This window comes from Planomonospora parontospora, assembly GCA_014647935.1.
Classification (GTDB): Bacteria; Actinomycetota; Actinomycetes; order Streptosporangiales; family Streptosporangiaceae; genus Planomonospora; species Planomonospora parontospora.
This window is the reverse complement of record BMQD01000003.1, coordinates 111070-166449: the sequence shown is the minus strand read 5'-3', so window position 1 is coordinate 166449 and position 55380 is coordinate 111070. Positions and strand designations below refer to the sequence as shown.

The following is a 55380-nucleotide window of genomic DNA, read 5'->3' as shown; positions in this document are numbered from 1 at the left end:
ACGCGGGCAAGCGCGTCATCGTGGAGAAGCCGCTGACGATCGACGCCGAGGGATGCGCCGCGATCGCCGCCGCCGCCGAGCGGAGCACCGGCTCGCTGATCGTCACCTTCAACTACCGCTACTCGCCCCGCAACTCCGCGGTCCGCCGCCTCATCATGGAGGGCGCGATCGGCGAGGTCACCTCCGTGCACTTCGACTGGGCGCTGGACACCATCCACGGCGCCGACTACTTCCGCCGCTGGCACCGGGACAAGGCCAACTCCGGCGGCCTGCTGGTGCACAAGTCCACCCACCACTTCGACCTGGTCAACTGGTGGCTGGACGCCGCGGCGCAGAGCGTCTACGCCCAGGGCGAGCTGCGCTTCTACGGCGCGGAGAACGCCCGGGCCCGTGAGCTCGACGCGCGGCCCGAGCGCGGCCAGGGCGCGCCCGGCCTCGGCAGCGACCCGTTCATCCTGGACATCTCCGCCGACCCGCGGCTCAAGCGCCTCTACCTGGACGCCGAGCACGAGGACGGCTACATCCGCGACCAGGACGTCTTCACCGAGGGCGTCACCATCGAGGACAACATGTCGGTCCTGGTCCGCTACGACAACCGGGCCCTGCTCACCTACTCGCTCAACGCGCACGCCCCCGCCGAGGGCTACCGCGTCGTGTTCAACGGCACCGGCGGCCGGATCGAGCTGGAGGTGTGCGAGCGCGCCTGGACGCCGCCGCACGCCGCGATCGACCCCACCGCCGCCTCCAAGGAGCACGCGGCCGGCGCCTGGGAGAGGCTCACCCTGCACCGGCACTGGCAGGAGGCCAGGGAGATCCCGATCGAGCAGGGCGAGGGCGGCCACGGCGGCGGCGACCGGCTGCTGCTGGACGACGTCTTCCGCGGCCCCGACGGCGACCCGCTCGCCCGGCAGGCCGGCTACCTCGACGGGATCCGCAGCGTCATGGTGGGCGCCTCGGCCAACGAGTCCATCCGCACCGGCCGGCCGATCCGCCTGGTCGACGGGGGCACCCGTATGGCGGACAGCTGAGCCGTGTTGTCCGATCCTGCCGGCGGCCCGCGCCGCCTGCGGCACCTCGGCGGGTTCTCCGGGCTCGCCGGCCTGGCCATCGAGCAGCGCGGGCTGTTCCCCTCCTCCGCCCCCGGGCCCGCGCTGCGCGAGCGGGCGCGTGACGTCGTCGGCGTCCTCGACCTGACCGCCGCCGACGTGCGCACCGAACGCACCTGGACGGCGGGCGACCTGTCCGGTGAGGAGGTCTCCTGGGACGTCGGGTTCGGCCCCCGGACCCGCGCCTACGTGCTGCGCCCCCGCGAGGCGGGCGGCGCGGCGCTGCCCGGCGTGCTCGCGCTGCACTGCCACGCCGGGATGAAGTGGGCCGGCAAGGAGAAGATCGCCGACGGCCCGGAGGGCCCCTCCCCCGAGGTCGCCCGGCTCCGGGCCGAGCTCTACGGCGGCCGGGCCTGGGCGGGGGAACTGGCCCGGCGCGGCTTCACCGTGCTCGTCCCCGACGTGCTGGGCTGGGGAAGCCGCCGCGTCCCGCTCGCGGACATGCCCGACCGGGTCCGCGGGAACCCCGTGCCCGGCCCCGGCGGGACCGGACCCGGCTCCGGTGAGGCGGACCCCGGCGATCCGGGATCCGGTGAGACAGGGTCCAGTGAGACAGGGTCCGGTGAGGCCGGGCTCAGCGAGGCCGACCGTTACGACGCCGCGGCCGCCCGGCACGAGCACGTGCTGGCCAAGTACTGCACCGTGCTGGGCACCTCCTTCGCCGGCGTCGTCGCCGGAGAGGACCTGGCCGCCGCCGTCTACCTGCGCTCCCGCCCCGACACCGAGACCGGGGCCGTCGCCGCCGCCGGGCTGTCCGGCGGCGGCCTGCGCGCGGCCCTGCTCGGCGCCTTCGACCCCGGCCTGACCGCGGTCGCCGTGGTCGCGATGATCTCCTCCTACCGCGACCTGCTGGACGGGCACGTCGCCTCCCACACCTGGATGCTGTACCCGCCGGGCCTGTCCCGGCTCTGCGACCTGCCCGACCTGGTGGCCTGCGCCGCCCCCCGCCCGCTGCTGGTCTGGTACGGCGAGCACGACGCGATCCTCCCCCCGGAGGGGATGCGCCGCGCCCACGCCATGATCACGGAGCACTACCGGCGGGCCCCGGCCGGTTACACCGGCGTGTTCGGTGACGCGGGGCACCGCTTCGACCTCCCCACCCAGGAGCTGGTCTTCGACTGGCTCGCCCGCCATGTGACAACGGCCCGCCCCACGGGAACAGCAGTCCGTCCCACGAGAACAGCAGGAGGTGAGCCGCGATGGTGACGATCAGGGATGTGGCGCAGGCGTCGGGAGTCCACGTCTCGACGGTGTCGCGGACGTTCTCCGCGCCGCACCTGGTCAGCGCGGAGACGCGCAACCGGGTGCTGGCCGTGGCTGAAGGGCTGGGCTACCGGCCGAACCGGGCGGCGCGGGCGCTGACCACCGGGCGGACCCACAACCTGGGGCTGATCGTCGCCGACATCGCCAACCCGTTCTTCCCTCCGCTGATCAAGGCGGCGCAGGCGCAGGCGCGGGAGCGGGACTACCACGTGTTCGTCGCGGACACCGACGAGAACCCGCTGATGGAGCAGGAGCTGATCGAGACGCTCTGCAAGCAGGTGGACGGGGTGCTGCTGTGCAGCCCGCGCCTGTCGAACCGGGTGATCGAGCGGCTGCGCGCGCAGGTGCCGTTCGCGGTGGTCAACCGGCGGGTGAAGGGGCTGCCCACGGTGCTGATGGACGTGGGGCAGGGGGTGCGCGCCGCGGTGGAGCACCTGGCGGACCTGGGCCACCGCCGGATCGCGCTGCTGTCCGGGCCGAGCGGCTCGTGGACCAGTGAGGAGATGCACGCCACCGCCACCGACGCCGCGGCCGAGGCGGGCGTGGAGCTGACCGTGCTGCGGCCGAACGAGCCGACCGAGCAGGGCGGGCTGGCGGCGGCCGCGGCCGTCGCCGGGTCGGGGATGACCGGCGTGCTCTGCCACAACGACCTGGTCGCACTGGGCTTGATCGAAGGGCTGCGCGAGCGGGGGCTGAGCGTGCCCGGCGACCTGAGCGTCATCGGCGTGGACGACAGCCTGCCCGGCCGGCTGAACCGGCCCAAGCTGACGACGATCACCATGCCGACCGCGGCCGCCGGGCGGATGGCGGTCGACCTGCTGCTGGCCGCCGTCAACGCCGGGGACGCCGCGACGGCGGCGCTGGCCCGGCTGGAGACCACCCTCATCGTGCGCGAGTCCACCGGTCCCGCGGCGCCGTCCGCGCTCCCGGCCAGACTCCCCGCCAGCCCAGCCGTACGGTGACCGTCCGCGAGCCGCCCTCCTGGTCGGCGAGCCGGCCGAAGGCGAGCACGAGCCTCGCGCCCGTCCCGGCGCCCGTCAGGAGCGGCGGCGCGCGGAGCACCTCGGCGACCGGCCGGTCCCAGGTCACGGTCAGCGCGTCCAGGTCGCGCCGGGGGTCCGCCACGGTCAGCGTGGCCGTACCGTCACCGCGCTCCCTGACCAGGACCGCGCACGGCGCGGAGGCGGTCAGTTCCCCGGCGGCTCCGCCCGTCCAGAAGTTGACCGCCGTGATCCCGAGCGACGGGACCCGGATCCCCTGCTGCCGGGCGGTGTTGGCGAGCACCCTCGCCCAGCCCGGATCGGCGGCCCGGGCCCGGGTGCCCACCAGGTCCGCACCGGGCAGGAGCAGGTAGACGTAACCGGCCGAGGCGGGATCGACGCCGTGGTCGAGCCAGAGGGTCGTGTAGCTCCGGGCCACCGGGTCCGCACCGACGTCATCGTCGTCGCCACCGGTGCGGCCGACGCGGCCGGTGCGCTCCTCGCGCAGCGTGTGCAGCGGACCGCCACCGAGCAGGACGTAGCCGCCGTGCCCTTCCAGATGCGCCCAGGCCGCCCCGCCGCCCCCGGCCGCGTCCCCGTGCGCGACGCCGCCCACCGCCCCGCCCACCGCCCCGCCCACCGCCAGGGGGGCTCCGGTCCTCCGGTTGTCCACGACCGTCTCGACCCGCACCCCGTCCGCCGCGGTGATCCCGGCGCCCAGGCAGACCACCGCGTCGTCGAGGAAGAACCACGACTTGAAGGCCTCCAGAGTGCTCCCTAAGCCGTTCAGGTGCTGACCCACCGCCGCGTACACGCCGTCGGTGGCGCCGCCGACCCAGCGCGCCGGCGGGCGGGTGTCACCCCACTCCCCACCGGCGCCGTCGGCCAGCCGCAGCGTGGAGACGGTCGTGCCCGGCAGGCGGTAGGGGTCGACGGTGTCCCAGAAGGAGTCGGAGTACTGGTCGCCGTGACCCTCGGCCCACCAGTGGAGCATCCCGGCGCCGGTGTGCCAGCCGCGCAGGTTCTCGCCGTTGCCGTGCTCGTAGTGGCCGATCCGGTCGGAGGCCATGCTGAGCCCCGCGCACCAGCCCGGCCGGCGGTGGACGGCGCGGGCGCTCATCGCCAGCAGCCGGTGGCCGTCGGGTTCCCCGGCCGCCGGGATCCCGTCGTCGTGCAGGATCGCGGCCAGGCGGGCGTGGAATCCCAGGTCGCTCCGCTCCGCGGCCCGGAGCATGGGCACACCGGTGTCCCGCAGCGCCCACCCCTTGACCATGGCCCGCCACCGGGCCCGCTCGGCGGCCGAGGCCGACTCCCCCAGCAGCAGGACCGCCGCCGCGATCGCGTGCCCCCTGCGGTGGTCCTCGTACGGCCGCCTGCCGATCCCCCGTCCTCCGGCGAGGTCCATGCAGAAGCCGTCGTGCACGACCGGGGCGAAGGACCTCTCAACCATGTCGAAGACGATCCGCCGGTCCGGGTCGGTCACCTCCCACGGCGAGCCGCGCAGCACCGCGAAGAGCGTCGCGAGACCGGACAGCAGCACCACCCCGTACCCGCCCTGGTAGGGGACGGACGTGTGCTGGACGAACGAGCCGTCCCGGTAGAAGCCGTCCCCCTCCCTGACGTAGGGGAAGACCGGCGAGAGCGCCGACACGGCCAGGGCCGCCCTCCTCGGATCCGACCCCAGGACGGCCCGCAGCAGCGTCACCGTGCACAGGTCCACCCGGTTGGCGCCGGTGCTGGTGCCGCTGTAGTCGTCCAGCACGCATTCGGGGACGAAGTGGTCCACGGCGTCCAGCAGCGCCCCGCGCCGCGCCTCCCCCAGCTGCGGGCCGATCAGCACGGCCGCGTCCAGCAGCCTCCGGGGGACGCCGATCCGCCAGTCCCACCAGTTGCCGGCCGGGTCCGCGCCCACGGCGTACACCCGCCGCCGGTAGTGGTCGACGCCCGCGGCGACGGCGGCCGCCAGCGCGGCGTCACCGGTCAGCCCGGTCCCCGGCAGGGCGTACGCGCGGGCCATGGCCCGCAGCCGCGCCGGGGTCGCGGTGAAGGAGGGGAACGCCAGGCCCGGCCAGAGCGACGCATCATCCGGCGCCATGGTGTCCCGGTACCCGGCCGCGACCGCCCCCAGCTCCGCCAGCCGGCTCCGGTACGGCTCGGCCGCCGGGTCGAACCCCGACCCGGCCGTCACGTCCCGCCACCGGCGGCGCAGCAGGACGAACGGATCGTCCCCGGTGGACGCGCCGGGACCCGCCCCGCGTGGGACCACCCCGTCGGAGCACCCCGCCGGGATCAGCGCTCCGGCCGCGGCGGCACCACCGAGCCGGAGGAAGGACCGCCTGGAACGCCCGACCATGCGTAGATTATTGCGTCGGTCCGGGCTCTGTAAGCTGACCGGCATGGTCGGCGAGGAGAACGATTCGCTGCAGTCCGCGATCTCACGGGATGATCCGGTGCAGTCCGCGATCTCAGGCGAACTCCGCCTCCTCGACCGGGAGGTCCGTTCCTCGGCAGCGCTCATGGGCGAGCTCATGGACCCCGAGTTCAGGGAGATCGGGGCCTCCGGGCGTCTCTGGGACCGTGACTCCCTCATCGCTGCGATCTCCCAGGACCCGGATCCGCTGGCGGTCCCGATCGCGGTGAGCGACATGGAGGGCAGGCTTCTCGCCCCCGGGCTCGTCCATCTGACCTACGTCTCCGAGTACCACGGCCGCCGGGCGCGCCGGAGCTCCGTCTGGCGGCACTCGGAGCAGGGGTGGCGGCTGTACTTCCACCAGGGGACGCTGAGCGCCTACTGATCGCGACCGTCGTCTCACCTCGACCGCCGCTGTTTCCCTTCCAGGGCCGGAGGTGCTGCGTGAGCGGGCTTGAGTCTCCAGTAAGGGGAGACGGAAGGGTGGAGGCATGGACGGCGACGCGCTCTACTCGATCGGTGACCTGGCCCGGCGGACCGGACTCACGGTCAAGGCCATCAGGTTCTACTCCGACTGCGGGATCGTGCCGCCGGCCGACCGCAGCCCGGTCGGCCACCGCCGCTACGGCATCGACGCCGTCGCACGACTGGACCTCGTCCGCACGCTCCGCGACCTGGGAGTGGACCTCCCCACCATCCGCAGGGTCCTGGACCGGGAGGTCTCCCTCCCCGAGGTCGCCGCGGCGCACGCCGCGGCCCTGTCGGTGCAGATCCGGACGCTGCGCCTGCGACGCGCGGTGCTGACGGCGGTCGCCGAACGCGGCTCCACTCCCGAGGAGATGAGTCTCATGCACAGACTGGCCAAGCTCTCCGAAGACGAACGCCACCGCCTGATCCGCGATTTCCTCGACAGCGCCTTCGGCGACCTGGACACCGGCCCGGGATTCACCGGGATCATGCGCTCGATGACCCCGCACCTGCCCGACGACCCCACCGCCGAGCAGGTCGAGGCGTGGGTGGAGCTGGCCGAGCTGTCCCAGGACCCGGATTTCCGTGCCCTCATGCGGCGTACGGCCGAGCAGCACGCCGCCGAGCGCCTCCCGGGTGAGCCCTCGCCCCCGCGCCGCGACACCGTCTCGATCATCCCCGAGCAGGTAGGCCCGGCCCTGGCCGCCGGCATCGACCCCGTCTCGCCGCAGGCCGATCCGATCGTCTCCGCGGTGACGGCCCGGTGCGCGGACCTCGTCGGCCGCCCCGACGACACCGACCTCCGGCACTGGTTGCTGACCCGGCTGGAGACCGCCGGCGACCCCCGCAGGGAGCGATATCTCCGGCTGCTAGCAGTGATCAACGGCTGGCCTGCCCCGGAGAGCCTGGCACCGGTGTCCGACTGGTTCGTCCGGGCGTTGCGCGTCCGGCTGCCGGAGAGCGCGCCGGACACGCCGGTCTCCCGCTGAGTCCGCGAGAGGCGCCGACCCCCTGACCGTTCGCACCGCCCGGCCCGATCCCGGTTCGTCGGGATCGGGCCGGGCGGCCTCCCGGACGACCGGTTCGCCGGAGCCGTGGACCGCCCGGCGGTCTCCCGGACGACCGGGGGCCACCGGGCGGTCACCCGGCTCAGGCCGGACCGACTCCGGACACGTGGTAGCGGAGCACTTCGGCGTCGCGGATCGCCACCGTCTGCTCCTCTTCCGGCCCCGAGCCCCGGAACGCCTCGAGAGCCTCCTCGGACTCCCACCGCTCATAGACGTTGATCCGCCCCGCGTCGACCAGGTCGGCGCCGAGCACGAAGTCGAGGCAGCCGGAGGCGGCGCGCGCCTGCTCGACCGCACCGGCACAATCCTGCAGATAGGCGTCCCTGTCATCGGGATCGACGACGAGCCGGCCAGAAATGATGATCATGCCGTGATCGTAGGGTCCGCCACCGACGGAATCCGCGATGCGCGCCGACGTGCCCGGTACTCCCGGCGGAGAGATGCCGGCCGGTCTACGCAGGCCATGGTGAACGGCGAGGCCGCCGGGGCAGGTCTCCGGACAGCAGCCGAGGCAGCAGGTCCGGCAGGATGACGGGAAAGACCAGGTCACTGGTGGCGTGCAGCTCCGTTGCGCTCCACCATCGGATCTCCAGGAGGTCTCTGCGCTCCTGGTCGCTCTGGGCGGACAGGTCGAGCCGGACGGTGTCCGCCCTGACACAGAAGTACTGGTTGGTGGTGATGAAGGTCGTCTCCCCCAGCCACCACTGACCGGAGTCGACGACGACCGGGTCTCCCATACGGAACGGCGTGAGGGTGTGGCCGGTCTCCTCGCGCAGTTCGCGAGCCGCCGCCTGGGCGGGGCTTTCACCCGGGTCAACGGCGCCGCCCGGGGGCATCCAACCCCGCCGGTCCCATGGGTGGGGAAGATGATGTCGGAACAGCAGCACGCGGTCGTCGGGACTCAGGAGGATCACTCGGGCGGTGTCTCGTCGCAGGGGCGCCGTCACAGTCACGCCCGTGATCGTAGGAAAGGGCCCCGCGCCCGGGATCAGCGGGGGCACGTCACCCTCACGAGAGCCGGGGCGGTGCACCCGGGTCGGGGATGCGGCCGAGTGTTCCGGCCGACGGGCTCCGTCACAGCCGAGTGTTCCGGCCGACGGGCTCCGTCACACAGGACGCCCGGTACCCGACCGGATCACCGCGCACGACGAACCGGTCACCCGGCGGCCAGTCGACGCCGGAGCTCCTCCTCCGAGACGTCCTCGATGTGGGTGAGGAACACCCAGATGTGCCCGGACGGGTCCTTGAGGATGACGGTGCGGTCGCCGTGGAACATGTCCTTCGGCGGCTGGAGGATCTCGGCTCCGGCGGCCTGCGCGCGTTCCGCCAGGCCGTCGACGTCCGGCACGAAGACGTGCAGCGTGACGGAGGTGCCTCCGCCGAGCGAGCTCGGCGCGGCGAAGGAGCCCGCCTCCGCCTCGTCCACGCTGCCGTCGCCCAGCATCAGGACCGACCGCCCGATGGAGATCTCGGCGTGCAGGATCCCGCCGCCCGGAGCGTCGATCCTGAAGTCCTCGCGGGCGCCGAACGCCCGCCGGTAGAAGTCGATCGCCGCGGCGGCGTCGTCGACCATGATGTGCGGGATCACCGCGTAGCGGTAGCGGTCGGGGATCTCGGCTTCGACTGCGCTCTCGGCCATGGCGAACCTCCTGGGAAAAGCACCGCAGGCCGGTTCCCGCGGTCCTAGGAAGAACCTAGAAGCTCAAGCATGGTTTAGGTCAATCGCCGTGCAGGCACGAAGCCCGGCAACCGGCTATTCGCCCGCGTCCGCAGTCGGCAGCGGCACCTCGGCGATGAAGAACAGGAAGCTGATTTTGGTCGAGAAGTCATGGAAATCGTCGGGGAACAGCTCACGTCCGGCCGGGTCGGGCTGTGGCTCGCTGATGACGGCAAGGCGGAAGCCGGCGGCGGTGAGGGCGCCGGTCATCGCGTGCAACGGTCTGCGCCAGAAGAGCATCGGGAAGGACTGCCCGTTGAGCGTCCATTCGTCGGTATAGCTGGTGGTCGAGTGATAGTCGGGCCGAGGATCCTGGAGCGCGTAGTCCGCGAACGGGTGGTTCACCGAGGCGATCAGCCGTCCACCCGGCCTGAGCACCCGGCGCATCTCGGCCAGCGTCGGCCCCCAGTCCTGCAGGTAGTGCAGCACCAGCGACGCGACCACGTCGTCGAACGTGCCGTCGTCGAACGGCAGGCGGTCGCTCAGGTCGGCCACACGCAGGTCCGCGTCGTCACCGAGCCGCCTTCTGGCCAGCGCCAGCATCCCGGCGCTGGCGTCGATGCCCGTGACGACGGCGCCGCGCTCGCGCAGTACGGCCGACAGGGGGCCTGAGCCGCAGCCGGCGTCCAGGACCCGGCGACCGGCCACGTCTCCGGCGAGGGCCATGATCGCGGGCCGCGCATAATACGCGTTGATGAAGCTGTTCTCGGTTTCCGCCGAGTACGCCTCGGCGAAGCTGTCGTAGTCATTCACCCGGGCCGCCGGATCGACCGGCTGGGTTGCGGTCGAAACCCAGGCGGGCCTCGATGATGCGCGATTCTCGGGCACGTCGGCTACGCGTTCCATGATCGCAGCCTAACCCGCCGTCGGCGGGTGCGGCATGATTGGTCCGTTGCGCAGGCGGCAGTGTGCACCGCCGTTTTCTCACGGACATTTCCGCGCCTGTCGATCACCGACTGCTGCCCGCACCCGTCGACAAGCGCTGCCACCCTCCCACAGGCACAACCACACATCGCGATCACAAGGGGCCTTCGAACCGCGGACCGACGAGGAAAATGGCATTGCCGCGGTGCAGCGTCAAGAGTGAACGGTGTCAGGGTAGGCGTGGGTTAGAGAGCCGTCGGCTTGGGACCCGGCCACTGATCATGCCGGGCTGGCCGGGAGAACGGGGGTACCGGTCAGGGCGGGCCGGTTGACCGCGGGTGCCCGTGGGTGACCGCGGTTCCTGCCTGTTCTGGCACGCATCTGGTACGCGATCGCTCGCCTGTGCTTACGTGATCAGTGTGAGTTCTGATTCGGATATGGGCAGGCGTCTCGAACCTGTTGCGGCGAAGACGGGGCCGGCGGCCGGGAAGGCGGGATACATCACACCGGCCCTTGTCCTGGGCGCGGTCCCCCTTCTGCTCGCCGACTGGTTCATCGCTTCGGCGATCCTGGGACGCGACTGTGTCGTGTCGTACGGAGGCGGCAACACAACAGAATGCGGCGGCGGGCTTTCGGAGGAAGAGATGTCCGCCGCGTCAGGACTGATCGCACTGGTGGTGCTCGCCATCCAGCTAGGGTTGATCGTCCTGGTGAGACGGCGCATCCGCTCCGGCCCGCAGTGAGACCGTACGGCCGGCGACGGCGCACGTTGAGGCGGACGCACGACCGGAAACGCCGCTCCCTCCTGCCCGGCTCCACGACCTCCGCCACATCCACGCCACCACGCTCCTCCTGGCGGTCGTCGCGGCCCGGCTCGGCCACGCCGATCCGGTGATCACGCTCCGGGTCTACGCCCGCGTGATCCATGAGCAGGCGGCGACGGCCGCCGGCGTCTTCGCCCAAGCGGTTGAAGAGTTCGACGCATGAACGCGTTTTCATCTCGGTGAAGACGACACCGGGATCGCTCCCTAAACCCTAGGAAGACGTCGCGGAAAACACTCCACTAGCCCAAGTAGTGCATCTCGATGACATCCCGGCGCCGCTGACCGAGGTACCACTCGGAAGCGGCGTCGGTGTCGATCACTGCACGGAGCACGGCCGGTTCTCCCCCGGCCACCTCCGAGACGACCTTTCCCCGGGGGGAAACGATCATTGTCGGGCAGTGCGAGATCGGATCAGCGACGTTGGCGGCGAGCACCCACCGCTGGTTCTCCGCCGCCCGGCTGATGAGATGGCTACGCCAGACCCCGGAGGGCTCATCGGGGTTGGCGGCGTTCGTCAGATAGGCGAGCACCTTCGCCCCCGAACGGGCCATATATCCCCACTGCTCGGGGAAGCGGATCTCCCGACAGATCTGCACCCCCACATCGACCGCTCCTCCCGGCAGGGTGAGCCGGTGGACGGGAAGCTCGGATCCGGCGGCGAGCACACCCCGTTCATTCATCGCCAGGTTGATCTTCCGATAGAAGCTCCGCCTGCCCTCGGGATCGAAGAGGATCGCGGCGTTCCACCACCGCCCGGCGTCGAATACCAGAGAGCCGCAGACCACATGCACGGCACTGCGTATAGCAAGCTTGGCCAACTCAGTCATGGCCTCGTCCAGTTCACCCGGATCCAGATCCGCAAGCGGAGACAGATCAGTGCCGTATCCGGACAGCGCTCCCTCTGGAAGCACCACCAGGTCATCGTCCGCGCAGGCCTTCACCACCCGGGCGATCTCGGCGAGGTTCTCCCGGACATTCCAGGAGACGGGGATCTGGGCGACAGCCGTACGCACGATCACGAGCGAGGACGGTAGCAGCAGGAAGTGTGATCACCGCTGGCGGTGTAGATGCCCCTTCCAGAGGGCGCTGTTAGCGAGTCCGTTAGCAAGATCATGGAATCACCCGAGCAAACAAAAGACCCCTGACGGCGTATCGCCTGTTCAGGGGCCTTTCCGTTACAGAGCCGACGAGGGGAATCGAACCCCTGACCTTCTGTTTACAAGACAGATGCTCTGCCGATTGAGCTACGTCGGCACGGTCGCCTGACGAGTGTAGTCGGCCTGAGCCCCTGACGTCACTGAGGAAAGGGCGCGAACCGCGAGCGGAATCTACCGCTTGCGGTGGCGGGCCACCTCGTACAGGGCGATGCCTGCGGCGACGCCCGCGTTGAGGGACTCGGCCGCGGCGCTCATGGGGATGCGGACGACCAGGTCGCAGGCCTCCCGGACCAGGCGGGACAGGCCCTTGCCCTCCGAGCCGACGACCACGACCAGGGGCCCGTCGAGCAGGTTGGCGTCACCGACGTCGACCGTGCCCTCGCCGTCCAGGCCGATCACGAACAGCCCCGCCTCGCGGTAGTCCCGCAGGGTCGCGGTGAGGTTGGCGGCACGGGCCACGGTCATGTTGGCCAGCGTGCCCGCCGAGGTCTTCCACGCACCGGCGGTCACCCCCGCCGAGCGGCGGGAGGGCACGACCAGGCCGTGGGCGCCGAAGGCGGTGGCCGAGCGCGCGATGGCGCCGAGGTTGCGCGGGTCTGTGACGCTGTCGAGGGCCACGATCAGCGGCACCTCGGCGGCGTCCTGGGCCGCGTGGACCAGGTCCTCGGGGTGGGCGTACTCGTAGGCGGGGATCTGCAGGGCCACGCCCTGGTGCACGCCGCCCTCGGTCAGCCGGTCCAGCTTCTCCCGGCCTGCCTCCAGCATCGGGATGCCCCGGTCGGCGGCGATGCGCACCGACTCCTTGACCCGGTCGTCGTTGTCGATGCGCTGCGCGATGTAGAGCGCGCTCGCGGGCACTCCCGCCCGGAGCGCCTCCAGGACCGGGTTGCGGCCGCCGATGTACTCCGGCGCGTCCTCGCTGCGCCGGGTGCGGGCCGGGGCGGGACGCTGCGACGAGGACCTGCCGGTCTTCTCCTCGCGCTCCAGCCGCTCCGTGCGCGCCTTGTCCTTGTACCAGTGCCGCATGTGCGCCGGCGGGGTCGCGCCCCTGCCCTCCAGGCCACGGCGGACGTTGCCGCCCGTGCCCTTGGTCGGACTCTTCTTCTTCGCGGGTCGCCCGGACCCTCTACCCCCACCAGCCATGGTCCCTAGCGTACGGCCTGCCCCACCGAGCCCGCGCCGCCCGCGACCGCCGGAGGACCGGCGGGCGGCGCGGCACGGCGGCGACGCAGCGGAACACGGAGCGACGCGGAGGCGGAGCAAGGCCGGGGCCTCGAGGCGGCCCCGCGTCCGGGATCCCGTCCGCGACCGCCTCGGGGCCTACCTCGACAGCTCCCAGCGGGGGCCCTGCGGGGTGTCCTCCACGGCGACGCCCGCCTGGGCGAGCCCGTCACGGATGGCGTCGGCCGCGGCGAAGTCCTTGCGGGCCCGGGCCGCCTGCCGCTGCTCCAGCGCCACGGCGACCAGGGCGTCCACGGTCGCGCGCAGACCGGAGTCGCCGCCCGAGGAGCGCCACTGCTCCGAGCGCGGGTCGAGGCCGAGCACGTCGAGCATGTTCTGCGTCTCGGCCAGCAGCCGGGCCACCTGCTCCTTGTTCCCGTGCGCCAGGGCGACGTTGCCCTCGCGGACCACCTCGTGCACCACGGCCAGCGCCTGCGGCGTGCCCAGGTCGTCGTCGAGCGCGTCGGTGAACGCCTGGGGCAGCGGGGCGTCGGCGTCCACGTCGTGGATCACCTCGGCCGCCCGGGTGACGAAGCCCTCGATGCGCTGGTAGGCCGCGGCGGCCTCGAACAGCGCCTCCTCGGAGTAGTCGATCGCCGAGCGGTAGTGCGGCGCGGCCAGGTAGTAGCGGAGCTCGACCGGCCGGACCTTCTTGGTGACCTCGGGGATCAGCAGGGAGTTCCCGAGCGACTTGCTCATCTTCTCCGCACCGATCTTGAGCATGCCGTTGTGCATCCAGTAGCGGGCGAAGCCGTCCCCGGCGGCCTGCGACTGGGTCAGCTCGTTCTCGTGGTGCGGGAAGATCAGGTCGACGCCGCCGCCGTGGATGTCGAAGGTCGCCCCGAGGTACTTCGTGGCCATCGCGGAGCACTCGAGGTGCCAGCCAGGACGGCCCCGGCCCCAAGGGGTCGGCCAGGTCGGCTCGCCGGGCTTCTCCCCCTTCCACAGGGCGAAGTCACGCGGGTCGCGCTTGCAGGAGTCGGTGTCGGTGTCGCCGGCCGCCCGCATGTTCTCCAGCCGCTGGTTGGAGAGCGAGCCGTACCGGTCGGCGTAGGAGACCACGTCGAAGTAGACGTCCCCGTCGGCGGCGTAGGCGTGGCCGGCGGCGATCAGCCGCTCCATGAGCTCGATCATCTCGGGGACGTGGCCGGTGGCGCGCGGCTCGACGGTCGGCGGCAGGCACCCGAGCACCTGGTAGGCCCAGGTGAAGGCGCGCTGGTTGCGCTCGGCGACCACGAACCAGGGCACGCCCTCCTCTGCGGCGACCCGGATGATCTTGTCGTCGATGTCGGTGACGTTCCGGCAGAAGGTGACGTCGTAACCGGACCGGGTCATCCAGCGGCGGAGCACGTCGAAGTTGACGCCGGACCGGATGTGGCCGATGTGCGGTGGGGCCTGCACGGTGGCGCCACACAGGTAGATCGACGCCCGGCCGGGCTCCACCGGAACGAATTCGCGGACCGTGCGTGTGCTGGTGTCGTAAAGGCGCAGGCTCACGAGAAAAGGCTAACGCCTTCCCCCGCCCGGCAAGCCGGGTTACGCGACGTTGAAATCACGACCGCATCGGTCCTCTCCGCGCCATCCGGGACATCCGGCCTCCGCGGACCAGGAAGAACGCGGTTCGGCCTGCACCGAAGGCCTGGGGCGCGACGGCATGATCGCGGTAGGGTCGGAGGGCCATGGACGTGAAATCCCCCGCGGCGGCAGGTCCGATCTCCCGCCCGTCCTCTGCCCTGTCCTCCGCTCCGGCCTCCCCCGGCCGGACCGCCGTAGCCCTGCGCCACGCGGGCGTCGCGCTCGCCGGGATCGGCGTCGCCGCGCTGACCGGTACGGCGTGCGTGCTGTCCTTCGAGACCCTGCGCGCCCTGGCCGTCACCGGCGGGGCCCGCGCCGACCTGGCCTACCTCTACCCGGCGGGCTTCGACGCGCTCCTGGTCATCACCATGATCGGCGTGCTGCTGCTGCGCGGTGCGCGCTGGCCGATCCGCCTGCAGGCCGGGGCCGTCCTGGTCCTGCTGTTCGCCGCCGTGGTCGCCGCCGAGGTGATCAGGGCCGCCGGAACGGCGGTGGACGTACGGCGGGCGGCCGTCGTGGTCGCCGTCGCGCCCTGGGCGATGCTGGCCCTGGCCCTGTGGCTCTGGCTCGTGCTGATCAAGCACGCCCACGTACGGCGGGCCGCCCTGGACGCCCGGCGGACGGGTCCGGAGCGGGACGGCGACATCGTGCCGTTCCCCGACGCCGGGCCGGAGGTCGCGGACCGTCCTTCCGCCCGCCCGGTCCAGCATCCGGCGGTGGAGACCCCGCTCGACCCGCAGGCCGCCCCGCCCCTGGAGTCCGCGCCGCTGGACCCGGTTCCGCTCCACGACCTGTCCACCGAGCCCGTGGTCGGGCCCACGCCCGCACCGGAGACGCCGGAGGTGGACGAACTGCCCGGGCCGGACCCCGTGGCGGACCGGCCCGCCGGGGGTCGCGGCGGCGAAGGAGACCCGGACCGTACGAGGGGCTCGGACCCTACGAAGGACTCGGACCGTGCTGGAGACCCGGAACGCGTGGAGGAGGAGTCCGCGGACCGGCCCGCCGACCTCTCCGCGGCACCCGGGCCGGAAACGGACGCTCCCGAGGCTCCGGAGCCGGCCCCCGGCCCCCGGGACAAGCCCGTGCGCTGGGGTGACCTGGTCCGCCCGCACCCGGGTGACCTGCTCGTGCACCCTCCTCGCGGCGCCGTGCGCGATCCGGAACGCGAGACCGTACCCGATCCGGAAGGCGGCGCCGTACAGGACCGGAGGCCCGGGGGCGGCCGGACCGGAGAGCGTGTGGAGACCTGGACCGCCGCACCGCACGAGGAGACAGAGGGCTCCCTGACGGGTCTCCGGCCAGAGGTCTCACCCTCGGTTCCCGGCGGGTCCGCCGACCGTGACGCCGACACCCAGCCGATGCGTGCAATGGAGGACGGCTCACCGGCCCTCGATCTCGATCCCGATCCCGATCCGGCGCACGGCGCCGAGGCCGCCGATCCTCAGGAGGACGAGGTCGCTGCACCGCCCTCGGGCCGCATGCGCAGCACCCCCGTCCCTCCGGAGGGGTGAGGCGCCTCGGTCGGCCGTAGCCGGGGCCGGCTCCGGGGCCCGTGGAGGGAGCCGGCCCCGCATACGGCCGCGACCCGCCCGGCGCGCCGTGTGGGCGCCGGACGGGTCTCTGTGCGGAAGCCAGGACATCGAGCCTGCCACCGCGGGCGTCTCCGGAGCGGACGGTGCCCGCCCGGACCGCGGCCGGTCACCGGGAAGGTGCGCTCGGCTGTCAGACCCTGGAGCGGCGGAGCCCCGCGACCAGGCCGACACCGACGACGGCCAGGACGACCTGCATGACGAGCTCGATCCAGTCGATGCCGTCGGTGGTGGCGACGCCCAGCGACTGGGCGATCGCGGTACCGATCAGTGCGGCGACGATACCGACGACAATGGTCAGGACCCATCCGATCGCCTGTCGGCCAGGAAGCAGGAGACGACCGATTGCGCCGATGACGGCGCCGATGACGATGGCCCCGAGAATGGATGCGATAGTCATATCAACCTCCCCGTGAGGGTGAGACCTTCACTCTCACGGAAAGAGGGCTACCCCGTACTCCAGGATTACTCCTGGAAATATAAAATTCCTGCCGGATCAGGTCCTGGTGGTTCCCCCCGGGTGGGTCTTCCCGGGACGCATCTGCGTGACGAGCAGCACCCCCACCACCGCCAGAGCGAGCTGGAGGATGTGCTCCCACCAGTCGATCCCCCGGGTGTTCGCGATGCCCAGCGCGCCTGCGATGAGCGTTCCGATGAGCGCGGCGGCGATTCCCACGATGAGCGTCAGCGCCATGCTGATGCCCTGCCTGCCCGGAATGATGAGACGCGCGAGCGCGCCCACAATGGCTCCGATCACGATCGCGCTGATGATCGACCAAAGCATGTCCAGCTCCCCCCTGTGACGGGACACGGTCATTGGAGGCGTACCCAGGACATACGTGATTATCCGAAGAAAAAGAGGCGACCCGTACCGCGCCAGGAAACGGGCCGCCCCGCAGGGGTTCCGGAGGGTTTTTCCGCGCCACCCGCCGGAACGCGACGAACGCTCACGCGCTCCGCATTACAGGACGCGCGGCCCGCCGTTCAGGTTCACCACGATCGCGGTGGCGATCGCCGCCACGCCCTCTCCGCGGCCCGTGAGTCCCAGCCCGTCGGTCGTGGTGGCGCTGACGCTCACCGGCGCGCCCACGGCCGCACTGAGGGCCTTCTCGGCCTCGGTACGGCGCGGCGCCAGCTTGGGGCGGTTGCCGACCACCTGGACGGCCACGTTGCCGATCTCGAACCCGGCGGCCCGGACCTGCCGGGCCGTCTCCTCCAGCAGGGAGACCCCGGAGGCGCCGGCCCACCGGGGATCGGACGTGCCGAAGAGACCGCCGAGATCACCGAGACCGGCGGCGGACAGCAGCGCGTCGCAGGCGGCGTGGGCCGCGGCGTCACCGTCGGAGTGCCCGGCCAGGCCCGTCTCGCCCGGCCAGTGCAGACCCGCGAGGTGCAACTCGCGCCCGGATGCGAACGGGTGGACGTCGACCCCGACGCCCACCCGTGGAAATGTCGTGTTCAGGAGTTGAGAACCTCGTCGAGCAGGGCCTCGGCCTTGTCCTCGTTGGTCTTCTCCGCGAGAGCCAGCTCGCTGACCAGGATCTGCCGCGCCTTGGCGAGCATGCGCTTCTCTCCTGCGGAGAGTCCGCGCTCCTTGTCTCGACGCCACAGGTCGCGGACGACCTCGGCCACCTTGTTGACGTCACCGGACGCCAGCTTCTCGAGGTTGGCCTTGTAGCGGCGGGACCAGTTGGTGGGCTCCTCGGTGTGAGGCATGCGCAGCACGTCGAAGACGCGCTCGAGGCCCTCCTGGCCGACGACGTCGCGAACTCCGACGAGCTCGGCGTTGTCGGCTGGAACCTGGACGGTGAGGTCGCCCTTGTCGACCTTCAGAACCAGGTAGGTCCTTTCTTCGCCCTTGATGGTCCGAGTCGTGATCGCCTCGATCCGAGCAGCCCCGTGGTGGGGGTAGACGACAGTGTCGCCGACCTGGAAAGTCATGTGACAAGTACCCCTTCCGCTGTACTCCAGAGTACCACGTATCCACAGGCTCCCGGAACAGTGAAATCACCATAACTGCAGGTCAAAGCCGCGTTTTAAGCCTTGACAAGCGTCCGACTGTGTGAATCAAGGGTTGGAAAAGCACTCATGACCTGCATGCCCCCGATGCCCGCGATCCGCCAGGCCGCCGGAAAACCCGGGAAAGCGGACGGATAAGGTTGGCGCTGCCCTATCTCTAGTGTGACAAGGAGAACCCGCACCGTGACCCGCAACAGCCGTCACCGGGCGATCGCCGCCGCCGCGTTCCTCGCAGCCGCTCCGGCGCTGGCCGGCTGCGGCGCCGGATTCGACGCGATCACCACCCAGCCCTACGCGCCGACCGAGGCCACGAGTGTCAAGGTCAAGGGGCTGGACATCACCCAGGCGTTCCTCCTCGGCCCGGACTCCGGCGGGACGCTGCCCGCCGGCGCCAGCACCCCGCTCTACCTGTACATGGTCAACACCACCGGTCAGCCGGACCAGCTCGTGGGCGTGGGCGTGGACCCCGCGCTCGGCACCGCCAAGGTCCCCGCGCCCGTCCCGCTCCCGGCCGGAGGCAAGCAGGCCGCCGTCGTCGGCAGGCCCGCGCACTCGATCGTCATCGAGCAGCTGAAGAAGCCGCTCAGGGGCGGCGAGGAGATCCAGGTGCAGCTGCAGTTCGAGAAGGCCGGCATCGTCCCGCTGCGGATCCCGGTGGTCACCCGGAGCCGCGAGTTCGCGACCCTGCCCCCCGCGCAGGGCGCCTCCGCCGCCCCCACGCCGACCCCGACGCCGTCCGCCACCGCGGAGCACGGCGAGGGCGACCACTGAGCCGCTGAGGCGCGGTCACCGGCACGCACGTCGAGGGGGGTACGGTTCCGCGAGCCGTACCCCCCTCGACGTCGCACGCGGGCGCGGAGCCCCGCGGGTCACTCCTCCACGGGGTCGAACTTGTAGCCCAGGCCGCGCACGGTGAGGATGCAGCGCGGACTGGAGGGGTCGGCCTCCACCTTGGCCCGCAGGCGCTTGACGTGGACGTCCAGGGTCTTGGTGTCGCCCACGTAGTCGGTGCCCCAGACGCGGTCGATGAGCTGGCCCCTGGTGAGCACCAGGCCGGCGTTGCGCAGCAGCACCTCCAGCAGCTCGAACTCCTTCAGCGGGAGCTGGACCGCCTCGCCCCGGACCGCGACGACGTGCCGGTCCACGTCCATCCGCACCGGCCCGACGGTGAGCACCGACGACTCCGGCTCGTCCACGTCGCCCTGGCGGCGCAGCACCGCGCGGATGCGGGCCACCAGCTCGCGGGAGGAGAAGGGCTTGGTCACGTAGTCGTCGGCGCCCAGCTCCAGCCCGACGACCTTGTCGATCTCGCTGTCCTTGGCGGTCAGCATGATCACCGGCACGTTGGAGCGCTGCCGCAGCGACCGGCAGACCTCCGTGCCGGGCAGGCCGGGGAGCATCAGGTCGAGCAGGACCAGGTCGGCGCCGCCCCGGTCGAAGGTCTCCAGCGCCTCGGGGCCGGTGGCCGCCACGGCGACCTCGAACCCCTCCTTGCGCAGCATGTAGGACAGGGCGTCGGAGAACGACTCCTCGTCCTCGACGATGAGCACGCGGGTCACTTCGAGGCCTCCAGGGGGACGGTGCCGATGTCGGGTGTTGCGGGGACCGCCACGCCGCCGAGGGCGGGCAGGCGGAGGGTGAACGTGGAGCCGGAGCCTTCCTTGCTCCACACCGTGATCGCGCCGTTGTGGGCGGCGGCGACGTGCTTGACGATGGCGAGGCCGAGCCCGGTGCCGCCGGTGGCGCGCGAGCGGGCGGTGTCGACCCGGAAGAACCGCTCGAAGATCCGCTCCTGGGCGCTCTCCGGGATGCCGATGCCCTGGTCGCTCACACTGATCTCGACGGAGTCACCCGCCGGCCGGGCGCTGACCACGACCCGGGTGTGCTCGGGGCTGTAGGCCACCGCGTTGTCGATGAGGTTGCGCAGCGCGGTGACGAGGAGCTCCTCGTCACCCCAGATCTGCAGGCCCTCGACTCCGCCGGCCACCAGGGTGATGTCCTTGGCCGCCGCCGTGGTGTTGCAGCGGTCCATGGCGTCGTGCACGGCCTCGTCGACCGGGACCGGGCAGGGGGTCGGGACGGGCTCGGCGCCCTGGATCCGGGAGAGCGTGATGAGGTCCTGGACGAGATAGGTGAGCCGGGCGGCCTCGTGCTGCATGCGCCCGGCGAAGCGGGTGACCGCCTCGGGGTCGTCGGCGGCGTCCTGGATGGTCTCGGCCAGCAGGCTCAGCGCGCCGACCGGCGTCTTCAGCTCGTGGCTGACGTTGGCCACGAAGTCGCGGCGCACCGCCTCGACGCGGTGGTGCTCGGTCTGGTCCTCGGCGAGCACCAGGACCTGGCCGTACGGCCCGAGCGGGGCGACGCGGACCGCGAAGTTGGTCGCCTCCTGGCCGAACCTGTGCCCCGCCACCTCGATCTCGCTCTCGCGGATCTCGCCGTCCCTGCGCACCTGCCTGGCCAGCGCGAGCAGCTCGGCCGCCATCAGGCGGTCTCCCCTGACCAGGCCGAAGGCGCGGGCGGCGGAGCTGGCCCGCAGCACCCGGTCCTCCCGGTCGAGCACGACCGCCGAGGACGGCAGGACCGCCAGCACGGAGGCGACGCCCTGGGGCAGCCCACCGGGCTGGAGGTCGTCGATCGGCACCACCGCCCGCTGCCGCCCCGTGACCGGGCGGACGGCCATCACGGCCAGCGCTCCCACGACGAACCCGGCCAGTACGGCCAGGCTCGCCATCAGCTCACTCACGTGGTCCTCCTGTCGGCTTCACGCCCTCGATGGTAGGCGCGCCCCTCCCCCCTCAGGACGGTCCGGGAGGCGGTGCCGCCCTCCTTCCCGCAAAGTTCACCCTTCGGTCGGGGTTCGTTCACGAACGCGCCCGTACGGTGAGGCCATGCGCGACGCCTACCACGAAGAACTCGACTCCCTCACCGGCATGCTGGTCGAGATGACCCGGCTGGTGAGGTCGGCGATCTCCCGGGCCACCACCGCCCTGCTCGACTCCGACCTCCAGCTCGCCGAGACCGTCATCTCCCAGGACACGGAGGTCGACCGGCTCTTCGCGGAGATCGAAGCGACGATCTTCGACCTGATGGCCCGGCAGCAGCCGGTGGCCGTGGACCTGCGGATGGTCATCACGGCCCTGCGCATGGGCACCGACCTGGAGCGGATGGGCGACCTGGCCCAGCACGTGGCCAAGGTCGCACGGCTGCGCCACCCGGATTCGGCGATCCCGCCGGAACTGCGCGCGACCATCCTGGAGATGGGCCAGATCGCCGAGCGCCTGGTCACCAAGACCGGCGGCTGCATCGCCTCACGCGACGTGGAGTCGGCACTGGAGCTGGAGCACGACGACGACGCCATGGACAGGCTGCACCGCAAGCTGTTCAAGACCCTCATGAAGCCGACCTGGCAGCACGGGGTCGAGCCGGCGATCGACGTGACGCTGATCGGCCGCTACTACGAGCGCTACGCCGACCACGCGGTCCGCGTCGCCCGCGACGTCGTCTACCTGGTCACCGGCTCCCGTCCCCACGAGATCAACCTCACCGGCTGACCCGGGACCGCACCCGCCCGGCCCGGGAAGGCCGGAGGACCGGAGGACCGGAGCGGAAAGGGGACGCGGAAGGGGTCCGCTCGGACGAGCGGACCCCTTTTCGCGTCACCGGCCGTCCCGGGCCGCGCGGCCCGGGACGGCGCCTCACCTGCCCTGGTTGGCCACGGCCTGGATGGCGGCCTCGGCCGCGTCCGGGTCGAGGTAGAGGCCGCCCTTGGCGAGCGGCCGGAAGTCGGCGTCCAGCTCGTAGCGGAGCGGGATGCCGGTGGGGATGTTGAGCCCGGCGATCTCGTCGTCGCCGATCCCGTCCAGGTGCTTGACCAGCGCGCGGAGCGAGTTGCCGTGCGCCACGACCAGGACGGTCCGGCCCGCCGCGAGGTCCGGCACGATCTGGTCGTACCAGTACGGCAGCATGCGCTCGACGACGTCTTTGAGGCACTCGGTCCGCGGCATCAGCTCGCCGGGCAGGAGCGCGTAGCGGGCGTCGCCGGCCTGGGAGTATTCGTCGTCGTCGGCGATCGGCGGCGGGGGGACGTCGTAGGAGCGGCGCCAGAGCATGAACTGCTCGTCGCCGAACTCCTCGCGCGTCTGCGCCTTGTTCTTGCCCTGGAGCGCGCCGTAGTGGCGCTCGTTGAGCCGCCACGACCGGGTGACCGGCAGCCAGAGCAGGTCGGCCGCGCCCAGGGCGAGGTTCGCCGTCTGGATCGCCCGGCTCAGCAGCGAGGTGTGCACCACGTCGGGCCGCACCCCGGCCTCCAGCAGCAGGCGCCCGCCGCGCCGTGCCTCCTCCTCGCCCTTGGCCGAGAGTCCCGCGTCCACCCAGCCGGTGAACAGACCCTTGGCGTTCCACTCGCTCTCACCGTGCCGCAGCAGCACCAAAGTCGCCATGCGGCCAAGCTTAGTCAGAGCCGCGGATCACCGGCCCGCCGCACCGGCCGCCCGGCGGATCACCGGCCCGCCGAGCACCGGCCGCCCCGGGTCGTGCGTGCCGGGCCGTACGTGCGGGCGCCACCCGCCCGCACCGGCCGTGCCGGGCGCTTCAGCGGTCCGGGTCGGCGAACCGGGCGAACGCCTGCAGGTTGGCCAGGGACTCCCCCCGCTTGGCCCGCCACTCCCACTCCTTGCGGATGGAGGAGGCGAAGCCCAGCTCCAGCGCGCGGTCGAAGCCCTCGTCGGAGTAGGTGAGCACGCAGCCGAGCAGCCGGTCGATCTCCTCCTCCGAGACCGCCGGCAGGGCGATCCGCCCCACCAGGTAGACGTCGCCGACCGGGTCCAGGGCGAAGTGCACGCCGTACATGGAGCCGTTCTTGGTGAGCAGCCAGCGGTAGAACTCGGCGTGGTTCTCGTCGGGCTGGCGGCAGAAGAACGCCTCGACGTGCAGCGCCTGGTCGCCGACGACCAGCCAGGTCATGGTGGCGAGCTTGTGCTGGCCGGGCAGCCTCACCAGGAAGGCGCCCGGCCTGGGCTCCTCGAAGGAGACCTCGGCGCCCTTGAGCGCCGCCTCGATCACTTCGCGCATGGACCCCACCCTACGAGCGCCCCGGCCCGTCCCACGAGCAGGGCACCGCCGCCGAGACCCGGCCCGTGCCACAAGGAGACCGCCGGGACCCGCCCGTCCTACGAGCAGGGCACCGCGACCGGGGCGCGGTGCAGGTGCGCCATGGCCCCGGCGTAGACCTCCGCGAGCCGGGCCGCGGTGGCCGACCAGCCGAAGGCGGCGGCCTGGGCGACCGCGCCCGCGGACAGCTCGTCGCGCCAGGCCGGCAGGCGCACGAACCGGCCGAGGACGTGGGCCCAGTCGTGCGGGTCGTGCCCCTCCACGAGCACTCCGGACACGCCGTCGCGCACGGCGGTGCGCAGCCCGCCCACGGAGGCCGCGGCGACCGGCGTGCCGCACGCCTGCGACTCCAGCGCGACCAGGCCGAAGGACTCGCTGTGCGAGGGCACGACGGTCACGTCGGCGGCGCGGTACCAGTCGGCCAGCTCGTGCTGGGGGGCCGGGGGCACGATCCTGACCACGTCCTGGATGCCGAGGTGCGCGGCCAGGTCGGCCAGGTGGGAGGGGCGGGCCAGACCGTTGCCGCTGGGGCCGCCGACGCAGGCGACGACGAGCCGCGACCGGAGCGAGGGGTCGTCGACGAGTACCCGGGCCGCGGCGCGCAGCAGCACGTCCGGGGCCTTGAGCGGCTGCACCCGGCCCACGAACAGCAGCATGAGGGCGTCGCGCGGGACGCCCAGCCTGCGGCGGGCCGCACCGCGAGGGCCGGGCCGGAAGACGGTGAGGTTCACCCCGGGATTGACGACCTCGACGCGGCCGGGGGCGGCGCCGTACAGCTCGACGAGTTCGCGGGCCTCGGTCGGCGTGTTGGCCACCAGGCGGTCGGCGACGTCGACGACCTGCTCCTCGCCCAGCACGCGGGCGGTGGGCTCGGGCCGGTCGTCCTCGGCGAGCAGGAGGTTCTTGACCTTCGCCATGGTGTGCATGGTGTGCACCAGCGGCACGCCCCAGCGCTCCTTGGCCAGCCAGCCCACCTGGCCGGAGAGCCAGTAGTGGGAGTGGATGACGTCGTAGCGGCCCGGGTCGTACATCGCCTCGGTGCGCAGCACGCCGGACAGGAAGGCGCAGAGCTGGCCGGGCAGGTCGCCCTTGTCGAGCTCCTCGTACGGCCCCGCGGTGACGTGCCTGACCGAGACACCCGGGACGATCTCGGCGACCGGCGGCAGGTCCCGGGCCGTCTGCCGGGTGAAGATCTCCACCTCGACGCCCAGCTCGGCCAGGCGCTTGGCCGCCTCCACGATGTAGACGTTCATCCCGCCCGCGTCCCCGGTACCCGGCTGGTCCAGGGGGGACGTGTGCATGCTGATCGTCGCGACCCGGTTGACCCGTCGTCGCCTCACCGACACCACCTCCGAGACGGATATAACCTCACATATCTTCCCGGCATTCCCGCGATCTACGGACATACCGGGCCGCACAGGGCGGCGTCCGGCGGTGCTGGCAGGATGGCTGGTCATGAAGAAGACGGCTGTGGTGACGGGGGCCAGCAGCGGCATCGGCGCGGCGACGGCCCGCCGGCTGGTCCAGGAGGGCTTCGACGTGGTGGCGGCGGCCCGCCGCCGGGACCGGCTGGACGAGCTGGCCGCCGAGGTCCAGGGGATCCGCCCGGCGACCCTGGACGTGACCTCCCCCGAGTCGGTGGCGGAGCTGGCCGCCTCCCTGGACCGCTGCGACGTGCTGGTCAACAACGCCGGGGGCGCGATCGGGCTGGAGCCGGTGGCCTCCGGGGACCCCGCCGACTGGCAGCGGATGTACGACGTCAACGTGCTCGGCTCGCTCCGGGTCACCCAGGCCCTGCTGCCGAAGCTGATCGCCTCCGGCGACGGCGTGCTGGTGATGCTGACCTCGGTGGCGGGGCTGGTCTCCTACGAGGGCGGCGGCGGCTACAACGCGGCCAAGCACGCGCAGACCTCGATGACCGAGGTGCTCCGGCTGGAGCTGTGCGGCGAGCCGGTCCGGATCGTCGAGATCGCCCCCGGCATGGTCCACACCGAGGAGTTCTCGCTGACCCGCTTCCGCGGCGACGCCGAGCGGGCCGAGCAGGTCTACCAGGGCGTGCCCGGCCCGCTCTCGGCCGACGACGTCGCCGACGCCGTGGCCTGGTGCGTCACCCGCCCGTGGAACGTGAACATCGACCGGCTGGTCATCCGCCCGCGCGCGCAGGCCGCCCAGCACAAGATCCACCGCGTCACCTCCTGACCGGTGGCGCGCCCGAGGAGACCGGTCGGCGCGATCACCCGCGGCACGACCGGCCATAACCGGCTGCGGCGGTCCGACCGCTGGATCACCGCGGTCTGCGGGCCGATGCTCCGCTCCGCCCGCCGGCCGCTGGTCGTGGACCTCGGCTACGGGGCCTCGCACACCACGACGCTGGAGCTGTTCCTGCGGCTGCGCCGGGTCCGCCCGGACGTCGAGGTCACCGGGATCGAGATCGACCCGGCCCGGGTGGCCGCCGCCCGGCCGTACGAGCGACCGGGCCTCGAGTTCCGGCTGGGCGGCTTCGAGCTGCCGGTGGACCGGCCGCCGCTGCTGGTGCGGGCCTTCAACGTGCTGCGGCAGTACGGCGAGGCGGAGGCCTGGGAGCACTGGGACCTGCTCAGGTCCGGGATCGACCCGGACGGGGTGATCGTCGAGGGGACCTGCTCGGAGGTCGGACACCGCGCCGTCTGGGCCGCCCTGGACGCCTCCGGGCCCCGGACGCTGACCCTGTCGGCCCGGTTCGATGCCTTCGAGCGCCCCTCGGACCTGGCCGAGCGCCTGCCCAAGACGCTCATCCACCGCAACGTGCCGGGCGAGCCGGTCCACGCCTTCCTGCGGGACTTCGACCACGCCTGGGCGGTCAGCGCCCCGCTGGCCCCGTACGGCGCGCGCCAGCGCTGGATCGCCGCGGTGGAGGCGCTCTCCGCGACCTGGCCGGTCTTCCTCCGCCCACCGCTCGGCGGCCGGTCCCGCTGGCGGCTCGGCGAGGTCACCGTGCCGTGGGCGGCCGTCGCCCCGCTCGACAGCCCGTAGTACTACCCGACGTGGTGCGGGGTTAGGCTTGTTCACGTGAAGGGTCTCGGTGAGCTTGAACGCAGCATCATGGACATCATCTGGGCGCAGCCGTCCGCGGTGACGGCCCGCGAGGTGGGACGCCTCATCGAGGAGCGGGACCTCGCGCCCACCACGGTGATGACGGTGCTCGACCGGCTGACCCGCAAGGGCTTCCTCATCCGCACCCGGGACGGGCGCGCGTGGCGCTACGCGGCCGCGGCGAGCCGCGACGCCTACGTCGCGGAGCTTATGCTGGAGGCGCTCGACATGACCGGGGACCGGTCGGCCGCTCTCACCCGTTTCGCCCAGGCCGTCTCCGGGTCCGAGGCCGAGATCCTGCGCAGAGCCCTGACGGAGCTGGAGGACGAGTGATCACCGCGGCAGCCCTGGCGTTCCTCGCCTCGGTCTGCGCGGTCGGAGCCTGGCGGCTGGTCCGGGCACGGTGGACCTACCGCGCCCCGCACGTGGCCATCGTCCTGTGGCAGGCGCTGGGGGTGACCTGGGGCCTGGCCGGCACCGGGGCGCTGCTCGCCTACGCCCTGGAACCCTACGGCCGGGGCGTGCTGCACGGCCTGGGCGCCTTCGCCGCCTCGGCCGTCGAGGGCGGGTACGGCCCGCGCGGGCCGTACGACCTGCCGAGGATCTTCGCCCTCATCGCCGGGCTGACCGCGTTCACCGTGCTGGTCGTGGTGCTGCTGGCCGCGGGCCTGCAGACGTTCCGCGCCCGCCGCCGCCACCGCACGCTGCTGAGCCTCATCGCCCGGGAGGATCCCGGGGTCCCGGGCGTGCACGTGGTCGACCACCCGGGTGCGGCCGCCTACTGCGTGCCCGGCCTGCGCTCCCAGGTCGTGGTGAGCGAGGGCGCGCTGAAGCTGCTCTCCCCGGACGAGCTGCACGCCGTCCTGGCGCACGAGAGCGCCCATGTGCGCGAGCGGCACGACCTGGTCCTGCTCCCGTTCGCCGCGCTGCGCCGGGCGCTGCCCTGGTCCCGCACGGTGCGGGACGCCCAGCACGAGGTGGCCCTGCTGGTGGAGATGGCCGCCGACGACGCCGCCCGGCGTTCCTGCTCGCCGCGCCGCCTGGCCACCGCCCTGCTCCGGTTCGGCACGGTCGGCGCCGTGCCCGCCCCGCACGGGGCCCTGGGTGCCGTGAGCCCCTCCTCCGCCGTGATGGCCCGGGTCCAGCGCCTGGTCTCGCCGGGGCCCCGGCTCCCGCGCCGGTTCCGCTACGGCGTCGTGGTGTTCTCCGTCACGTTGACCACCTCCGCACCGCTGCTCTGGCTGGTCCCGCACTGATCAGGGCACCGATGACGCACATTTGACCGCTTGCTGGTGTTAGCCAACGTGTTTGCAATTGCAAGCAACGTGGGGCAGACTTGAGGCATGGCACTACCCAAGGTCGGCTCGATCGGCGAGTACATCCGCGAGCAGCGCACGCAGGCGAAGATCTCCCTGCGCCAGCTGGCCGCCGCGGCGGGGGTCTCCAACCCCTACCTCAGCCAGATCGAACGGGGGCTGCGCAAGCCGAGCGCGGAGATCCTGAACCAGATCGCCAAGGGTCTGCACATCTCCGCGCAGGCGCTGTACATCCAGGCCGGCCTCATCGAGGACCGGGAGCCGGACAGCGACGTGCTGACGGTCATCCGGGCCGACACCCTCATCACCGAGCGGCAACGCCAGGTGCTGATCGACATCTACGAGTCGTTCCGCAAGGAGAACCGGGCCGGGGCCCCGGACGAGGACGCGCGAGCCGCCAAGAGCGCGCATCCCGCTCCGGAGCCCCAGAACGGCGACACGGTCTCCCCGCCGGGCGACGAGGGGCCGTTCCCCGAGGAGTTCGCCGCCGCGTTGAAGCCCTACACGGCGTCCTCGGCGAACGGCACGACCGAACCGAAACCAGGAAAGGGTAACTCATGACTCTGGCCACCGAGGTCAAGAAGATCACCGACTCCAAGCCGTTCTACGCCGTCGCCGGAGCCGGCGACTTCGCGGTGGAGAAGCTGCGCGAGCTGCCCGAGCAGGTGCAGCGGCTGCAGAGCCGCCGCGAGGAGATCCGCGAGGTCGCCAAGGACCTGCCCGTCAAGGCCAGGGAGATCGCGGGCAAGGCCGAGGGCTACGCCAAGGAGTTCGGCGGCAGGGCCGAGGGCTACGCCAAGGACCTGCCCGTCAAGGCCCGCGACTACGCCGACCAGCTGACCGCCAAGGCGAACGAGCTCTACGAGGAGTTCGCCAACCGCGGGCGCAAGGTCGTCTCCAAGGTGAGCGGCGAGGCCGCCCTGGAGCTGGAGGAGGTCTCCTCCACCGCCGAGCCCGCGATCGCCGCCACCCCCGCCGCCGCCCCCAGGAGGAACGCCCGCGCCCCGAAGAACGCGGTGAAGGCCTGACCTCTCGCGGTGAAGGCCTGACCTCTCCCGGCGGAGGCCCGGCCTTCGCCTGAGGCCGCGGGCCCCGTCCGCGGCGCAGGTCCGCACGGGACCGCACAGGACCCGCCCCGGCACCGGCCGGGGCGGGTCCTGCCGTCTCCGTCCGGTTGGCGGGGCGGGCCTCGCCGTCCCCGGTCGACGCCTGGACGGGCCTCGCCGTCCCGGGCCGGGCGGTGGGTGACGGGGCCCGCGACGGGAGTCCCGGGGCGGCGCGGGCCGGGAGAAGGGCTTACCGGCGGGTGCGCGGCATCGCCTAGTCTGGGGGCGACCGGCGCGGCGATCCCATGGAGGGACGATGTTCCAGATTTACGGTGTCCTGGACCTGATCTTCCTGATCCTGGGCATCGGGGCCTTCATCCTCTCGGCCTGGGCCCTCGTCCACGCGATCAAGACCCCGGCGCGGGCCTTCGCGGTCACCGGCAAGCAGACCAAGCAGCTGTGGACGATCATCCTGAGTCTCGCCGCGCTGTTCTCCTTCGCCTCCGCCGTGGGCTATCTCCCGGGCATCGGCTTCCTCACCATCGTGTCCGTGATCGCGGCGGGCATCTACCTCGCCGACGTGCGGCCCGCCGTACGGGAGGTCGGCAAGGGCGGCAGCTCGGGCCCCTACGGCCCCTGGTAGGCCCCCGGAGGGCGCCCCGCCTCTCCCCGAGTCGTGTCCGTTCTGAGCCCGGAAAGACAGCTCTCGGCTTCATCGCGAAGACCACCCGGTTGGTAAGGGCTTGCCCGTAACGTCCCCGAGACGGTAGACACGCGGGTGATGTTCGCCAGAAAACCCACACTCCACGGAGAGCGCGTGACGCTCCGGCCCGTCGGGCCCGAGCATGTCGACGGGCTCTGGGAGCTCGTCAACGACCCCGACGTCGCCCGGCTGACCGGTTCGCACGGCCTGTTCGCCTACCAGGCCGCCGAGCTCTGGTACGGCTCCCGCGGCGAGCACGACGACCGGCTGGACCTGGCGATCTGCGCCGCCGAGGACGACTCCTACGTCGGCGAGGTGGTGCTCAACGACCTGGACACCGCCAACCTCTCCTGCAACCTGCGGATCGCACTGGTCGGCCCGCGCGCGTTCGGCAGGGGCTACGGCACGGAGGCGATCCGGCTCGTGCTCGACCACGCGTTCGCCACCACCGATCTGCACCGGATCGAGCTCGAGGTCTTCGACTTCAACGACCGGGCCGCCCATGTCTACCGGAAGGTCGGTTTCGTGCAGGAGGGAGTCCGTCGGGACGCCCTCCTCTGGAAAGGGGAACGGCATGACTCGATCATCATGTCGATGCTCGCTCCTGACTGGAGGGTCAAGAAGATCTGACAGACATCGCGTGATTTTTCGGAAACGTCTGTTGACAGTTCCGAAACAATGCTACGTTCACTGGGAGCGCTCCCACCTGCACGGAACTAGGTGTGGAGGAAGTTATGTCTGATGTGCCCACACTCGCCCAGGTCGCCGCAGAAGCAGGTGTGTCCCCGGCAACGGCGTCCCGGGTCCTCACAGGCTCTGTCAGGGTCAGCACCTCGACCCGACGACAGGTGCACGACGCGATCTCCCGTCTCGGTTACGTGCGTCACCGCGCACCCCGGGGCGGATCCGGACGGCGGTGCGACCAGACCGTGGCCGTGGTCGTCTGCGAATCCGCACAGCGGCTGTTCACCGAGCCGTTCTACGCGAGGATGATCACCGCGGCGGAGGAGGTGCTCACCGGCCAGGGGATCCCCCTCACCGTGATGACCGCCACCTCGGCCACCTCCACCATCGCCACCCCGCAGCTCGTCGCCGGCGGCGTCGACGGCGTCCTGCTCATCGGCGCGCGGGAGCGGCACCCGCTCGTGGTGACCCTGGCCGCCTCCGGCGTCCCGGTGCGCAGCGCGGGCCGCGCCCCCGACGGCATCGACCTGCCGTACGTGGACATGGACAACGCCGACGGCGCCAGGCAGGCCGCCGAGCACCTGCTGCTCGGCGGGCGGCGGTCCATCGCCGCCATCGCGGGGCCGCCCGGCCTCCCCGCCGCCCGGGACCGGCTGGAGGGCTTCACCCGGACGCTCGCCCTGGCCGGCATGACGGGCATCCCGGTGGCCTACGGCGACTTCACCCACTCCTCCGGCGTGCACGCCGCCCAGTGGCTGCTGCGCAGGATGCCGCATCTGGACGCGGTGTTCGCCGCCTCCGACGTGATGGCCGCCGCGGCCGTGCAGACCCTGCGCCGCGCCGGCCGCCGGGTGCCCGACGACGTGGCCGTGATCGGCTTCGACGACGCCCCCATCGCCCGGCGGACCTCCCCCACGCTGACCACGGTGCGCCAGCCGGTGGAGGAGTTCGCCGCACTCGCCACCCGGCTGCTGCTGATGTCGATGAACTCTCCCGAGAGCACCAGGAACAACCCGGTGCTGCCGACGGAGCTGGTGGTCCGTGAATCTGCTTGAACCCGGAGGACTCCGCGCGGGCGACGTGCTCACCCGCAGGTACCTGCTGATGGAGCAGATCGGCCGGGGCGGCATGAGCGTCGTCTGGAGGGGGTTCGACCAGTCCCTCCAGCGGATGGTGGCGATCAAGATCCTGGAGGCGGACCTCGGCGCGGACCGCGAGCTCATCCGGCGCGAGGCCCGGGCCACCGCGCGCCTCATCCACCCGGACACGATCGAGGTCTACGACTACGGCGAGACCGTGACCTCCCACGGCCGCCTCGCCGCCTACGTGGTGATGCGGCTGCTGGAGGGGCGGCCGCTGGCCGACCGGATCGTCCAGGGGCCGCTGCCCTGGACGGAGGCCGTGGCGGTCGCCGGGAGGCTGGCCACCGTCCTGGCCGCCGCCCACGAGCGGGGCGTCGTGCACCGGGACGTCACCGCCGAGAACGTGCTGCTGGCCTCGGACGGCGCCAAGCTGCTCGACTTCGGCATCGCGGCGTTCATCGGGGAGGAGGACGACGACCGCACCGGTGAGTACGGCACCCCGCCCTACGTGGCGCCGGAACGCCTGACCGGCCGGGTCGCCGACCCCGCGAGCGACGTCTACGCCCTGGGCGTGCTGCTCTTCGAGATGCTCACCGGCGCCACGCCGTACCCGGAGCGGACCTGGGAGGAGATCGAGAACGCGCGGCGCGAGGGACCGCCGCCCGAGCTGCGCGTGCCCGGTCTGCCGTCCGAGGTGGCGGCGCTGTGCCGGCGCTGCCTGGCGCACGATCCGGGGTCCCGGCCGAGGGCGCAGGAGGTGGCCGAGGGCCTGGCGGCGGCGCGGGCCCGGCGCAGGAGGTCGGGAGGCTCGGCGCGGCGCTCGATCGTCCACCGCACGGCGGCCGTCACCGCTCTGACGATGGTCACCGGTTTCCTGGTCTGGGGGCAGGTCGGCGGTGAGCGGAACGGAGCCGTCATCTCTCTCGGCCCGGCCCCGCAGCCGAGTCCCGCCCTCACCGAGGACCCCGCTCCGGGCCCCTCCTCCGCGGAGCCCGAAGGAGGGGCCGGGACCGCCGGGCCACCGACCGGCGAGCCCACCGGCGGCCCGGACGCCGGACGGGAGACGGGTGCGGGCGGCCTGGACGCCGGACGGGAGCGGGAGCAGGAGACGGACACCGGGAGGCGGACGGGTGCCGGCGATCCGGACGCCGGACGGGAGGCGGCGGACACCGGCGGGTCCCGGCGACCGACTGCGGAACCGACGGTGCTCCTGGTGGAGAACGTGCGGACGGAACAGCTCACGCTGGACCAGCGCGTACGGCGCTTCAACACCCTGCTGGCCGAGAGCGCGGGCCGGGGGGAGATCCGCCCCGACGTGGCGCTGGACCTGCGGCAGGTCCTGGCCAACAGCGTCTGCTGCGCCCAGGACCTCACGCCGGTCCGGCAGAAGATCGCAGACCGGCACCGGGAGGGCTCGCTCACCGGCCGGCTCCGCGAGTCGTTGAACGCCCAGCTCAAGGCCATGGCGGTGCTGCTGGCCGGATGAGTACGGTCCCGTCCGGGGACACGGGCAGCGCCGTGTCTCCGGACGGGACCGCGGGCGGGCCTTCGAGCGAGGACAGGGCCCTCGGGCGGGGGCGGAACCCGTGAACGGGGTCGGGACCCGGGGCGGGGACAGGGCCCTCGGGCGGACGGTCCGTCAGGCCGGCGCGGGGGGCGAGGCCTGGCCGGAGCGCCGGGCCGGAACATGGCGCATGGCCTCGGCGACGGTCGGATCGGTGGGGAACGCCTCGCTGAGCCGGGTCAGTTCCAGGAGCCGCTGCAGGAAGCCCCGGACGCCCGCCAGCCGGAGCCATCCTCCGGCCTCGAAGGAGCGGCGCAGGCCGGCCAGCAGCAGCCAGACCCCCGTGGAGTCACAGAAGCCCAGGGCCGAGACGTCCACGATGAGGTGGACGTGCCCGGCCCCCAGCACCTCCGAGATCACCTTCTCCAGCTGCGGAGCCGAGACCTTGTCCAGGTCTCCGGAGACGGAGATGACGGCGCAGGCGGGGTGTGAGATCACCTCGATGGACAACTTCGTCAATGTTCGCCTGCCTTCGAGCTTTACCGCCGAAGCGGCCGTGGTGTTGCGACAGGCGCGATGGCCGTTACCGCCTAACGTACAGGGGCGATCAAGCGAACACAGCCCCGGGTGGAGTGCGTGTTTCCCATCCGGACGGACACGTCCGCAGCTCACCCCGCCGGGGGCCTCGCGGATGAAACTTTCACCCCGCCCGCTCCGCCGCGTGAGCCGTACCGGCCGAGCTAGAGGGGGTCGCGCGCCCCGCCCGGCGGCGCCGGGCGGGGCGCGTGACGGTTGACGGCCGCCCGGCGGGCACCGAACCATGACGACGCGACCGGCCGCACCCCCATCCACCACGAGGTTCCCGCCTCGCGAGCAGATCCCGTCCTCGAAGGGCATCTCATGAAAGTCCTGCGTGTCCGCAGGTGGTCGGCCGCTTTCGCGGCGCTCGCGACCACCGCTGCACTGGCCGTCGCGCTCGGTTCCTCCCCCGCGGGGGCGGCGGCCGGGACCGGAACCGGCTACCTGCACACCTCGGGCAACAAGATCGTAGACAGCACCGGGGCGACCGTCCGGCTGACCGGTATCAACTGGTTCGGCATGGAGACCGACAACAGGACCTTCCACGGGCTGTGGTCGAACAACCCCTGGAAGGGCCAGATCGACAAGATGGCCTCGCTCGGCTACAACACCCTGCGCGTGCCGTTCTCCAACGACGCGCTCAAGCCCGGCGCGACCGCCAGCGGCGTCAACGACTTCGTCAACCCCGACCTGGTCGGCAAGAGCCCGCTGCAGATCCTCGACATGGTGATCGACTACGCCGGCCAGAAGGGCATGCGGATCATCCTCGACCGGCACCGCCCGACCTCGGCCGGGCAGTCCGCGCTCTGGTACGTCGCCTCGACCCCGGAGAGCACCTGGATCGACGACTGGAAGATGCTCGCCCGGCGCTACGCGGACGACCCCACCGTCATCGGCGCCGACCTGCACAACGAGCCGCACGCCGAGGGCACCAACCCGGCCGCCACCGGCGCCTGCTGGGGCTGCGGCGACCCCGCCCGCGACTGGCGGCTGGCCGCCGAGCGCGCGGGCAACGCGGTGCTCTCGGTCAACCCGAACTGGCTGATCTTCGTGGAGGGCGTGAGCTGCCCCAGCGGCGGCCTGTCCAACGTCTGGGACAACGACCCGTCCAACGACGAGGACTGCGGCTGGTGGGGCGGGAACCTCTCCAAGGCCAAGGAGTTCCCGGTACGGCTCAGCGTGCCGAACCGGCTGGTCTACTCCCCGCACGAGTACGCCACCTCGGTCCACCGCCAGAAGTGGTTCGACGACCCGTCCTACCCGGCGAACATGCCCGCGATCTGGGACAGGTACTGGGGCTACCTGCACAAGGAGAACATCGCCCCGATCATGATCGGCGAGTTCGGGACCACCATGCAGGCGGCGGTGGACAAGGTCTGGCTGCAGGAGCTGATGAAGTACACCGGCACCGGGGTGAACGGCATGTCGTTCACCTATTGGTCATGGAACCCGAACTCGGGTGACACCGGCGGCATCGCCAAGGACGACTGGACCTCCATCAACCAGGACAAGCAGGACATCCTGCAGCCCTACCTGATCCCGCCGGCGGGCGACGACGGCCCGGATCCGTCGGCCACCCCGACCGTGACCTCGACGGTGGACCCGGCCTCGTGCACCTCGTCGTACAAGCCGGTGAACTCCTGGCAGGGCGGCTTCCAGGGCGAGCTGGCGATCAAGAACACCGGCGGTTCGGCGCTCAACGGCTGGACGGCCACCTGGAAGATGCCGGCGGGCGTGACGCTCGGCAGCGCCTGGAACGCCGTCGTGACGACCTCAGGGACCACCTGGACGGCGAAGGGGCCCGCCTGGGCCGCGAACCTGCCCGCCGGGCAGTCGGTCACCATCGGCTTCACCGCGAACGGCCCGCAGGGCGAGCCTGCCGAGGTCGCCTGCTCGGGCGGCTGAGACGCACCGCCGGTGCGGCGTCCCGGCTCCGGACTCCGGAGGCGGGACGCCGCACCACCGGCAGAGCAAGCGCTCGGCTGAAAGTTTCACGGGCGGGAAATCACCCCCGCGGGATCGCCGCAGCCTGCCGCCCCTTGACACGAAACGCCGGTGTAACCGGGGATACACGCCATTGACATCCGGGGGGCGGACTCCAGAATCCTGTTTGGGAGCGCTCCCACCCATCTTCTCCCCTGTCCGATCCGACGCGAGGCCGTCACCAGCGGAATCACGACGGGTCCACCCCTGGAGGACCTTTTCGATGTACAGATCCCCCATCAGAGCGGGAGCGCTCCCACGACTCCGGAGACGGGTCGCGGCCGTGGCGCTGCTCAGCCTGGCGGCCGGCACGACGACCGCCCTGGCGGCCTCGCCGGCCTTCGCGGCCGTCTCGTGCGACGTAGCCTACTCGACCAACGACTGGCAGGGCGGCTTCACCGCCAGTGTGACGATCAAGAACCTGGGCGACCCGCTGAACGGCTGGACCCTCGGCTTCGACTTCCCCAACGCCTCGCAGAAGCTGGTGCAGGGCTGGAGCGCCACCTGGTCGCAGAGCGGCAGCACCGTCACCGCCAAGAGCATGGACTGGAACGGCAGGCTCGCCACCGGCGCCTCCACCAGCATCGGCTTCAACGGCAGCTGGTCGGGGAGCAATCCCAAGCCGGCCGCCTTCACGATCAACGGCACCACCTGCGGCGGCGGTGACCCCGTCAACCAGGCCCCGTCGGTGAAGCTCACCAAGCCGGCCGCCGGGGCGACCTTCACCGCGCCCGCCACGGTGGAGATCACCGCCGACGCCGCCGACTCCGACGGCACGGTGGCCAAGGTCGAGTTCTACAACGGCAGCACGCTGCTGGGCAGCGACACCAGCGCGCCGTACGCCTACAACTGGACCGGCGTGGCGGCGGGCAGCTACTCGCTCACCGCGAAGGCCACCGACGACAAGGGCCTGGCGAAGACCTCCGACCCGGTCGGGATCACCGTCTCGCCGGACAGCGCGCCCGCCGTGGTGGTCAGCCCGGCCTCGGTGGCCGTCCCCGAGGGCGACTCCGAGACCGTCTCGGTCAAGCTCTCCAAGGCCCCGTCGGCGAACGTCACCGTGGCGACCGCCCGGACCTCCGGCGACGCCGACCTGTCCGTCGGCACCGGCGCCTCGCTGACGTTCACCCCGGCCAACTGGAACACCGCGCAGACGGTGGAGATCGAGGCCGCCGAGGACGCCGACCAGGCCTCCGGCAGCGCCGAGTTCACCGTGAGCGCCACCGGCCACACCGCGGCGAAGGTGTCCGCCACCGAGGTGGACAACGACTCCACCGGCGGCGACAACGAGTACATCAAGCGCTTCACCACGATGTACAACAAGATCAAGGACCCGGCCAACGGCTACTTCTCGCCCGAGGGCGTGCCGTACCACTCGGTCGAGACCTTCATGGTCGAGGCGCCGGACCACGGGCACGAGACCACCTCCGAGGCCTACAGCTACTACCTGTGGCTGGAGGCGGCCTACGGCAAGGTGACGGGCGACTGGAGCAGGTTCAACGAGGCCTGGGCCTCGCTGGAGAAGTACATCATCCCCTCCACCGCCGACCAGCCGACGAACTCGTTCTACAACCCGGCCAAGCCCGCCACCTACGCCGGTGAGTGGGACGACATCAAGCAGTACCCGTCGAAGCTGGACAGCGGCGTCTCGGTCGGCGTGGACCCGATCGCAGGCGAGCTGAAGAGCGCCTACGGCACCAGCGACGTGTACGGCATGCACTGGCTGCTGGACGTCGACAACACCTACGGCTTCGGCCGCTGCGGCGACGGCACGACCAGGCCCGCCTACATCAACACCTACCAGCGCGGCCCGGAGGAGTCGGTCTTCGAGACCATCCCGCAGCCGTCCTGCGACACGTTCGCGCACGGCGGCAAGAACGGCTTCCTGGACCTGTTCACCGGGGACGCCTCCTACGCCAAGCAGTGGAAGTACACCAACGCCCCCGACGCCGACGCCCGCGCCGTCCAGGTGGCCTACTGGGCGCACACCTGGGCCAAGGAGCAGGGCAAGGAGTCGCAGATCTCCACCACGGTCTCCAAGGCCGCGAAGATGGGCGACTACCTGCGCTACGCGATGTACGACAAGTACTTCAAGAAGCAGGGCTGCACCAGCACCTCGTGTGCGGCCGGCACCGGCAAGGACAGCGCCTCCTACCTGCTGAGCTGGTACTACGCCTGGGGCGGCGCGGCCGACCCGGCCGCCGGCTGGGCCTGGCGGATCGGCTCCAGCCACAACCACTCCGGCTACCAGAACCCGATGGCCGCCTGGGTGCTGTCCAGCGTGGACGCGCTCAAGCCCAAGGGCGCGACCGCCGTCCAGGACTGGACCACCAGCACCAAGCGGCAGATGGAGTTCTACCGCTGGCTGCAGTCGTCCGAGGGCGCGATCGCCGGCGGCGCGACCAACAGCTGGCAGGGCCACTACGCCAGCCCGCCGTCGACCCTGCCGACCTTCTACGGCATGGCCTACGACTGGCAGCCGGTCTACCACGACCCGCCGTCGAACCAGTGGTTCGGCTTCCAGGCGTGGTCGATGGAGCGGGTCGCGGAGCTGTACTACGCGACCGGCAACGCCGACGCCAAGGTCGTGCTGGACAAGTGGGTCAAGTGGGCCACCGACAACACCACGATCAACGCCGACGGGACCTACCAGATGCCCTCGACGCTGGTGTGGACCGGCCAGCCCGACACCTGGAACCCGGCCAGCCCCGGCTCCAACTCCGGGCTGCACGTCAGCATCAGGGACTACACGACCGACGTGGGCGTGGCCGGCTCCTACGCCAAGGTGCTGATGTACTACGCGGCCAGGGCCAAGGACACGAACGCGCAGAACGTCGCCAAGGGCCTGCTCGACGGCATGTGGAAGAACAACCAGGACGACAAGGGCGTCTCCACCGTCGAGACCAAGGCCGACTACAACCGCCTCGACGACCCGGTCTACGTCCCGCCGGGCTGGACCGGCAAGATGCCCAACGGCGACGTGATCGACAGCAACTCGACCTTCCTGTCCATCCGCTCCTTCTACAAGAACGACCCGGACTGGCCGAAGGTGGACGCCTATCTGAAGGGCACCGGCCCCGCGCCGACCTTCAAGTACCACCGCTTCTGGGCGCAGGTCGACGTCGCCGTCGCCCTCGCCGAGTACGGCCGGCTGTTCCCCTGAGGCCCCCTGAGGTCCCCTGAGGCCCCCTGAGATCCCCTACACCCCCTGACGCCGGGTCCGGCCCCTGACTCCGGACCCGGCACCTGAAAGACCTCGGGGCGCGGCGGCATCCCTGACCTGCCGCCGCGTCCCGGGCACCACCTTCTCTCCGAGAGGCACCCCCCACCGATGAAGAGATCCATGGCGGTGCTCGCGCTGGCGGCCCTGGCGGCCGTCCCGGTGCCCGCCGCGACCGCCGCGGCGTCCTCTGCGTCCTCGGCGTCCTCTGCGTCCTCGGCCGCGGCGGAGTTCAACTACGGCGAGGCGCTGCAGAAGTCCATCTGGTTCTACGAGGCCCAGCAGTCGGGGAAACTGCCGGACTGGAACCGGGTGAGCTGGCGCGGCGACTCCGCGCTCGACGACGGCAAGGACGCCGGGCTCGACCTGACCGGCGGCTGGTACGACGCGGGCGACCACGTGAAGTTCGGCCTGCCGATGGCGTTCACCACGACCATGCTGGCCTGGGGCGCGGTGGAGTACCGCGACGCGTACGCCGACTCCGGGCAGCTCACCCACCTGCTCAACAACCTGAAGTTCGTCAACGACTACTTCATCAAGGCCCACCCGTCTCCGAACGTGCTCTACGGGCAGGTCGGCCACGGCGGCAAGGACCACGCCTGGTGGGGGCCGGCCGAGGCGATGCAGATGGAGCGGCCCGCCTACAAGATCGACGCCACCTGCGGCGGATCGGACCTGGCCGGGGAGACCGCGGCGGCGATGGCCGCCTCCTCGATCGTCTTCCGCCCGACGAACGCGGCCTACGCCGACACGCTGGTCAAGCACGCGCGGGAGCTGTACGCCTTCGCCGACACCGTGCGCAAGAAGTACAGCGAGTGCATCACCGACGCCCAGGGCTACTACAACTCCTGGAGCGGCTACAACGACGAGCTGGTCTGGGGCGCCATCTGGCTGCACCGGGCCACCGGCGAGGCCTCCTACCTGGCCAAGGCCGAGTCCTACTACGACAACCTCGGCACCGAGCCGCAGAGCACCACGAAGTCCTACAAGTGGACGATCGCCTGGGACGACAAGTCCTACGGCTCCTACGTGCTGCTGCACAAGCTCACCGGCAAGCAGCGCTACCTCGACGACGCCAACCGGTGGCTGGACTACTGGACGGTCGGGGTGAACGGGCAGAAGATCAGGTACTCGCCCGGCGGGCAGGCCGTACTGGACCGGTGGGGGTCGCTGCGCTACGCCGCCAACACCTCGTTCGCGGCCCTGGTGCACGCCGACTCGATCACCGACGCGACCCGTAAGGCGCGCTACCACGACTTCGCCAAGCGCCAGATCGACTACGCGCTCGGCGACAACCCGCGCAGGTCCTCCTACGTGGTCGGCTTCGGCGCCAATCCGCCGAAGAACCCGCACCACCGCACCGCGCACGGCTCCTGGACCGACCAGCAGACCAACCCCGTCGAGACCCGCCACACCCTGTACGGCGCGCTCGTCGGCGGCCCGCCCGACCCCGACGACGCCTACACCGACAGGCGCGACGACTACGTGATGAACGAGGTCGCCACCGACTACAACGCCGGTTTCACCAGCGCGCTGGCGCGGCTGTACGGCGAGTACGGCGGGTCCCCGGCGGCGGGCTTCCCCGCGAAGGAGAGCCCCGACGGCCCCGAGATCTTCATCGAGGCCGGGGTGAACGCCTCCGGGAGCGCCTTCACCGAGATCAAGGCGATCGTCCGCAACCAGTCGGCCTGGCCGGCCAGGAACCTGACCGACGGCTCCTTCCGCTACTACTTCACCCTCGACGGCGACACCACGGCGAGCCAGATCACCGTCAGCTCGGCCTACACCCAGTGCAAGCCGCCGACCGGCCCGACCCTGCTGTCCGGCAAGACCTACTACGTCACGATCGACTGCTCCGGCACCTCGATCTCCCCGGCCGGGCAGTCCCAGCACCGGCGCGAGGTGCAGTTCCGCCTCGCCTCCTCCGGCACCTGGGACCCGTCGAACGACTGGTCGTACAAGGGCGTCGTCACCACTCCCGGCGCGACCCCGGTCCGGGTGGACAACATCACCGTCTACTCCGGCACCGAGCGGATCTGGGGGAACCCGCCCGGCGACGAGCCGCCGCCGGTGGACGACGACACCCCGCCGAGCAGGCCCGGCAAGCCGGCCGTCTCCGCGGTCACCGGGAGCACGGCGAGGCTGACCTGGACCGCCGCCACGGACGAGGTGGGCGTCACCGGCTACGACGTCTACCGCGGCACCGCCAAGGTGGGGACCGCCTCCGGCACCTCCTACGACCTGACCGGCCTGACCCCGGCCACGGAGTACAGCGTGCACGTGGTGGCCCGGGACGCGGCGGGCAACGCCTCCGAGGCGTCCGAGAGCACCTCGTTCACCACCACGGAGGCCCCGGCGGGCGGCTGCACCGCCGTCTACAAGGTCGGCAACAGCTGGCAGGGCGCCTTCCAGGGCGAGGTCACCGTCACCAACGCGGGCACGGCCGCCATCAAGGGCTGGACCGTGACCTGGCGGTTCCCGGACGGCCAGGTCATCAGCCAGCTCTGGAACGGCGCGCACACCCAGACGGGCGCGGACGTGACGGTGAGGAACGTCGCCTGGAACGGCGCGCTCGCCCCGAACGCGTCCGCCTCGTTCGGCTTCACCGCGAGCCGGGGCGGCGCGAACGGCGTCCCGTCGCCGGTGTCCTGCACCGCGAGCTGACGAGCCCGCGGAGCCGGCCGTCCCGCCGGCTCCGCGGGCCTCAGAGCCCCCGGCCGGGCGTAGTGGACCCCTCCGCCCGGCCGGGTCCCCCCATCCCCACCAGAGGCAGGTAATGAGAGCACGACTGGCGGTCCTCGCCGCATTCCTCATCTCACTCGTCGTCCCGTCGATCGTCGCGGTCGCGCCCGCCCACGCCGCCACCGGCATCCACGTGAGCGGAACGAAGATCGTCGAAGCCGACGGGAGCGAACTCGTCCTGCGCGGCACCTCCCACGCGCACACCTGGTACACGAGTCAGACGGCCTCCTTCGCCGGCATCAAGTCGCTGGGCGCCAACGCCGTGCGCGTGGTGCTGAGCGGCGGCCGCTGGACGCCCAACGACACCGCCGACGTGGCGAACGTCGTCTCGCTGTGCAAGCAGAACAAGCTCATCTGCGTGCTGGAGAACCACGACACCACCGGGTACGGCGAGCAGGGCGGCGCCTACACCCTCGACCAGGCCGTGGACTACTGGGTCGGTGTGAAGAGCGCGCTGGACGGCCAGGAGGACTACGTCATCATCAACATCGGCAACGAGCCGATCGGCAACAACGCCGTCACCCCGGGCTGGACCGAGGCCACCTCCAACGCGATCAAGCGCATGCGCACCGCCGGGTTCGACCACGCGCTCATGGTCGACGCCCCCAACTGGGGCCAGGACTGGTCCTTCACCATGCGCGACAACGCCAAGACCGTGGCCGCCGCCGACCCCGACAAGAACACGATCTTCTCCATCCACATGTACGGCGTGTTCGACACCTCCGCCGAGGTCATCGCCTACATGGACGCCTTCAGGACCGCGGGCCTGCCGCTGGTGGTCGGCGAGTTCGGGCACGACCACTCCGACGGAAACCCCGACGAGGACACGATCATGGCCCAGGCGCAGTCGCGCGGCCTGGGTTACTTCGGCTGGTCCTGGAGCGGCAACGGCGGCGGCGTCGAGTATCTCGACCAGGTCACCGGCTTCGACGTGAACAAGCTGACCAGCTGGGGCCGGCGGCTGTTCAACGGCCCCGACGGCATCGCGCAGACCGCCGTCGAGGCGAAGATCTACGGCGGCGGCTCCGGCGACGACACCGAGGACCCGTCCAGGCCCGGCACTCCGGCCGCCTCGGCGATCACCTCCTCCGGCGCCACCCTGACCTGGACCGCCTCCACCGACAACGTGGGCGTGACCGGCTACGACGTCTACCGCGGCACCACCAGGCTCGCCTCCACCACCACCAACTCCGCCACCCTCACCGGCCTGAACTCCAACACCGCCTACACCGTGCACGTCGTCGCCCGCGACGCCGCCGGCAACACCTCCGCCGCCTCGGCCGCCACCACCTTCACCACTCTGACCGGACCCGGCGGCAGCGCCTGCACACCCGGTTACAAGGTCGTCAACGCCTGGCAGGGCGGTTTCCAGGGCGAGGTCACCATCAACTGCATCAGCGCCGTCACCTCGTGGAAGGTCACGCTGACCTACCCGGGCGGCGTGAACATCACCCAGAACTGGAGCTCGACCATGTCGGCTGCCGGCGGCGGGTTCACCTTCACCAACGCCGCCTGGAACGGCTCCGTCCCGGCCGGCGGCTCGGCCACCTTCGGATTCATCGGCACCTGGAACGGCTCGGGCGCCCCGCCCGCCCCCGCCTTCTCCTGACCCCTCCCAGGGGGTACGGCCCGCCCGGCCGTACCCCCTCCCCTAGACCTGCCTCCGAAAGTTTCGGGTCCAATCAGCAAGTTTCTGCACCACCGGGAAAGGAACACCATGCCTGCACTGTCCAGACTCCGCCGAGCGGTCCTGACCGGGGCGCTCGCCGTACTCCCGGCCGCCGCGGTCGTCGCCCTGCCCGCCTCCCCGGCGCAGGCGTCGTCGCCGCTGCGCGTCCACGCCGAGGCGCAGGGCAAGTTCATCGGCACCGCGCTCGCCACCTCGCCGCTGGCCAATGAGACGGCCTACCGCAACATCGCCGCCACGGAGTTCAACCAGATCACGGCCGAGAACGCGATGAAGTGGGACGCCACCGAGTCCAGCCCGAACCAGTTCAACTTCAGCGGCGCGGACCAGATCATGGCCTTCGCCGAGCAGAACGGCCAGCAGGTGCACGGGCACACGCTGGTCTGGCACAACCAGACGCCGAACTGGGTGCAGAGCCTCAGCGCCACCGAGATGCGCTCGGCCATGCAGAACCACATCAGCAGGGTCGCCGGCCGCTACGCGAGCAACCCCGCCCTGAAGTCGTGGGACGTGGTGAACGAGGTCTTCGAGGAGAACGGCAGCCTGCGCAACTCGTTCTGGTACCAGCGGCTCGGCGAGAGCTACATCGCCGACGCCTTCAGGTACGCCAAGGCGGCCGACCCCGACGCCAAGCTCTGCATCAACGACTACAACGTCGAGGGCGTCAACGCCAAGAGCACCGCCATGTACAACCTGGTCCGGACCCTGCGCGCGCAGAACGTGCCGGTCGACTGCGTCGGCTTCCAGTCCCACCTGGCGATCCAGTACGGCTTCCCGAACATCCAGGAGAACATGCAGCGCTTCGCCGACCTGGGGGTGGAGGTCCGGGTCACCGAGATCGACGTCCGGATGCAGATGCCCCGGAGCTCGTCCAAGGACGCCACGCAGGCCACCTACTACTCCAACGTGGTCAAGGCCTGCCTGGCGGTGAGCCGCTGCTCCGGCGTGACGATCTGGGGCTTCACCGACAAGCACTCCTGGGTCCCGGACACCTTCTCCGGTGAGGGCGCGGCCCTGATCTACGACGAGAACTACGCCAAGAAGGCGTCCTACACCGCGGTGCACGACGCCCTGGCCGCCGGAGACCCCGGAGACCCGGACGACACCGAGGACCCGTCCAGGCCCGGCACTCCGGCCGCCTCGGCGATCACCTCCTCCGGCGCCACCCTGACCTGGACCGCCTCCACCGACAACGTCCGCGTCACCGGCTACGACGTCTACCGCGGCACCACCAGGCTCACCTCCACCACCACAAACTCCGCCACCCTCACCGGCCTGACCCCCGAGACCGCCTACACCGTGCACGTCGTCGCCCGCGACGCCGCCGGCAACACCTCCGCCGCCTCCGAGACCACCACCTTCACCACCCTCGAAGGACCCGGCACCGGCACCGGCTGCACCGCCGCCTACCGCACCGCCAACTCCTGGCCGGGCGGCTTCCAGGGCGAGGTGACGATCACCTGCGCCGAACCCGTCACCTCCTGGCGCACCACCCTGACCTTCCCCAGCACCGTCACCATCAGCCAGAACTGGAGCTCCGTCCGCTCCGGCAGCGGCGGCGCCCACACCTTCACCAACGCCGCCTGGAACGGCACCATCGGCGCCGGAGGCTCCACCACCTTCGGCTTCATCGGCTCCTGGAACGGCTCGGGCACCCCGCCCACCCCCGTCATCTCCTGACCCGCACCCCAGCCGCCGGGACGCGCGGGCCGCTCACCCGTGAGGGCGGACGGCCCGCGCCCCACCCGTCAGGGCGGGAGATTCGCGTCTCACCGTGAGGGCGGACGGCCCGCGCAGGCCGTCCGCCCTCACGGGCCGCGCGCTCCCGCAGGGAGGCGACCAGCCAGCGGGCGATGCGGGCGTGGCCCTCGCCCGTCGGATGAACGCCGTCGGGGAGGGTCAGCCCGCGGCCCCAGCGCATGCCGAGCGGATCGAGGAACGGCACGCCGGCCCTCTCCGCGGCGAGCGCGACGGCGTTCCTGACGCCGTAGGCCCACCGCGGCGCGGCCCCCATCCACAGCGGGCCGACCACCACCACCCGGGTGCCGGGCCAGTGCCCGGCGACCGTTCTCAGCAGCCGCGCGGCGGCCTCGTAGACCTCCCCCGGCCGGGTGCGGCGGTCGTTGTGCCCGCCGGAGATGATCAGCAGGTCGGGCGCCGGCCGCCAGGCGAGCTCCCGGGCGAAGGAGTCGTGGAAGGTCCGGCCCACCCGTCCCGGGTTGACGAAGCCGGTCCCGCCCATCCCCGCGGTGATCAGCTGCCAGCCCAGCTCACGCGCGCTCCTGGCCGCGTAGCTCTCCCAGCGCTCGACCGGGCCCGACCCGACGGTGAAGCTGTCCCCGACGACCATCACCACCGGAGCCGCCGCGCGGGCCGCCATGGGCCGCGCCGCGGCCTGCCCGCCGGTCTCCCGCCCGCCCTCCGGCGCCGCCCCGCCCACCGCCGGGGCGCATCCCGGAAGCAGGCAGCAGAGCGCCACGGCGAGTGCGGAGGAAAACGCTCCGCGCCGCTTCCGTGAAAGCCGGTGCATGCCACCTCGGAGAACCGTGGACCGCTGATGTGAACGCGGCTCCCGGGGCGTGCGTCACGCCCGTGACCTCCACCGGACACCCTCATGACGAGTGGATCCGCGGTCACGGCCACCCCGGGGGACCGCCTTGAGCATTCGGCATTCTAGTCAGGCACGGCCACCCGGTCGCGGTGATCCGGAACGAAAGAATTTACCTTTCAAAACGACCGGAAATATCTATCTATTAGCTGAGAAAACGGACCGCACGGCCCTGGAAACGCCAATGTGTTCGCCATGAGACGGCAACCCCGGCGGGTGACAAGCCGTCAACACTCCGTAATACGTTCGACGGGAGAGGGTCAAGCCGGTGCCCGGGCCGACGAGCCGGCGCCCGCCGGCGCGGCCCGCCCCACCGGGCGACCACGCCCGGCCACGACCACGACCACGACCACGACCACGACAAAGGAGACGACCATGCGGGATCGCTCCGCACCCCCTCCCCGGCCCGAGGGCCGGCGTCTCCGCGCCGGAGGCGATCGATGATCTGCGTTCACGGCCTGCCGCCGGATCCCCGCCCCCATCCCGCCCGCCCGGACCGCACCTCCCGGTGCTCGCAGCCGGGAGGCGGCCTCGGCCTGGCGTCGCTCCTGGCGGGCGGCGCGGCCGTCCTGGCCGGCTTCGTCCCGGCCGCCTCCGGGGCCTCGGCCCCCCTGGTGCTCGTCTCCGTCGCCCTGGGCTTCGCCGCCCTCGGCATGGCCCATCACCCGGCGGTCGCCGCCGCGGACCGGACGGCCGACGGCCCCGGCGGGACACACGTCCGGACCCCTGACCGGGGGGACCACCGGACCGGGACCGGCGGCTGGGGACGCGGCCGGGCGGGCGGTGGGCGGACCGGCTGGGGACGCGGCCGGGCGGACCGCGGGCGGACCGGCTGGGCGAGCCTCGTCCTGGAGCTGTCCGCCGGAGCCCTGCTGGTCTGGAGCGCGGTCGCGTTCCTCACCGTGGTCGCCGACCCGGGGGCCGCACGCCTCGACGGCCCGGACCGGGTCCGCGGCGGTCCCGCCGCGGGCTGCGTGCGGGAGGCCGGAGATCAGCCGACGTGCGAGGCGGGGGCGGTCCAGGTGTTGCAGTAGCCCGGCCGCGCGTACTTCCAGCCGTGGTCCAGCCACCCGGCGAAGTTCTGGCCGTTGCCGTGATCACGCAGGCCCAGGCCGTTCTGGTCGTCGCCCCGGCTGTACTCCATCTCCAGCACGGCCTGCCAGCGGGCGGCGGTGACGCCGAGCGGGACCCGGACGGTCCGCATGAAGACCCCGGCGAAGCACTGGGCCTGCAGCTCCGACCGGCGGGAGTGCGCGTTCTGGGCGCTCTTGGACTTGTTGGAGACCTCCCACCACCACGCGCCGCCGATCCCCGCCATGGACTGCACGTGGTGACCGTACTCGTGGGCGAGCACCGACAGGTAGGGCACGTGGTTGCTCGCCGGGTCGATCCGGCCGGTCTGCTGGATCAGGTGCGACAACCCGATGTACATCCCCTGGTTGGAGGGGCAGTAGTAGGCGGCGGCGCCGGAGGCGGGGTAGCTGCCGCACGGGCCGCGTCCCGGACGCGACCAGAAGACCCGGCGGGGCTGCTGGAAGACCGCGCGCGCCTGGGAGAACTTGGCGGCCCAGGCCCGGTCCAGGCAGCCGGTCGTCGCGTTGAGGAAGGCGAGCATGTCCCTCGCCTGGGTCGAGGGGCGCGGCGCCCGGCAGGTGGTGGGGCGCATCATGCCGGTGCCGTACAACGGGTTGCGCTTCAGCCGGGCGCCGGTCTGGGAGCGCTGCATGTACCGCAGGTCGACGGCCATGGCGCTGCGTGCGGCCCGCCGGTCCGCGGCCGGGCTCCCGCCCGCCAGCGCGATCTCGGACTCGCCCAGCGCGCCGAGGTCGAGCTTGCGCGGCGGGTTGAAGGCCGGCGGTTCGACCTCCGTCCGCTCCGTCGGGGTGGGCACGGCCCGCTGGGTGGCCGTCGGCGCGGTTCCCGGGCCCGCGGGGACCGCCGCCTCGTCGCCACCGGCCAGTGCGGCTGCCAGCACGACGGCGGTGAAGGTCGTCGCGAGGACGCCGAAGACACCGAAGACCAGGGGGCTCGACCGGCGCGGGCGCATCTGACCGCCTCTCGGGGAAGACTGGATCACCGCGCGGCAATCTAGCGGATAGACCACCACATGCCGTTATTGACCGAAAAATCGTAATAGGGCGGTCCGTCACTTCCCCGCGGTTCTCGATAGGCTGCCGAGCCATGGCGGGATCTTTCTTTCATCGGACGGCCCATCGCGCGGCCGGAAGCCTGGTCGCGGCGGCCGTGCTGGCCCTGGCCGCGGGCCTGTCCCCGGCCTTCGCCGGTACGGCGGGCGCCGCGTCCGCCTGGGCCGACACGGTGAAGAGCGACGTGGTCGAGCTCGAACTGCGGCAGGACGGCGTGCTGCACGTCAAGGAGACCGTCGAGTTCACCGGCGCCGCGCCGAAGCGGACGCTCGTCGACCGGACGCGCTACGACGACGGCAACGACCGGCTCTACCAGGTCACCGGGTTCAAGGGCGACGGCACGCTCTCCGGCGGTTCGATCACCCTGAAGGGCTCCGGCACCGCGACGATCGAGTACGACGTCAAGGGTGCGGTGACCCCGCTGGCCGACATCCAGGAGCTGCGCTGGTACGCCGTGGGCGGCTGGTCCGTCCCGGTGGAGCAGGCCACGGTCAAGGTGACCGGGCCCGCCCAGATGCAGAACCTGTCCTGCTTCGCCGGGGTGCTGGCCTCCGCGGTGGCCTGCACCGCCGCGTCCTTCGACCACACCGGGACCAGCGCGGAGTTCGAGCAGCAGGGCCTCGGCGCCGGCGAGGTGCTGACGGTCGTCGTCGGCTACCCGGCCGGAGCGACCACCGGCGCGCCCGTGCTGGAGCGCCGCTTCGAGCTGTCCAACGCCTTCACGCTGAACGCCGTCACCGGCGGCGCGCTGGCCGGCCTGCTGGTCCTGCTCCTCGGCGGCCTCGGCCTGCTCTACTGGACCCGCGGCCGCGACGCCCGCGTGGTCGGCCACGAGTCGGGCTCGCTCCGCCCGGTCGAGAACGGCCACTTCGCCCCGCCGGACGGCGTGCGCCCCGGCCAGATCGGCACGCTCATGGACGAGCAGGCCGACGTGATCGACGTGACCGCCACCATCGTGGACCTGGCCGTGCGGGGCTACATCCGGATCGACGAGCGGCCCCGGCAGACCTACGACACCCCGGACTGGACGCTGGTCCGGCTGCCCGGCGCCCCCGTCGGCTCGCTGCTGCCGTACGAGCGGGCGCTCTACGAGGCCGTCTTCCACGGTCGCGACGCGGTGCTGCTCTCGGAGCTCAAGGGCTCCTTCGGCGCCGAACTCGGCAAGGTCCGCGCCGCGCTCTACCGGGACGTGGTCACCCAGGGCTGGTTCGCCCGCCGCCCCGACACCGTCCGCACCCGCTGGACTACCCTGGGCGTGGCGCTGACCTTCGCCGGGGTGCTCGCCACCGTGGCGCTGGCCTGGTTCACCACGTACGGCCTGCTCGGCCTGGCCCTGATCATCGCCGGCGCGGCGCTGGCCGTCGGCGGGCAGTACATGCCCGCCAAGACCGCCAAGGGCGCCGCCGCCCTCGCCCACACCCTGGGCTTCCGGGAATATCTCTCCTCCGCCGACCTCGGCGCGGACGTCCCCGCGGCCCAGCGGGTGGAGCTGTTCTCCCGCTATCTGCCCTACGCCGTGATCTTCGACTGCGTGGACCGCTGGGCCCGCGTGGTCTCCTCCGTCACCGGCAACGGGCAGCAGGCCGACCACCTGTACTGGTACCACGGCCCTGCCGAGTGGGACCTGTCGAAGTTCGCCGACTCCATGCGCACCTTCACCATGACGACCTCCGGCGCCATCTCCACCACCCGCCAGTTCCGGTCCCTCTGACCGTCCGGGCCCGGCCGTACGGCCTCTGCGACCGGCCGGGCCCGGAGGACCGTCGCTCCGCCGTACGGGCTCATGGCCTCACAACCTGACGACCTTCACGCCGGGCATCTCGTCGTAATCCGCGTCCTGGGTCACCACAGGGATGTCATAGGCCAGGGCGGTCGCCGCTATCCAGCTGTCGTTGATCGGAGCCCTGCGACCCGCCACCCGCAATCGCGCGACCAGCAGCGCCCACGCTTCGGAAACGGCCTCGTCGACCGGTAGCGGCTCGAAGCGCTGGGCCAGTTGATAGGTGGAAAGGCGCCGGGCGGCCGACTCAGGATCCCGTGCCTGCAGCACCCCGAGACGCAGCTCGCCCAGGGTGACCGCCGAAACCCCCCACTCGTAGTCGGCGAAGCGCTCGCGATCGAACCGGCTGGCCTCCAGGCCGATGAAGATCGATGTATCGGCCAGCGCCCGCTGAGGACTCACCACGGGAGATCGTCAGTGGTTCCGGACAGGGTCTCCCGCAGCTCTTCGGCCCAGCCCGTCCCATCCGGCCCGAGGCGGGCGAGCTCTCCCCCGATCTCGGTGGCGGGCAGCCAGCGGCTGCGGCGGGGGAAAGGAATGATCTTCGCCACCGGACGGTTGTCCCTCAGCACCTCGATCTCTTCACCGGCCTCGACACGCCGCAGCACTTCGGCCGTGTTGTTCCGCAGCTCACGTGCGGGAATCGCAGTCATGAACCTAACTGTAGAACTCTTGCTACGAGCGTAGCAAGAAAGTCGATAAGCCTCATGAAGCGAAGACGCCGGGCAACCTCCCGTCCCGGCCGGGCGTATGGACGGGCATGAGAGCGGAGGCGGCCGCGTGAGCGGCCATCGGGGGCTCACCGAGTCCGTCGCGGCGCGCGGGACGAACCTGCTGCGGATCCTGCCCGCCCAGGCGCCGCCGGAGACCCCCGCGCCCGACTCCCTGTCCGGCGTCGAACTCCGCGAGGAGGCGTTGCCCCGTGCTGAATCTTGAGGACGAACTCCGCCAGGCCATGATCGAGGAGACCTCGGCGCTCGGCGCTCCTCCCGGCCTCGCCCAGCAGACCGTACGGCGCGCCCACCGGCACCGGCGGATCCGGCGGACCGCCCTGGCCATGGCCGCCGCCGCGTCGAGGTCACCGTGGTCCGCGGCGCGGCCCTGCACTCCGCTGTCGCTGATCGGGGCCTTACGGCCTGCCGCCCAGGCGGATCTCGCCCACCGGGCGGCCGCCGCCGTACAGGACGCCGGCGGCGAGGTCGGCGAGCTCGGGGGCGTCGAGGCCGAGAGCGCGCAGGGCGGCGACGGTGACGGGCACGCGGGCGCGCTGACCGCCGTCCTCGATCTTGACCGCGCCGGCGCGGCCGTCCTCGAAGGCGAAGGCGTCGAAGGCCTCAGCCCCGGCCTTGACCAGCAATCCAGGGATCGCCCGCATCAGCCGGGCCTCGGGGCGGGTCGTGCCGGACGTCCACTCGGGGTGGTCGCGGAAGGCGTCGGCGACGCGCCGCTCGGGGCTGCCGGCCTCGGCCAGCACGAGAGCGCGGAAGGCCCGGGCCACACCCGTCATCGAGACGAAGAAGAGCGGGGCGCCGCAGCCGTCGACGCCGGTGGCGGCGACCTTCTCGCAGGTCAGTTCCTCCACCGCGGTACGGATCGCCCGCTGCAGCGGGTGCGCGGGGTCGAGGTAGGTCTCCAGCGGCCAGTCGTTGGCCGCGCAGGTGGCGAGCATCGCCGCGTGCTTGCCGGAGCAGTTCATGTAGATCCGCGCCTTGCCGCCGCCCGAGCGCAGCACCTCCTCGCGGGAGGCCGCGTCCCCGGGCAGGTCCTCCGGGCAGCGCAGCGCGTCCTCGTCCAGCCCGGCCCCGGCGAGGATCCTGCGGGCGCCGTCCACGTGGAACGCCTCCCCGTCGTGGCTCGCGCACGCCAGCGCGAGCAGCTCCCCCTCCAGGGCGAGGCCGCTGCGCACCATGCCGAGCGCCTGGAAGGGCTTCATCGACGAGCGCGGCGAGACCAGCGCGTCCACCGCCCCGTGCACCCGCACCGCGGAACCGTCCGCCGCGACGGCCAGCATCCGCGCCCGGTGCGTGGACTCCACGAACCCCGAACGGACCACTTCGACGACCAACGACCCTGTAGACACCTTTGTCCCCTTTCGTGCAGAGCCCGCGCAGAGTCTAGAGAGCACCCGGAGCGCGGGATGATGGGGGCATGCGTGCGGTGGTACAGCGGGTGAGTTCCGCGTCGGTGACGGTGGACGGGGCGGTCGTCGGCGCGATCGACGAGCCGGGGCTGCTCGTGCTGGTCGGGGTGACGCACACCGACACCCCGGCCGAGGCGGCGAGGCTGGCCGCCAAGCTCTGGGGACTGCGGATCCTGGACGGCGAGAAGTCCTGCTCCGACATCGGCGCGCCCCTGCTCGTGGTCAGCCAGTTCACCCTGTACGGCGACGCCCGCAAGGGACGCCGCCCCACCTGGCAGGCGGCGGCCCCCGGACCGGTCGCCGAGCCCCTGGTCGAGGCCGTCTGCGCGGAGCTGCGCGCGCTGGGAGCGCGCGTCGGGACGGGTGTCTTCGGCGCCGACATGAAGGTCGCGCTGACCAACGACGGTCCCATCACGCTGATCCTGGAGGTCTGACTCCCGGCGGATCCAGGACGCCGGGAGACGATCCGGAGACCGGGAAGCCCGGGAACGCCTCCGAAAGCGGTGGGGCCGCGTCCCGAGGAGGCGGATCAGGGCCGGAGGGGGCCGGAGGCAAGGAGGGCCGGTTCCCTGAGCGGGAAGCGGCCCTCTCGGCGTTCCGTCAGCGGGTCAGCGGATGCGGCGGCGCAGGGCCGGGTCGATCTGCACGTTGCGCCCGGCGTCCGGCGGCACGACGACCTCCTGGGCCGCCGCCACCCCGTCGGCCTCCAGCGGCGCGTCCACCGGCACGGTCCGCTTGACCAGGGCCAGGGCGATCGGGCCGAGCTCGTGGTGGCGGGCGGAGCCGCCGACGAACCCGACCTCGGCCCCGCCCTCGGTCACCGCCGCGCCGCGCCGGGGCAGCCGGTCGGCGCTCCCGTCCAGGTGCAGGAAGACCAGCCGGCGCGGCGGGTGGCCGAGGTTGTGCACCCGCGCCACGGTCTCCTGGCCCTTGTAGCACCCCTTGTTCAGGTGCAGGGCCGTACCGATCCAGCCGACCTCGTGCGGGATCGTCTTGTGGTCGGTCTCGAAGCCGAGCCGGGGGCGGTGCGCCTCGATCCGCAGCGCCTCGTGGGCCCAGAGTCCGGCGAGCCGCAGGCCGAGGTGATCAGGGAGCAGGTCGCGCGGGAGCAGCACGTCGCCTCCGGCGACGACCGCCCCGGCGGGCGGGGTGAGGCGGGCCGGGTCGGCCACGGAGACCACCGCGTAGGCGTCCGTCACGTCTACGACCTCGACCCGGAGCATGAACCGCATCTTGTCGAGGAAGGTGACCAGGCCGGCCGAGGTGCCCGGCTCCACGTGCGCCCAGACGGCCTCGCCGTCGTCGACGAGGACCAGGTGGTGCTCGACCCGGCCCTGGGCGTCCAGCAGCAGCGTCTCGGTCGCCCGGCCCGGCTGCAGGTCGTCGAGCTTCTGGGAGCTCAGGCTGTTGAGCCAGCTCAGGCGGTCGGGCCCGGAGATCCTGACGACCTCCCGGTTGCTCCGGTCGACCATCGCCTCACCGGCGAGGAAGGCGCGCTGCTCGGCGAACAGGTCACCGTAGTGTCCGGCGACGCCGTCGTCGGGGGCGTCGGCGGCGACCGCGCCGGGGGTGTCCAGCAGAGGGCTTCGCATGCCCCAAGCCTACGAGCCCGCGGCGACGCCCGGAGCCGCGGCCCGCAGGCCCCCGGCGTTGTCCGGAGCCACGGCCCGCAGGCCCCCGGCGTCGTCCGGAAACGCGGCCCGCAGGCCCCCGGCGGGCGCGTGACCGCGGCTCGCGGATCCGGGGCGGACGGGCCGCGCCCACGGCTCATGGGCCCGCGGGCGGCTCACGGCAGCGGCCCGGGAGCTCTCAGCGGCACTTGCGGCAGCGGCCGAAGACCGTCAGGTGGTGCACGTCGGTGGCGAAGCCCAGCTCTGCGTCGAGCCCGTCCACCAGGGCCCGCACCAGCTCCGGGCTGACCTCGCTGATGTCGCCGCAGCCGCGGCAGACCAGGTGCACGTGGTCGGCGTCGGCGGCCAGGTGGTAGGTGGGCGCGCCGTGCCCGAGGTGGTTGTGGGCGACCATGCCGAGCTCCTCGAGCAGTTCGAGGGTCCGGTAGACGGTCGAGATGTTCACCCCGCGGGCGGTCTCGCGCACCCGGGTGCAGATCTCCTCCGGGGTGGCGTGCTCCAGCGACTTGACCGCCTCGAGCACCAGCTGGCGTTGCGGGGTGACCCGATAACCGCGCGCCCGCAGTTCCTCATGCCACGACGTCTCGGTCATGGCGAGATTCTATGCCGTGCCCCGGCCCAGCCCTCTTGATCATCACCTGAAGCCGGCCCCGTGCCCTCTGCCCGCCGGATCCGCGGTCCCGCCCGTCCCTGCCCTCCGCCCGCCGGATCCACGGTCCCGCGCGCCTGCTCCGCGCCCTCCGCCCGTCCGGTCGTCCCGGACCTCCTCCAGCGGCGACTTCGAAGGCTTTCACCAGCGGAAACCCACTTGGCGAATATTTACTTGCCCAACCCGGAAGCGGTCGCATAGCGTACGAATCACGCAGAAGGGAGGTGGTCCAAACAATGGTTGATCATACTTGGGCTAGCGAGGTGGCTGTCCGCTAGGACGCCGCGACTCCGGACTCTGTCCGGACGTCTCGCGACGTTCGGCGAATCCACGACAATCACCGGAACCCCGGGCTGCCGGAGGGCGGGCATATCCCGTCTTTGGTCCATCCGGCCCTCACGCCTCGAGCGGAGGAGCGAGCCCGGGGTTCTCTTTTTTTTCTTCCGGCGCCCCGGGACCCGCCTGCTGTGCCCGGCCTCCGGCGCCTCAGTGCTCGCCGCGGGCCGGGACGCCGAGGGCCGCGCAGGCCTCCCGGTAGAGGCGGACGACCTCCCGGCGGACCTCGGCCCGCTCTGTCAGCGTCCTCCCCCACGGAACGCGCACCGTGACCTCGTCACCGTCCACGACCGCGGCGAACTCGATCGCCTCGGCGTCCACGTCCGACGTCGTCGCGGCCGTCGCCTCGGGCCTGCCGCCGAGGCTCCTGACGATCAGCAGCGCGTCGTCGGCGTGGTCGTCGTTCATGTGGCGCTTGATCGCCTCGACCACGTCGGGGGTGAAGGGGGTGCTCATGTCCGGCATCGTATTGGCCCTCGCCTGCTCTCAGTCCGTGTCGGGCACGAAGTCGCCCACCCGCTTGAGCTCGGCCGAGATGTGCGACTGGAGCCCCTGCCCCACGGCCGCCATGTCGTAGGCCCACATCAGGTTGCCGTTGACCAGGCCGTAGAGGCGGTGGCCGCCGGTGTACTCCTTGGCGGTGGCGGTGCGGGCCACCACGTCCGTGTGGAGCTCGATCTTGTGGAAGACCACCTCGCCGACGTAGATCTCCACGATGCCGGTCGGGTGCGACAGGCAGACCTCCAGCTGGCGGTCCGGCAGCTGGCGCCAGAAACCGGTCTCGGTGCCCAGCGGGCGGACCTTGGCGCCCGCCTCGTCCAGCAACCAGGTGCGGCTGGTGTAGGTCAGGAACGGCTTGCCGTTGTGCCCGAAGACGATCTCCTGACCGAAGTTGAAGCTCTCGATCGTCGGGTATCCCCCCACCCCGGCGCCCTCCCACCGGCCCACGAGGAAGGCGATCGGCTCAAGGTCGGGATGCAGCTCAGGAACGTCCATAGCCATAAAGGGTAGGCCCGGCCGGACCTGGCTCGCGCCGGTGGTCCGGGCCCGAATAGTCTTCGAGCATGGCACGATCATTGGTGATCAAAGTGACCGCGGGCGC

56 protein-coding genes and 1 tRNA gene (2 of these 57 cut by a window edge) are annotated in these 55380 nt (G+C 71.9%); 29 read left to right on the top strand and 28 right to left on the bottom strand.

Annotated features, from left to right (window positions below; translation table 11 throughout):
* The 3 genes in view from IEZ07_RS06165 to IEZ07_RS06155 are tightly spaced (at most 6 nt apart) and all read left to right on the top strand, a layout consistent with a single transcriptional unit that may run on beyond the window.
* On the top strand, positions 1-1028 hold the 3' portion of the coding sequence (locus IEZ07_RS06165; RefSeq protein WP_191893895.1) for a Gfo/Idh/MocA family protein. Its footprint begins 259 nt before the window's first position; the window shows 1028 of its 1287 coding nt (coding positions 260-1287); its start codon lies beyond the left edge, outside the window; its stop codon occupies positions 1026-1028.
* Positions 1029-1034: 6 nt separating this feature from the next.
* A complete protein-coding gene (locus tag IEZ07_RS06160; RefSeq protein WP_191893894.1) occupies positions 1035-2312 on the top strand; it encodes an alpha/beta hydrolase family protein in 1278 nt (425 codons plus the stop codon).
* Positions 2306-3331: a LacI family DNA-binding transcriptional regulator gene (locus IEZ07_RS06155; protein WP_191893893.1), complete on the top strand. Its 1026-nt coding sequence runs from the start codon at positions 2306-2308 to the stop codon at positions 3329-3331. Before IEZ07_RS06160 ends, IEZ07_RS06155 begins: the two co-directional genes overlap by 7 nt.
* Here IEZ07_RS06155 and IEZ07_RS06150 read toward each other — a convergent pair.
* On the bottom strand, positions 3252-5702 hold the full coding sequence (locus IEZ07_RS06150) for a polysaccharide lyase 8 family protein (RefSeq protein WP_191893892.1): 2451 nt from the start codon (positions 5700-5702) through the stop codon (positions 3252-3254). The two genes, IEZ07_RS06155 and IEZ07_RS06150, sit on opposite strands and share 80 nt — an antisense overlap.
* Positions 5703-5745: 43 nt before the next feature.
* Between IEZ07_RS06150 and IEZ07_RS06145 the strand changes: the two genes are divergently transcribed.
* Positions 5746-6144, top strand: coding sequence for a nuclear transport factor 2 family protein (locus tag IEZ07_RS06145; RefSeq protein ID WP_191893891.1), 399 nt, complete (start codon positions 5746-5748; stop codon positions 6142-6144).
* Between the two features lie 106 nt (positions 6145-6250).
* Complete coding sequence (locus IEZ07_RS06140; protein WP_191893890.1) at positions 6251-7216, top strand: MerR family transcriptional regulator; 966 nt, start codon at positions 6251-6253, stop codon at positions 7214-7216.
* A 160-nt stretch (positions 7217-7376) separates the two neighbouring features.
* Here IEZ07_RS06140 and IEZ07_RS06135 read toward each other — a convergent pair whose 3' ends face one another.
* The 4 genes from IEZ07_RS06135 to IEZ07_RS06120 form a co-directional block, all read right to left on the bottom strand.
* Entirely contained in the window at positions 7377-7661 is a 285-nt protein-coding gene (locus IEZ07_RS06135; RefSeq protein WP_191893889.1) for a putative quinol monooxygenase, read from the bottom strand.
* Between the two features lie 85 nt (positions 7662-7746).
* Positions 7747-8241 (bottom strand): NUDIX hydrolase, encoded by a 495-nt coding sequence (locus IEZ07_RS06130; RefSeq protein ID WP_275413783.1) that lies wholly within the window; start codon positions 8239-8241, stop codon positions 7747-7749.
* Positions 8242-8450: 209 nt separating this feature from the next.
* Positions 8451-8933, bottom strand: a complete 483-nt coding sequence (locus IEZ07_RS06125; RefSeq protein ID WP_191893887.1) for a VOC family protein — start codon at positions 8931-8933, stop codon at positions 8451-8453.
* A gap of 114 nt (positions 8934-9047) precedes the next feature.
* Positions 9048-9857, bottom strand: coding sequence for a class I SAM-dependent methyltransferase (locus tag IEZ07_RS06120; RefSeq protein ID WP_191893886.1), 810 nt, complete (start codon positions 9855-9857; stop codon positions 9048-9050).
* 437 nt (positions 9858-10294) lie between these two features.
* On the opposite strand from IEZ07_RS06120, the gene IEZ07_RS06115 reads away from it, so the two are divergent.
* On the top strand, positions 10295-10618 hold the full coding sequence (locus tag IEZ07_RS06115; protein ID WP_191893885.1) for a hypothetical protein: 324 nt from the start codon (positions 10295-10297) through the stop codon (positions 10616-10618).
* 320 nt (positions 10619-10938) lie between these two features.
* Here the strand turns inward: IEZ07_RS06115 and IEZ07_RS06110 are convergent, their stop codons facing one another.
* The 4 genes from IEZ07_RS06110 to cysS form a co-directional block, all read right to left on the bottom strand.
* Positions 10939-11718 carry a carbon-nitrogen hydrolase family protein gene (locus IEZ07_RS06110; RefSeq protein WP_191893884.1) on the bottom strand — a complete coding sequence of 260 codons (780 nt, stop codon included), beginning with the start codon at positions 11716-11718 and terminating at the stop codon, positions 10939-10941.
* Between the two features lie 162 nt (positions 11719-11880).
* Positions 11881-11953 (bottom strand) — tRNA-Thr (locus IEZ07_RS06105).
* 74 nt (positions 11954-12027) lie between these two features.
* On the bottom strand, positions 12028-12999 hold the full coding sequence (gene rlmB / locus IEZ07_RS06100) for a 23S rRNA (guanosine(2251)-2'-O)-methyltransferase RlmB (protein WP_191893883.1): 972 nt from the start codon (positions 12997-12999) through the stop codon (positions 12028-12030).
* A gap of 177 nt (positions 13000-13176) precedes the next feature.
* The gene (cysS, locus tag IEZ07_RS06095) at positions 13177-14574 is read right to left on the bottom strand and encodes a cysteine--tRNA ligase (RefSeq protein ID WP_068896467.1); all 1398 of its coding nucleotides are present in this window, start codon (positions 14572-14574) and stop codon (positions 13177-13179) included.
* A gap of 182 nt (positions 14575-14756) precedes the next feature.
* On the opposite strand from cysS, the gene IEZ07_RS06090 reads away from it, so the two are divergent.
* Positions 14757-16163: a DUF2637 domain-containing protein gene (locus IEZ07_RS06090; RefSeq protein WP_191893882.1), complete on the top strand. Its 1407-nt coding sequence runs from the start codon at positions 14757-14759 to the stop codon at positions 16161-16163.
* Positions 16164-16374: 211 nt separating this feature from the next.
* On the opposite strand, the gene IEZ07_RS06085 is transcribed toward IEZ07_RS06090, so the two are convergent.
* The 4 genes from IEZ07_RS06085 to IEZ07_RS06070 form a co-directional block, all read right to left on the bottom strand.
* The gene (locus tag IEZ07_RS06085; protein ID WP_068896465.1) at positions 16375-16641 is read right to left on the bottom strand and encodes a GlsB/YeaQ/YmgE family stress response membrane protein; all 267 of its coding nucleotides are present in this window, start codon (positions 16639-16641) and stop codon (positions 16375-16377) included.
* A 96-nt stretch (positions 16642-16737) separates the two neighbouring features.
* On the bottom strand, positions 16738-17025 hold the full coding sequence (locus IEZ07_RS06080) for a GlsB/YeaQ/YmgE family stress response membrane protein (RefSeq protein WP_191893881.1): 288 nt from the start codon (positions 17023-17025) through the stop codon (positions 16738-16740).
* 177 nt (positions 17026-17202) lie between these two features.
* A complete protein-coding gene (gene ispF, locus IEZ07_RS06075; RefSeq protein ID WP_191893880.1) occupies positions 17203-17682 on the bottom strand; it encodes a 2-C-methyl-D-erythritol 2,4-cyclodiphosphate synthase in 480 nt (159 codons plus the stop codon).
* Positions 17683-17699: 17 nt separating this feature from the next.
* Positions 17700-18182 (bottom strand): CarD family transcriptional regulator, encoded by a 483-nt coding sequence (locus IEZ07_RS06070; protein ID WP_012887713.1) that lies wholly within the window; start codon positions 18180-18182, stop codon positions 17700-17702.
* Positions 18183-18443: 261 nt separating this feature from the next.
* Between IEZ07_RS06070 and IEZ07_RS06065 the strand changes: the two genes are divergently transcribed.
* Positions 18444-19031, top strand: coding sequence for a copper chaperone PCu(A)C domain-containing protein (locus tag IEZ07_RS06065; RefSeq protein WP_068896463.1), 588 nt, complete (start codon positions 18444-18446; stop codon positions 19029-19031).
* A gap of 98 nt (positions 19032-19129) precedes the next feature.
* Here the strand turns inward: IEZ07_RS06065 and IEZ07_RS06060 are convergent, their stop codons facing one another.
* Both IEZ07_RS06060 and IEZ07_RS06055 read right to left on the bottom strand, forming a co-directional pair.
* A complete protein-coding gene (locus tag IEZ07_RS06060) occupies positions 19130-19819 on the bottom strand; it encodes a response regulator (RefSeq protein ID WP_068896462.1) in 690 nt (229 codons plus the stop codon).
* The gene (locus IEZ07_RS06055; protein ID WP_191894093.1) at positions 19816-20991 is read right to left on the bottom strand and encodes a sensor histidine kinase; all 1176 of its coding nucleotides are present in this window, start codon (positions 20989-20991) and stop codon (positions 19816-19818) included. Before IEZ07_RS06055 ends, IEZ07_RS06060 begins: the two co-directional genes overlap by 4 nt.
* Positions 20992-21148: 157 nt before the next feature.
* Here IEZ07_RS06055 and phoU point away from each other — a divergent pair, with 157 nt between their 5' ends.
* Positions 21149-21811, top strand: a complete 663-nt coding sequence (gene phoU, locus IEZ07_RS06050) for a phosphate signaling complex protein PhoU (protein WP_191893879.1) — start codon at positions 21149-21151, stop codon at positions 21809-21811.
* 144 nt (positions 21812-21955) lie between these two features.
* Here the strand turns inward: phoU and IEZ07_RS06045 are convergent, their stop codons facing one another.
* The 3 genes from IEZ07_RS06045 to mshA form a co-directional block, all read right to left on the bottom strand.
* Positions 21956-22699, bottom strand: coding sequence for a phosphoglyceromutase (locus tag IEZ07_RS06045; RefSeq protein WP_068896460.1), 744 nt, complete (start codon positions 22697-22699; stop codon positions 21956-21958).
* Between the two features lie 151 nt (positions 22700-22850).
* Entirely contained in the window at positions 22851-23330 is a 480-nt protein-coding gene (locus tag IEZ07_RS06040) for a type III secretion system chaperone family protein (RefSeq protein ID WP_191893878.1), read from the bottom strand.
* A gap of 98 nt (positions 23331-23428) precedes the next feature.
* Positions 23429-24715 carry a D-inositol-3-phosphate glycosyltransferase gene (gene mshA, locus IEZ07_RS06035; RefSeq protein ID WP_275413763.1) on the bottom strand — a complete coding sequence of 429 codons (1287 nt, stop codon included), beginning with the start codon at positions 24713-24715 and terminating at the stop codon, positions 23429-23431.
* 109 nt (positions 24716-24824) lie between these two features.
* On the opposite strand from mshA, the gene IEZ07_RS06030 reads away from it, so the two are divergent.
* The 10 genes from IEZ07_RS06030 (at position 24825) to IEZ07_RS05985 (ending at position 32758) form a co-directional block, all read left to right on the top strand.
* Entirely contained in the window at positions 24825-25568 is a 744-nt protein-coding gene (locus IEZ07_RS06030; RefSeq protein ID WP_191893877.1) for an SDR family oxidoreductase, read from the top strand.
* A 3-nt stretch (positions 25569-25571) separates the two neighbouring features.
* Positions 25572-26381 carry a class I SAM-dependent methyltransferase gene (locus tag IEZ07_RS06025; protein WP_191893876.1) on the top strand — a complete coding sequence of 270 codons (810 nt, stop codon included), beginning with the start codon at positions 25572-25574 and terminating at the stop codon, positions 26379-26381.
* Between the two features lie 36 nt (positions 26382-26417).
* The gene (locus IEZ07_RS06020; protein ID WP_084008187.1) at positions 26418-26774 is read left to right on the top strand and encodes a BlaI/MecI/CopY family transcriptional regulator; all 357 of its coding nucleotides are present in this window, start codon (positions 26418-26420) and stop codon (positions 26772-26774) included.
* On the top strand, positions 26771-27697 hold the full coding sequence (locus IEZ07_RS06015) for a M56 family metallopeptidase (protein WP_191893875.1): 927 nt from the start codon (positions 26771-26773) through the stop codon (positions 27695-27697). The genes IEZ07_RS06020 and IEZ07_RS06015 overlap by 4 nt, the downstream gene beginning before the upstream one ends.
* A gap of 87 nt (positions 27698-27784) precedes the next feature.
* Positions 27785-28318 carry a helix-turn-helix domain-containing protein gene (locus IEZ07_RS06010; RefSeq protein WP_191893874.1) on the top strand — a complete coding sequence of 178 codons (534 nt, stop codon included), beginning with the start codon at positions 27785-27787 and terminating at the stop codon, positions 28316-28318.
* On the top strand, positions 28315-28785 hold the full coding sequence (locus IEZ07_RS06005) for a hypothetical protein (protein WP_191893873.1): 471 nt from the start codon (positions 28315-28317) through the stop codon (positions 28783-28785). Before IEZ07_RS06010 ends, IEZ07_RS06005 begins: the two co-directional genes overlap by 4 nt.
* 334 nt (positions 28786-29119) lie before the next feature.
* Positions 29120-29446 carry a DUF2516 family protein gene (locus IEZ07_RS06000; protein WP_068896452.1) on the top strand — a complete coding sequence of 109 codons (327 nt, stop codon included), beginning with the start codon at positions 29120-29122 and terminating at the stop codon, positions 29444-29446.
* A 174-nt stretch (positions 29447-29620) separates the two neighbouring features.
* A complete protein-coding gene (locus tag IEZ07_RS05995) occupies positions 29621-30136 on the top strand; it encodes a GNAT family N-acetyltransferase (protein ID WP_239319616.1) in 516 nt (171 codons plus the stop codon).
* 104 nt (positions 30137-30240) lie between these two features.
* Positions 30241-31245: a LacI family DNA-binding transcriptional regulator gene (locus IEZ07_RS05990; RefSeq protein WP_191893871.1), complete on the top strand. Its 1005-nt coding sequence runs from the start codon at positions 30241-30243 to the stop codon at positions 31243-31245.
* On the top strand, positions 31232-32758 hold the full coding sequence (locus tag IEZ07_RS05985) for a serine/threonine-protein kinase (RefSeq protein WP_191893870.1): 1527 nt from the start codon (positions 31232-31234) through the stop codon (positions 32756-32758). The genes IEZ07_RS05990 and IEZ07_RS05985 overlap by 14 nt, the downstream gene beginning before the upstream one ends.
* A 153-nt stretch (positions 32759-32911) precedes the next feature.
* Here the strand turns inward: IEZ07_RS05985 and IEZ07_RS05980 are convergent, their stop codons facing one another.
* Positions 32912-33295, bottom strand: a complete 384-nt coding sequence (locus tag IEZ07_RS05980) for an STAS domain-containing protein (RefSeq protein WP_191893869.1) — start codon at positions 33293-33295, stop codon at positions 32912-32914.
* Between the two features lie 381 nt (positions 33296-33676).
* On the opposite strand from IEZ07_RS05980, the gene IEZ07_RS05975 reads away from it, so the two are divergent.
* The 5 genes from IEZ07_RS05975 to IEZ07_RS05955 all read left to right on the top strand — a co-directional run bounded on the left by IEZ07_RS05975 (position 33677) and on the right by IEZ07_RS05955 (position 44667).
* On the top strand, positions 33677-35260 hold the full coding sequence (locus IEZ07_RS05975; RefSeq protein WP_191893868.1) for a cellulase family glycosylhydrolase: 1584 nt from the start codon (positions 33677-33679) through the stop codon (positions 35258-35260).
* A gap of 301 nt (positions 35261-35561) precedes the next feature.
* Entirely contained in the window at positions 35562-38501 is a 2940-nt protein-coding gene (locus tag IEZ07_RS05970) for a glycoside hydrolase family 48 protein (protein ID WP_191893867.1), read from the top strand.
* Positions 38502-38669: 168 nt separating this feature from the next.
* Positions 38670-41222 (top strand): glycoside hydrolase family 9 protein, encoded by a 2553-nt coding sequence (locus IEZ07_RS05965; RefSeq protein WP_191893866.1) that lies wholly within the window; start codon positions 38670-38672, stop codon positions 41220-41222.
* A gap of 112 nt (positions 41223-41334) precedes the next feature.
* The gene (locus IEZ07_RS05960; RefSeq protein ID WP_191893865.1) at positions 41335-42909 is read left to right on the top strand and encodes a cellulase family glycosylhydrolase; all 1575 of its coding nucleotides are present in this window, start codon (positions 41335-41337) and stop codon (positions 42907-42909) included.
* A 108-nt stretch (positions 42910-43017) separates the two neighbouring features.
* Positions 43018-44667, top strand: a complete 1650-nt coding sequence (locus tag IEZ07_RS05955) for an endo-1,4-beta-xylanase (RefSeq protein ID WP_191893864.1) — start codon at positions 43018-43020, stop codon at positions 44665-44667.
* Here the strand turns inward: IEZ07_RS05955 and IEZ07_RS05950 are convergent.
* On the bottom strand, positions 44657-45517 hold the full coding sequence (locus IEZ07_RS05950) for an SGNH/GDSL hydrolase family protein (protein WP_191893863.1): 861 nt from the start codon (positions 45515-45517) through the stop codon (positions 44657-44659). The two genes, IEZ07_RS05955 and IEZ07_RS05950, sit on opposite strands and share 11 nt — an antisense overlap.
* Before the next feature lie 518 nt (positions 45518-46035).
* On the opposite strand from IEZ07_RS05950, the gene IEZ07_RS05945 reads away from it, so the two are divergent.
* On the top strand, positions 46036-46629 hold the full coding sequence (locus IEZ07_RS05945; RefSeq protein ID WP_191893862.1) for a hypothetical protein: 594 nt from the start codon (positions 46036-46038) through the stop codon (positions 46627-46629).
* Here IEZ07_RS05945 and IEZ07_RS05940 read toward each other — a convergent pair.
* Entirely contained in the window at positions 46587-47672 is a 1086-nt protein-coding gene (locus IEZ07_RS05940) for a neutral zinc metallopeptidase (RefSeq protein ID WP_191893861.1), read from the bottom strand. The two genes, IEZ07_RS05945 and IEZ07_RS05940, sit on opposite strands and share 43 nt — an antisense overlap.
* Before the next feature lie 104 nt (positions 47673-47776).
* Between IEZ07_RS05940 and IEZ07_RS05935 the strand changes: the two genes are divergently transcribed.
* Positions 47777-49453 (top strand): DUF2207 domain-containing protein, encoded by a 1677-nt coding sequence (locus IEZ07_RS05935; protein ID WP_191893860.1) that lies wholly within the window; start codon positions 47777-47779, stop codon positions 49451-49453.
* Between the two features lie 78 nt (positions 49454-49531).
* Here IEZ07_RS05935 and IEZ07_RS05930 read toward each other — a convergent pair whose 3' ends face one another.
* Positions 49532-49924 (bottom strand): type II toxin-antitoxin system VapC family toxin, encoded by a 393-nt coding sequence (locus IEZ07_RS05930; RefSeq protein ID WP_191893859.1) that lies wholly within the window; start codon positions 49922-49924, stop codon positions 49532-49534.
* Positions 49921-50175, bottom strand: a complete 255-nt coding sequence (locus IEZ07_RS05925) for a type II toxin-antitoxin system Phd/YefM family antitoxin (protein WP_191893858.1) — start codon at positions 50173-50175, stop codon at positions 49921-49923. Before IEZ07_RS05925 ends, IEZ07_RS05930 begins: the two co-directional genes overlap by 4 nt.
* Positions 50176-50302: 127 nt before the next feature.
* Here IEZ07_RS05925 and IEZ07_RS05920 point away from each other — a divergent pair, with 127 nt between their 5' ends.
* Entirely contained in the window at positions 50303-50458 is a 156-nt protein-coding gene (locus tag IEZ07_RS05920; RefSeq protein ID WP_191893857.1) for a hypothetical protein, read from the top strand.
* Between the two features lie 193 nt (positions 50459-50651).
* Here the strand turns inward: IEZ07_RS05920 and IEZ07_RS05915 are convergent, their stop codons facing one another.
* Positions 50652-51602, bottom strand: a complete 951-nt coding sequence (locus IEZ07_RS05915; protein WP_191893856.1) for an asparaginase — start codon at positions 51600-51602, stop codon at positions 50652-50654.
* A 68-nt stretch (positions 51603-51670) separates the two neighbouring features.
* Here IEZ07_RS05915 and dtd point away from each other — a divergent pair, with 68 nt between their 5' ends.
* Entirely contained in the window at positions 51671-52096 is a 426-nt protein-coding gene (gene dtd, locus IEZ07_RS05910) for a D-aminoacyl-tRNA deacylase (protein ID WP_191893855.1), read from the top strand.
* Between the two features lie 174 nt (positions 52097-52270).
* On the opposite strand, the gene ygfZ is transcribed toward dtd, so the two are convergent.
* From ygfZ to IEZ07_RS05890, 4 genes are all read right to left on the bottom strand, one after another.
* Positions 52271-53254 (bottom strand): CAF17-like 4Fe-4S cluster assembly/insertion protein YgfZ, encoded by a 984-nt coding sequence (gene ygfZ / locus IEZ07_RS05905; RefSeq protein ID WP_191893854.1) that lies wholly within the window; start codon positions 53252-53254, stop codon positions 52271-52273.
* Positions 53255-53471: 217 nt separating this feature from the next.
* Complete coding sequence (locus IEZ07_RS05900) at positions 53472-53885, bottom strand: Fur family transcriptional regulator (protein WP_068896427.1); 414 nt, start codon at positions 53883-53885, stop codon at positions 53472-53474.
* A 543-nt stretch (positions 53886-54428) separates the two neighbouring features.
* Complete coding sequence (locus IEZ07_RS05895) at positions 54429-54734, bottom strand: DUF2470 domain-containing protein (protein ID WP_084008224.1); 306 nt, start codon at positions 54732-54734, stop codon at positions 54429-54431.
* Positions 54735-54764: 30 nt separating this feature from the next.
* Positions 54765-55274: a heme-binding beta-barrel domain-containing protein gene (locus IEZ07_RS05890; protein WP_191893853.1), complete on the bottom strand. Its 510-nt coding sequence runs from the start codon at positions 55272-55274 to the stop codon at positions 54765-54767.
* A gap of 68 nt (positions 55275-55342) precedes the next feature.
* Here IEZ07_RS05890 and IEZ07_RS05885 point away from each other — a divergent pair, with 68 nt between their 5' ends.
* Positions 55343-55380 carry the beginning of a DsrE family protein gene (locus IEZ07_RS05885; protein ID WP_191893852.1) on the top strand. The gene runs 325 nt beyond the window's last position, so 38 of the gene's 363 nt are visible here — the first part of the coding sequence; the start codon lies at positions 55343-55345; its stop codon lies off the right edge, out of view.

Bases quoted from the DNA above. Each gene is read 5' to 3' on its own strand.
- IEZ07_RS06070 (WP_012887713.1), bottom strand. From the start codon at position 18,182: ATGACTTTCCAGGTCGGCGACACTGTCGTCTACCCCCACCACGGGGCT.
- IEZ07_RS05935 (WP_191893860.1), top strand. From the start codon at position 47,777: ATGGCGGGATCTTTCTTTCATCGGACGGCCCATCGCGCGGCCGGAAGC.
- IEZ07_RS05950 (WP_191893863.1), bottom strand. From the start codon at position 45,517: ATGCACCGGCTTTCACGGAAGCGGCGCGGAGCGTTTTCCTCCGCACTC.
- ygfZ (WP_191893854.1), bottom strand. From the start codon at position 53,254: ATGCGAAGCCCTCTGCTGGACACCCCCGGCGCGGTCGCCGCCGACGCC.
- IEZ07_RS05895 (WP_084008224.1), bottom strand. From the start codon at position 54,734: ATGAGCACCCCCTTCACCCCCGACGTGGTCGAGGCGATCAAGCGCCAC.
- IEZ07_RS05925 (WP_191893858.1), bottom strand. From the start codon at position 50,175: ATGACTGCGATTCCCGCACGTGAGCTGCGGAACAACACGGCCGAAGTG.
- IEZ07_RS06030 (WP_191893877.1), top strand. From the start codon at position 24,825: ATGAAGAAGACGGCTGTGGTGACGGGGGCCAGCAGCGGCATCGGCGCG.
- IEZ07_RS06145 (WP_191893891.1), top strand. From the start codon at position 5,746: ATGGTCGGCGAGGAGAACGATTCGCTGCAGTCCGCGATCTCACGGGAT.
- IEZ07_RS06005 (WP_191893873.1), top strand. From the start codon at position 28,315: ATGACTCTGGCCACCGAGGTCAAGAAGATCACCGACTCCAAGCCGTTC.
- IEZ07_RS05965 (WP_191893866.1), top strand. From the start codon at position 38,670: ATGAAGAGATCCATGGCGGTGCTCGCGCTGGCGGCCCTGGCGGCCGTC.
- IEZ07_RS06085 (WP_068896465.1), bottom strand. From the start codon at position 16,641: ATGACTATCGCATCCATTCTCGGGGCCATCGTCATCGGCGCCGTCATC.
- IEZ07_RS05955 (WP_191893864.1), top strand. From the start codon at position 43,018: ATGCCTGCACTGTCCAGACTCCGCCGAGCGGTCCTGACCGGGGCGCTC.
- IEZ07_RS06125 (WP_191893887.1), bottom strand. From the start codon at position 8,933: ATGGCCGAGAGCGCAGTCGAAGCCGAGATCCCCGACCGCTACCGCTAC.
- IEZ07_RS06140 (WP_191893890.1), top strand. From the start codon at position 6,251: ATGGACGGCGACGCGCTCTACTCGATCGGTGACCTGGCCCGGCGGACC.
- IEZ07_RS05900 (WP_068896427.1), bottom strand. From the start codon at position 53,885: ATGACCGAGACGTCGTGGCATGAGGAACTGCGGGCGCGCGGTTATCGG.
- IEZ07_RS06055 (WP_191894093.1), bottom strand. From the start codon at position 20,991: ATGGCGAGCCTGGCCGTACTGGCCGGGTTCGTCGTGGGAGCGCTGGCC.
- IEZ07_RS05945 (WP_191893862.1), top strand. From the start codon at position 46,036: ATGATCTGCGTTCACGGCCTGCCGCCGGATCCCCGCCCCCATCCCGCC.
- IEZ07_RS06155 (WP_191893893.1), top strand. From the start codon at position 2,306: ATGGTGACGATCAGGGATGTGGCGCAGGCGTCGGGAGTCCACGTCTCG.
- IEZ07_RS05960 (WP_191893865.1), top strand. From the start codon at position 41,335: ATGAGAGCACGACTGGCGGTCCTCGCCGCATTCCTCATCTCACTCGTC.
- phoU (WP_191893879.1), top strand. From the start codon at position 21,149: ATGCGCGACGCCTACCACGAAGAACTCGACTCCCTCACCGGCATGCTG.
- IEZ07_RS06000 (WP_068896452.1), top strand. From the start codon at position 29,120: ATGTTCCAGATTTACGGTGTCCTGGACCTGATCTTCCTGATCCTGGGC.
- IEZ07_RS06090 (WP_191893882.1), top strand. From the start codon at position 14,757: ATGGACGTGAAATCCCCCGCGGCGGCAGGTCCGATCTCCCGCCCGTCC.
- IEZ07_RS05975 (WP_191893868.1), top strand. From the start codon at position 33,677: ATGAAAGTCCTGCGTGTCCGCAGGTGGTCGGCCGCTTTCGCGGCGCTC.
- IEZ07_RS05890 (WP_191893853.1), bottom strand. From the start codon at position 55,274: ATGGACGTTCCTGAGCTGCATCCCGACCTTGAGCCGATCGCCTTCCTC.
- dtd (WP_191893855.1), top strand. From the start codon at position 51,671: ATGCGTGCGGTGGTACAGCGGGTGAGTTCCGCGTCGGTGACGGTGGAC.
- IEZ07_RS06080 (WP_191893881.1), bottom strand. From the start codon at position 17,025: ATGCTTTGGTCGATCATCAGCGCGATCGTGATCGGAGCCATTGTGGGC.
- IEZ07_RS06010 (WP_191893874.1), top strand. From the start codon at position 27,785: ATGGCACTACCCAAGGTCGGCTCGATCGGCGAGTACATCCGCGAGCAG.
- IEZ07_RS05970 (WP_191893867.1), top strand. From the start codon at position 35,562: ATGTACAGATCCCCCATCAGAGCGGGAGCGCTCCCACGACTCCGGAGA.
- IEZ07_RS06135 (WP_191893889.1), bottom strand. From the start codon at position 7,661: ATGATCATCATTTCTGGCCGGCTCGTCGTCGATCCCGATGACAGGGAC.
- IEZ07_RS06150 (WP_191893892.1), bottom strand. From the start codon at position 5,702: ATGGTCGGGCGTTCCAGGCGGTCCTTCCTCCGGCTCGGTGGTGCCGCC.
- rlmB (WP_191893883.1), bottom strand. From the start codon at position 12,999: ATGGCTGGTGGGGGTAGAGGGTCCGGGCGACCCGCGAAGAAGAAGAGT.
- IEZ07_RS06040 (WP_191893878.1), bottom strand. From the start codon at position 23,330: ATGCGCGAAGTGATCGAGGCGGCGCTCAAGGGCGCCGAGGTCTCCTTC.
- IEZ07_RS06120 (WP_191893886.1), bottom strand. From the start codon at position 9,857: ATGGAACGCGTAGCCGACGTGCCCGAGAATCGCGCATCATCGAGGCCC.
- IEZ07_RS05990 (WP_191893871.1), top strand. From the start codon at position 30,241: ATGTCTGATGTGCCCACACTCGCCCAGGTCGCCGCAGAAGCAGGTGTG.
- IEZ07_RS06045 (WP_068896460.1), bottom strand. From the start codon at position 22,699: ATGGCGACTTTGGTGCTGCTGCGGCACGGTGAGAGCGAGTGGAACGCC.